Annotated in this window: 46 protein-coding genes and 3 pseudogenes (2 of these 49 cut by a window edge); 20 read left to right on the forward strand and 29 right to left on the reverse strand. The window is 69.4% G+C overall.

What is annotated here, in order from left to right; translation table 11 throughout:
• The 3 genes in view from mmsA to AB0P41_RS01640 are tightly spaced (at most 28 nt apart) and all read left to right on the forward strand, a layout consistent with a single transcriptional unit that may run on beyond the window.
• On the forward strand, positions 1 to 598 hold the end of the coding sequence (gene mmsA, locus AB0P41_RS01630; protein WP_356707572.1) for a multiple monosaccharide ABC transporter ATP-binding protein. 953 nt of this gene lie to the left of the window's left edge; only the last 598 of its 1,551 coding nucleotides appear in the window; the start codon falls outside the window, past its left edge; the stop codon is at positions 596 to 598.
• Positions 595 to 1,839: a multiple monosaccharide ABC transporter permease gene (gene mmsB / locus AB0P41_RS01635; RefSeq protein WP_356707573.1), complete on the forward strand. Its 1,245-nt coding sequence runs from the start codon at positions 595 to 597 to the stop codon at positions 1,837 to 1,839. The genes mmsA and mmsB overlap by 4 nt, the downstream gene beginning before the upstream one ends.
• A 28-nt stretch (positions 1,840 to 1,867) precedes the next feature.
• Positions 1,868 to 3,025 (forward strand): aldose epimerase family protein, encoded by a 1,158-nt coding sequence (locus tag AB0P41_RS01640; RefSeq protein ID WP_365929421.1) that lies wholly within the window; start codon positions 1,868 to 1,870, stop codon positions 3,023 to 3,025.
• A 53-nt stretch (positions 3,026 to 3,078) separates the two neighbouring features.
• Here the strand turns inward: AB0P41_RS01640 and AB0P41_RS01645 are convergent, their stop codons facing one another.
• The gene (locus AB0P41_RS01645; RefSeq protein ID WP_365929423.1) at positions 3,079 to 4,596 is read right to left on the reverse strand and encodes an alpha-N-arabinofuranosidase; all 1,518 of its coding nucleotides are present in this window, start codon (positions 4,594 to 4,596) and stop codon (positions 3,079 to 3,081) included.
• A 179-nt stretch (positions 4,597 to 4,775) separates the two neighbouring features.
• Positions 4,776 to 5,204, reverse strand: coding sequence for an organic hydroperoxide resistance protein (locus tag AB0P41_RS01650; RefSeq protein ID WP_365929424.1), 429 nt, complete (start codon positions 5,202 to 5,204; stop codon positions 4,776 to 4,778).
• A 115-nt stretch (positions 5,205 to 5,319) separates the two neighbouring features.
• On the opposite strand from AB0P41_RS01650, the gene AB0P41_RS01655 reads away from it, so the two are divergent.
• Positions 5,320 to 5,790, forward strand: a complete 471-nt coding sequence (locus tag AB0P41_RS01655) for an MSMEG_6728 family protein (RefSeq protein WP_356707577.1) — start codon at positions 5,320 to 5,322, stop codon at positions 5,788 to 5,790.
• Between the two features lie 40 nt (positions 5,791 to 5,830).
• On the opposite strand, the gene AB0P41_RS01660 is transcribed toward AB0P41_RS01655, so the two are convergent.
• Complete coding sequence (locus AB0P41_RS01660; RefSeq protein ID WP_356707578.1) at positions 5,831 to 6,850, reverse strand: NADP-dependent oxidoreductase; 1,020 nt, start codon at positions 6,848 to 6,850, stop codon at positions 5,831 to 5,833.
• A 115-nt stretch (positions 6,851 to 6,965) separates the two neighbouring features.
• Here AB0P41_RS01660 and AB0P41_RS01665 point away from each other — a divergent pair, with 115 nt between their 5' ends.
• Complete coding sequence (locus AB0P41_RS01665; RefSeq protein ID WP_356707579.1) at positions 6,966 to 7,400, forward strand: MarR family transcriptional regulator; 435 nt, start codon at positions 6,966 to 6,968, stop codon at positions 7,398 to 7,400.
• Between the two features lie 13 nt (positions 7,401 to 7,413).
• Here the strand turns inward: AB0P41_RS01665 and AB0P41_RS01670 are convergent, their stop codons facing one another.
• Positions 7,414 to 8,106, reverse strand: a complete 693-nt coding sequence (locus AB0P41_RS01670) for a hypothetical protein (RefSeq protein ID WP_365929426.1) — start codon at positions 8,104 to 8,106, stop codon at positions 7,414 to 7,416.
• 123 nt (positions 8,107 to 8,229) lie between these two features.
• Between AB0P41_RS01670 and AB0P41_RS01675 the strand changes: the two genes are divergently transcribed.
• The 3 genes from AB0P41_RS01675 to AB0P41_RS01685 all read left to right on the forward strand — a co-directional run bounded on the left by AB0P41_RS01675 (position 8,230) and on the right by AB0P41_RS01685 (position 11,500).
• Positions 8,230 to 8,808 (forward strand): hypothetical protein, encoded by a 579-nt coding sequence (locus AB0P41_RS01675; RefSeq protein ID WP_356707581.1) that lies wholly within the window; start codon positions 8,230 to 8,232, stop codon positions 8,806 to 8,808.
• 132 nt (positions 8,809 to 8,940) lie between these two features.
• On the forward strand, positions 8,941 to 9,978 hold the full coding sequence (locus tag AB0P41_RS01680; protein WP_356707582.1) for a rod shape-determining protein: 1,038 nt from the start codon (positions 8,941 to 8,943) through the stop codon (positions 9,976 to 9,978).
• Between the two features lie 16 nt (positions 9,979 to 9,994).
• Positions 9,995 to 11,500 (forward strand): GAF domain-containing protein, encoded by a 1,506-nt coding sequence (locus tag AB0P41_RS01685; protein ID WP_365929428.1) that lies wholly within the window; start codon positions 9,995 to 9,997, stop codon positions 11,498 to 11,500.
• Here the strand turns inward: AB0P41_RS01685 and AB0P41_RS01690 are convergent.
• Positions 11,478 to 11,909 carry an Lrp/AsnC family transcriptional regulator gene (locus AB0P41_RS01690; RefSeq protein WP_033299607.1) on the reverse strand — a complete coding sequence of 144 codons (432 nt, stop codon included), beginning with the start codon at positions 11,907 to 11,909 and terminating at the stop codon, positions 11,478 to 11,480. The two genes, AB0P41_RS01685 and AB0P41_RS01690, sit on opposite strands and share 23 nt — an antisense overlap.
• A gap of 161 nt (positions 11,910 to 12,070) precedes the next feature.
• Between AB0P41_RS01690 and AB0P41_RS01695 the strand changes: the two genes are divergently transcribed.
• From AB0P41_RS01695 to AB0P41_RS01710, 4 genes are all read left to right on the forward strand, one after another.
• Positions 12,071 to 13,282, forward strand: a complete 1,212-nt coding sequence (locus AB0P41_RS01695; RefSeq protein ID WP_365929431.1) for a NarK/NasA family nitrate transporter — start codon at positions 12,071 to 12,073, stop codon at positions 13,280 to 13,282.
• 44 nt (positions 13,283 to 13,326) lie between these two features.
• Positions 13,327 to 14,784 carry an acyl-CoA synthetase gene (locus tag AB0P41_RS01700; protein ID WP_365929433.1) on the forward strand — a complete coding sequence of 486 codons (1,458 nt, stop codon included), beginning with the start codon at positions 13,327 to 13,329 and terminating at the stop codon, positions 14,782 to 14,784.
• Complete coding sequence (locus AB0P41_RS01705) at positions 14,777 to 16,135, forward strand: carboxyl transferase domain-containing protein (protein WP_365929435.1); 1,359 nt, start codon at positions 14,777 to 14,779, stop codon at positions 16,133 to 16,135. The genes AB0P41_RS01700 and AB0P41_RS01705 overlap by 8 nt, the downstream gene beginning before the upstream one ends.
• Before the next feature lie 81 nt (positions 16,136 to 16,216).
• Positions 16,217 to 17,014, forward strand: coding sequence for a VOC family protein (locus tag AB0P41_RS01710; protein WP_356707587.1), 798 nt, complete (start codon positions 16,217 to 16,219; stop codon positions 17,012 to 17,014).
• Positions 17,015 to 17,028: 14 nt separating this feature from the next.
• Here the strand turns inward: AB0P41_RS01710 and AB0P41_RS01715 are convergent, their stop codons facing one another.
• Positions 17,029 to 18,297, reverse strand: a complete 1,269-nt coding sequence (locus AB0P41_RS01715; protein WP_356707588.1) for an MFS transporter — start codon at positions 18,295 to 18,297, stop codon at positions 17,029 to 17,031.
• A gap of 289 nt (positions 18,298 to 18,586) precedes the next feature.
• Here AB0P41_RS01715 and AB0P41_RS01720 point away from each other — a divergent pair, with 289 nt between their 5' ends.
• Complete coding sequence (locus AB0P41_RS01720; protein ID WP_365929437.1) at positions 18,587 to 20,110, forward strand: PQQ-dependent sugar dehydrogenase; 1,524 nt, start codon at positions 18,587 to 18,589, stop codon at positions 20,108 to 20,110.
• 74 nt (positions 20,111 to 20,184) lie between these two features.
• Here the strand turns inward: AB0P41_RS01720 and AB0P41_RS01725 are convergent, their stop codons facing one another.
• The 12 genes and pseudogenes from AB0P41_RS01725 to AB0P41_RS01780 form a co-directional block, all read right to left on the reverse strand.
• The gene (locus AB0P41_RS01725; protein WP_365929949.1) at positions 20,185 to 24,465 is read right to left on the reverse strand and encodes a discoidin domain-containing protein; all 4,281 of its coding nucleotides are present in this window, start codon (positions 24,463 to 24,465) and stop codon (positions 20,185 to 20,187) included.
• A 435-nt stretch (positions 24,466 to 24,900) separates the two neighbouring features.
• Positions 24,901 to 25,242 (reverse strand): annotated as a pseudogene (locus AB0P41_RS01730) (GNAT family N-acetyltransferase); the annotation flags it as partial.
• On the reverse strand, positions 25,239 to 26,846 hold the full coding sequence (locus AB0P41_RS01735; RefSeq protein WP_365929439.1) for a glycoside hydrolase family 13 protein: 1,608 nt from the start codon (positions 26,844 to 26,846) through the stop codon (positions 25,239 to 25,241). The gene AB0P41_RS01735 and the pseudogene AB0P41_RS01730, both read right to left, overlap by 4 nt.
• A gap of 123 nt (positions 26,847 to 26,969) precedes the next feature.
• Positions 26,970 to 27,845: a carbohydrate ABC transporter permease gene (locus tag AB0P41_RS01740; protein WP_365929441.1), complete on the reverse strand. Its 876-nt coding sequence runs from the start codon at positions 27,843 to 27,845 to the stop codon at positions 26,970 to 26,972.
• A gap of 16 nt (positions 27,846 to 27,861) precedes the next feature.
• The gene (locus AB0P41_RS01745; RefSeq protein ID WP_356707594.1) at positions 27,862 to 28,821 is read right to left on the reverse strand and encodes a sugar ABC transporter permease; all 960 of its coding nucleotides are present in this window, start codon (positions 28,819 to 28,821) and stop codon (positions 27,862 to 27,864) included.
• A gap of 125 nt (positions 28,822 to 28,946) precedes the next feature.
• The gene (locus tag AB0P41_RS01750) at positions 28,947 to 30,362 is read right to left on the reverse strand and encodes an extracellular solute-binding protein (RefSeq protein WP_356707595.1); all 1,416 of its coding nucleotides are present in this window, start codon (positions 30,360 to 30,362) and stop codon (positions 28,947 to 28,949) included.
• 173 nt (positions 30,363 to 30,535) lie between these two features.
• Complete coding sequence (locus AB0P41_RS01755) at positions 30,536 to 31,579, reverse strand: LacI family DNA-binding transcriptional regulator (RefSeq protein ID WP_365929444.1); 1,044 nt, start codon at positions 31,577 to 31,579, stop codon at positions 30,536 to 30,538.
• Between the two features lie 133 nt (positions 31,580 to 31,712).
• A complete protein-coding gene (locus tag AB0P41_RS01760) occupies positions 31,713 to 35,108 on the reverse strand; it encodes a CARDB domain-containing protein (RefSeq protein ID WP_365929445.1) in 3,396 nt (1,131 codons plus the stop codon).
• 419 nt (positions 35,109 to 35,527) lie between these two features.
• Positions 35,528 to 36,076 carry a hypothetical protein gene (locus AB0P41_RS01765; protein ID WP_356707598.1) on the reverse strand — a complete coding sequence of 183 codons (549 nt, stop codon included), beginning with the start codon at positions 36,074 to 36,076 and terminating at the stop codon, positions 35,528 to 35,530.
• A gap of 211 nt (positions 36,077 to 36,287) precedes the next feature.
• Positions 36,288 to 36,821 carry a MarR family transcriptional regulator gene (locus AB0P41_RS01770; protein ID WP_356707599.1) on the reverse strand — a complete coding sequence of 178 codons (534 nt, stop codon included), beginning with the start codon at positions 36,819 to 36,821 and terminating at the stop codon, positions 36,288 to 36,290.
• Between the two features lie 161 nt (positions 36,822 to 36,982).
• The gene (locus tag AB0P41_RS01775) at positions 36,983 to 37,492 is read right to left on the reverse strand and encodes a nitroreductase family deazaflavin-dependent oxidoreductase (protein ID WP_356707600.1); all 510 of its coding nucleotides are present in this window, start codon (positions 37,490 to 37,492) and stop codon (positions 36,983 to 36,985) included.
• A gap of 111 nt (positions 37,493 to 37,603) precedes the next feature.
• On the reverse strand, positions 37,604 to 38,380 hold the full coding sequence (locus AB0P41_RS01780) for an SDR family oxidoreductase (protein WP_365929448.1): 777 nt from the start codon (positions 38,378 to 38,380) through the stop codon (positions 37,604 to 37,606).
• Between the two features lie 825 nt (positions 38,381 to 39,205).
• Here AB0P41_RS01780 and AB0P41_RS01785 point away from each other — a divergent pair.
• The 3 genes and pseudogenes from AB0P41_RS01785 to AB0P41_RS01795 all read left to right on the forward strand — a co-directional run.
• Positions 39,206 to 39,487 (forward strand): type II toxin-antitoxin system prevent-host-death family antitoxin, encoded by a 282-nt coding sequence (locus AB0P41_RS01785; RefSeq protein ID WP_358967472.1) that lies wholly within the window; start codon positions 39,206 to 39,208, stop codon positions 39,485 to 39,487.
• Entirely contained in the window at positions 39,484 to 39,747 is a 264-nt protein-coding gene (locus tag AB0P41_RS01790) for a Txe/YoeB family addiction module toxin (protein WP_185301023.1), read from the forward strand. Before AB0P41_RS01785 ends, AB0P41_RS01790 begins: the two co-directional genes overlap by 4 nt.
• A gap of 418 nt (positions 39,748 to 40,165) precedes the next feature.
• Positions 40,166 to 40,276, forward strand: a pseudogene (locus AB0P41_RS01795) (WD40 repeat domain-containing protein); the annotation flags it as partial.
• A gap of 651 nt (positions 40,277 to 40,927) precedes the next feature.
• On the opposite strand, the gene AB0P41_RS01800 reads toward AB0P41_RS01795, so the two are convergent.
• Entirely contained in the window at positions 40,928 to 41,674 is a 747-nt protein-coding gene (locus tag AB0P41_RS01800) for a hypothetical protein (RefSeq protein ID WP_365929449.1), read from the reverse strand.
• Between the two features lie 884 nt (positions 41,675 to 42,558).
• On the reverse strand, positions 42,559 to 42,687 hold the full coding sequence (locus AB0P41_RS01805; RefSeq protein ID WP_258020967.1) for an LPFR motif small protein: 129 nt from the start codon (positions 42,685 to 42,687) through the stop codon (positions 42,559 to 42,561).
• Between the two features lie 498 nt (positions 42,688 to 43,185).
• On the opposite strand from AB0P41_RS01805, the pseudogene AB0P41_RS01810 reads away from it, so the two are divergent.
• Positions 43,186 to 43,317 (forward strand): annotated as a pseudogene (locus AB0P41_RS01810) (DNA starvation/stationary phase protection protein); the annotation flags it as partial.
• 145 nt (positions 43,318 to 43,462) lie between these two features.
• Here the strand turns inward: AB0P41_RS01810 and AB0P41_RS01815 are convergent.
• The 9 genes from AB0P41_RS01815 to AB0P41_RS01855 form a co-directional block, all read right to left on the reverse strand.
• The gene (locus AB0P41_RS01815; protein WP_365929451.1) at positions 43,463 to 43,867 is read right to left on the reverse strand and encodes a response regulator transcription factor; all 405 of its coding nucleotides are present in this window, start codon (positions 43,865 to 43,867) and stop codon (positions 43,463 to 43,465) included.
• Complete coding sequence (locus AB0P41_RS01820) at positions 43,864 to 44,958, reverse strand: PAS domain S-box protein (RefSeq protein WP_365929453.1); 1,095 nt, start codon at positions 44,956 to 44,958, stop codon at positions 43,864 to 43,866. The genes AB0P41_RS01815 and AB0P41_RS01820 overlap by 4 nt, the downstream gene beginning before the upstream one ends.
• Complete coding sequence (locus tag AB0P41_RS01825; protein WP_365929454.1) at positions 44,955 to 45,611, reverse strand: response regulator transcription factor; 657 nt, start codon at positions 45,609 to 45,611, stop codon at positions 44,955 to 44,957. The genes AB0P41_RS01820 and AB0P41_RS01825 overlap by 4 nt, the downstream gene beginning before the upstream one ends.
• Positions 45,612 to 45,643: 32 nt before the next feature.
• The gene (locus AB0P41_RS01830) at positions 45,644 to 46,072 is read right to left on the reverse strand and encodes an STAS domain-containing protein (RefSeq protein WP_365929455.1); all 429 of its coding nucleotides are present in this window, start codon (positions 46,070 to 46,072) and stop codon (positions 45,644 to 45,646) included.
• 895 nt (positions 46,073 to 46,967) lie between these two features.
• The gene (locus AB0P41_RS01835) at positions 46,968 to 47,423 is read right to left on the reverse strand and encodes a TIGR02611 family protein (protein ID WP_365929457.1); all 456 of its coding nucleotides are present in this window, start codon (positions 47,421 to 47,423) and stop codon (positions 46,968 to 46,970) included.
• 693 nt (positions 47,424 to 48,116) lie between these two features.
• A complete protein-coding gene (locus AB0P41_RS01840) occupies positions 48,117 to 49,334 on the reverse strand; it encodes an FAD-dependent monooxygenase (protein WP_356707603.1) in 1,218 nt (405 codons plus the stop codon).
• A 181-nt stretch (positions 49,335 to 49,515) separates the two neighbouring features.
• Positions 49,516 to 50,871 (reverse strand): flavin monoamine oxidase family protein, encoded by a 1,356-nt coding sequence (locus AB0P41_RS01845; RefSeq protein ID WP_356707604.1) that lies wholly within the window; start codon positions 50,869 to 50,871, stop codon positions 49,516 to 49,518.
• Positions 50,872 to 51,625: 754 nt separating this feature from the next.
• Complete coding sequence (locus AB0P41_RS01850) at positions 51,626 to 52,183, reverse strand: TetR family transcriptional regulator (RefSeq protein WP_365929459.1); 558 nt, start codon at positions 52,181 to 52,183, stop codon at positions 51,626 to 51,628.
• A gap of 100 nt (positions 52,184 to 52,283) precedes the next feature.
• The gene (locus AB0P41_RS01855; RefSeq protein ID WP_365929461.1) at positions 52,284 to 53,468 is read right to left on the reverse strand and encodes an NAD(P)/FAD-dependent oxidoreductase; all 1,185 of its coding nucleotides are present in this window, start codon (positions 53,466 to 53,468) and stop codon (positions 52,284 to 52,286) included.
• Between the two features lie 209 nt (positions 53,469 to 53,677).
• On the opposite strand from AB0P41_RS01855, the gene AB0P41_RS01860 reads away from it, so the two are divergent.
• From AB0P41_RS01860 to AB0P41_RS01870, 3 genes are all read left to right on the forward strand, one after another.
• Positions 53,678 to 54,229 carry a helix-turn-helix domain-containing protein gene (locus AB0P41_RS01860; RefSeq protein WP_356707607.1) on the forward strand — a complete coding sequence of 184 codons (552 nt, stop codon included), beginning with the start codon at positions 53,678 to 53,680 and terminating at the stop codon, positions 54,227 to 54,229.
• Positions 54,226 to 55,758 (forward strand): MFS transporter, encoded by a 1,533-nt coding sequence (locus tag AB0P41_RS01865; protein WP_356707608.1) that lies wholly within the window; start codon positions 54,226 to 54,228, stop codon positions 55,756 to 55,758. The genes AB0P41_RS01860 and AB0P41_RS01865 overlap by 4 nt, the downstream gene beginning before the upstream one ends.
• A 302-nt stretch (positions 55,759 to 56,060) precedes the next feature.
• A protein-coding gene (locus AB0P41_RS01870) for a phosphatidylglycerol lysyltransferase domain-containing protein (RefSeq protein WP_365929463.1) crosses the window boundary here: on the forward strand, positions 56,061 to 57,671 show its 5' portion. The gene runs 189 nt beyond the window's last position; only the first 1,611 of its 1,800 coding nucleotides appear in the window; its start codon is at positions 56,061 to 56,063; the stop codon falls past the right edge of the window.

Here is a 57,671-nt window from a genome sequence, read left to right on the forward strand (position 1 = left end):
GTACGGCCGGTACGCGGGCGGCACCGTCCTCAAGGACGGCACCGAGATCCGTACGAAGACCGTCCCGGAGGCGGTCGGGCACGGCATCGCGTATGCCACCGAGGACCGCAAGCACTACGGCCTCAACCTCATCGACACCATCAACCGGAACATCTCGCTGACCGCGCTGGGCAAGGTCGCGAAACGGGGCGTGGTCGACGAGCACGAGGAGCGCCAGGTCGCCGAGGGCTTCCGCACCTCCATGAACATCAAGGCGCCGACCGTCTTCGAGCCGGTCGGCAAACTCTCCGGCGGCAACCAGCAGAAGGTCGTCCTCAGCAAGTGGATCTTCGCGGGTCCCGAGGTGCTGATCCTGGACGAACCCACGCGCGGGATCGACGTGGGCGCCAAGTACGAGATCTACACGGTCATCGACCAGCTGGCCGCCCAGGGCAAGGCGGTCGTCTTCATTTCCTCCGAACTGCCGGAGCTGCTCGGCATGTGCGACCGCATCTACACGATGGCCGCGGGACGGCTGACGGGTGAGTTCTCGCGGGCCGAGGCCTCGCAGGAAGCGCTGATGCGTCAGATGACGAAGGACAAAGAGGTAACGCGATGAGCACCGACCTGACCGCCAAGACCCCGGCCCCCGGGCCGTCCGGCGGAGGCGGGGCGGCCTCCGGCGGGGGCCTGCTGCAGCTGATGATCGGCGGCATGCGCCGCAACATGCGCCAGTACGGCATGCTGATGGCCCTCGGCCTGATCGTGGTGCTGTTCGCGGTGTGGTCGGGCGGTGACCTGCTGCTGCCGCGCAACGTCTCCAACCTGGTGCTGCAGAACAGCTACATCCTGATCCTCGCGATCGGCATGATGCTCGTCATCATCGCGGGTCACATCGACCTGTCGGTCGGCTCGCTGACCGCGTTCATCGGCGCGATGTCCGCCGTGCTGATGGTCGAGAACGATCTCGCCTGGCCGCTCGCGGTGGTGCTGTGCCTGGCCATCGGCGCCGTCGCCGGCGCGGTCCAGGGCTTCTTCATCGCCTATCTCGGCATACCTTCGTTCATCGTGACCCTCGCGGGCATGCTGCTCTTCCGCGGTCTGACGGAGATCTTCCTGAAGGGCCAGACCCTCGGCCCCTTCCCGAAGGACCTGCAGAAGATAGCCAACGGCTTCCTTCCGGAGGTCGGCCCGGACACCAACTACCACAACCTCACCCTGCTGCTGGGCTTCGCGCTGATCGCCTTCGTCGTCTACCAGGAGGTCCGCGACCGCAAGCGGCAGCTGGAGTTCGCCCTCGACGTGCCGCCGCTGAAGCTGTTCCTGCTGAAGCTGGTCGCCCTGGTCGCCGCCGTCCTGGTCGTCACCCTGCTGCTCGCCAGCTACAAGGGCGCACCGGTCGTGCTCCTCATCCTGGGCGTGCTGGTCGTCGGGTTCGGCTACCTGATGCGCAACGCGATCATCGGCCGCCACATCTACGCGATCGGCGGCAACCTGCCCGCGGCGAAGCTGTCGGGTGTGAAGGACAAGAAGGTCACCTTCCTGGTCTTCCTGAACATGGGCATGCTCGCGGCCCTGGCGGGCCTGGTCTTCGCCGCCCGCTTCAACGCGGCCTCGCCCAAGGCCGGCCTCAACTTCGAGCTGGAGGCCATCGCCGCCTCGTTCATCGGCGGCGCGTCGATGAGCGGCGGCGTCGGCACGGTCCTCGGCGCGATCATCGGTGGTCTGGTCCTGGGTGTGCTCAACAACGGGATGAACCTCGTCGGCATCGGCACCGACTGGCAGCAGGTCATCAAGGGTGCGGTGCTGCTGGCCGCGGTCGGCTTCGACGTCTGGAACAAGCGCAAGGTCGGTTCGTAACACCCTTTCCCGCGACAGGAGTTGTTTCATGACCGGAACCAGCAGACGCACCGTCCTGGCGGCCACGGCCGCCGCCGGGCTGGCCGTGGCGGCGGGAGCCCCCGCCGCGCACGCGGCAGCCACCGGGCACGCCCCGGCCAGGGAGCTCTTCGGCACACTCGCCGACGGCACGAAGGTGCACCGCTGGACCCTCGCCAACGGCGGCACCCGGCTGAAGGTCCTCTCCTGGGGAGGTGTCGTCCACTCCCTGGAGACCCCCGACCGCAGGGGGCGCACGGAGAACGTCGCGCTCGGCTTCGACAACCTTCCGGACTACGTGGCGAAGTCCCCGTACTTCGGCGGGCTGATCGGACGGTACGGCAACCGCATCGCCGAGGGGCGTTTCACCCTCGACGGTGTCACGCACCAACTGCCCGTCAACGACGGCCCCAACAGCCTCCACGGGGGCGACCAGGGGTTCGACAAGCGGATCTGGGACGTGGAGCCGTTCACCGGACGCGGCGACGTCGGGTTGGTCCTGACCCGGACCAGCCCGGACGGCGAGGCCGGCTACCCGGGCGCGCTCGCCGTCCGTGTCGTCTACACCCTCACCTCCCGGGGTGACTGGCGCATCGACTACACGGCGACGACGGAGCGCGCCACCGTCCTCAATCTGACCAGCCACACCTATTTCAACCTGGCGGGCGAGGGCAGCGGCAGCGTCGACGGGCACCTGCTGGAGCTGGCGGCAGCGCGCTACACGCCGGTCGGCTCGACACTGATCCCCACGGGTGAGCTCGCGCCGGTGGCGCGTACGCCGTTCGACTTCCGGCGGTCCCGGGCCATCGGGGAGGCGGTCCGCACCCCGCACGAGCAGATCCGCTACGGGCAGGGGATCGACCACAACTACGTGCTGGACAAGGGCGTCACGGCCCGCCCGGAGTACGCGCTGACCGTGACGGACCCGGGCTCCGGCCGGGTGATGAAGATGTACACCACGGAGCCCGGCATGCAGGTCTATACGGGCAACTTCCTCGACGGCACGCTGACGGGCACCTCGGGACGCGTCTACCGCCAGGGTGACGCGTTCTGCCTGGAGTCCCAGCACTTCCCGGACTCCCCCAACCAGCCGTCGTTCCCCTCGACGGTGCTGCGGCCCGGCGAGACGTACCGCTCGACGACGGTGCACGCCTTCTCCGCCCGCTGACCGCCCACCGCGTACGGCGCCCTCCCCGCGCGGGGAGGGCGCCGTACGCGTTGTCACACCAGCCGGATCATGTTCCAGGACATCGGCTCCAGCAGGGCCTTCAGCGTGGAGCCGGCCAGCTCCGTGCCCTCGGCGGCGTGCGGGAGCACCCGCTCGGGCTCGGCGAGGGTGTTACGGGCCTCCGGGTCGGCGTCCGCGACGACCTGGTGCTCGGCGATCCGACCCAGCTCCAGGCCCGTCAGGGCCACTTCGAGCGGCAGCGCCGCGTCCTGGCTGCGGTTGACGGCGAACACCGTGACGGCACCCGTCTCCGGGTCGCGTACGGCGGTGGCGTGCAGCAGGTCCGCCTCGCCGTACTTCGCCGTCCCGTAGGTGGGCGAGTCCACCCGTACGTCCAGGACCTGGCCCTGCCCGTAGCGCGCGGCCTGGGCGAAGGGGAAGAAGGTGGTCTGCCGCCAGGCCGGCCCGCCCGGCTCGGTCATGATCGGCGCGATCACGTTGACCAGCTGGGCGAGGCAGGCGACGGTCACCCGGTCCGCGTGGCGCAGCAGCGCGATGAGCAGGCTGCCGAAGACGACGGCGTCGGTGACGCTGTAGTTGTCCTCCAGCAGCCGGGGCGCCTCCGGCCAGTCGAGGGGGTTCTCCTCCGTCTCCTGCTGGAAGCGCTTCTGGTACCAGACGTTCCACTCGTCGAAGGAGAGGTTGATCTTCTTCGGGGACTTCAGGCGCGCCCCCACGTGGTCGCAGGTCGCCACGACGCTCTCGATGAAGGACTCCATGTCGACGGCCGAGGCGAGGAAGGAGTCGCGGTCGCCGTCGGTCTCCTCGTAGTAGGCGTGCAGCGAGACGTAGTCGACGAGGTCGTAGGTCTCGGCGAGCACCGTCGCCTCCCAGGCCGCGAACGTCGGCATGGCGCGGCTGGAGGACCCGCAGGCGACGAGCTGGACCGAGGGGTCGATCTGCCGCATCGCGCGCGCGGTCTCGGCCGCCAGCCGGCCGTACTCCTCGGCGGTCTTATGGCCGGTCTGCCAGGGGCCGTCCATCTCGTTGCCCAGACACCACAGCTTGATGCCGAAGGGGTCCTTGTCGCCGTGGGCGGCACGGCGGTCGGAGAGCTCGGTGCCTGACGGGTGGTTGGCGTACTCCTGGAGCTGGATGGCCTCCTGGACGCCGCGGGTGCCGAGGTTGACGGCGAGCATCGGTTCGGCCTGGGGGCCGATCTTCCTGAGGAAGTCGATGTACTCGGAGAGGCCGAAACGATTCGTCTCGGTGGAGCGCCAGGCGAGGTCGAGGCGGCGGGGGCGCTCGTCGGCGGGGCCGACGCTGTCCTCCCAGCGGTAGCCGGAGACGAAGTTGCCGCCGGGGTAACGGATGGCGGTGACGCCGAGTTCGCGGACTAGATCCAGGACGTCGGTGCGCAGGCCGGCCTCGTCCGCCGACGGGTGGCCGGGCTCGAATATGCCGTCGTAGACGCAGCGGCCGAGGTGCTCGACGAAGGAACCGAAGAGCCTGGGGTCGACGGCGCCGACGGTGAAGGCCGGGTCGAGGGTGAAGCGCGCGGTGCGGGTCATGGCATCCTTACTCGTTCGATATTTCGAATGCTGCTCGTAACCTCGAACGGGACCGTAGAGTTCAACCTCCACGGCCGTCAATGCCTCTGCGCGCTTTTACGACTACGGGCGGCCGCACACGGCCGAGGGCCGCATCCCCGTGCTTGCGGGATGCGGCCCTCGGACGTACGCGGCCGGCCTCAGCCGACGGACAGCTCGACCTTGATGTTGCCCCGGGTGGCGTTCGAGTACGGGCACACCTGGTGCGCCTTCTCGACGAGCGACTGCGCGGTGGCGGTGTCGACGTTCGGGATGGAGGCGCTGATCGCGACCTCCAGGCCGAAGCCGCCCGCCTCCGTCTTGCCGATGGAGACCGAGGCGGTCACCGTCGAACCGGAGATGTCGGCCTTCTCCTGACGGGCGACCACGCCGAGCGCGCCCTGGAAGCAGGCGCTGTAGCCGGCCGCGAAGAGCTGCTCGGGGTTGGTCCCCGCGCCGCTGCCGCCCATCTCCTTCGGCGGGTTGACGACGACGTCGAGCTTGCCGTCGTCGGTGGAGACGCGGCCGTCGCGGCCGTTCTCGGCGGTGGCGACGGCGGTGTAGGCCACGTCGATGCTCTGGATGGTCATGCGGTCATTCCTCCTGCTGGTGCGCCGCGACTCGCGCCCACGATCGCGACGGCCTGCGCCGAGCCTAGCGGGTGACGTCGGCGGGCATCCGGGCGCGGCGCGGTATGCATGATTCATGCAGACTTTCCTGCCGTACGCCGATTTCTCCCGGAGCGCCCTCGCACTCGACCCCCGGCGGCTGGGCAAGCAGCGGGTCGAGACGATCCAGGTGCTGCGAGGACTCACCGTCCCCGGCTACGGCTGGCGGCACCACCCGGCCGTCCGCATGTGGACCGGGTACGAGGAGGCGCTCGTCCGCTACGGCCTGGACATGTGCGCCGCGTGGACCGCGGAGGGCAGGGCCGACACCTGTGCGGCGACCCTGCGCAAGGACCTCGCCGCCTCGGCCGGGCTCACCTCCGTCCGGTCCACCGCGGAGCTCGCGGCGGCGGCCGAACTGCCTCCGTGGCTGGGTGACGAGGCGCTGCACGAGAGCCACCGCTCGGCGCTCGTACGCAAGGACGCGGCGTTCTACCGCCCGCTCTTCCCTGACGTGCCGCCCGATCTGCCGTACGTGTGGCCTTCCTCCGACCGCGAAGGGCGGTGACAGGTGGCTCGAAGACGGCTTCACGGGCGGCCGGGGCCGGTCAGGCGTCCAGCGAGACGATCATCTTGCCGGTGTTCTCGCCGCGCAGCAGGCCGACGAAGGCGTCGTAGCCGTTCTCGATGCCCTCGACCTTCGTCTCGCGGTACTTGAGCTCACCGGAGGCCAGCCAGCCGGCCACGTCCTCGACGAACTTCGGCTGGAGCGCGGAGTGGTCGCCGACGAGCATGCCCTGCAGACGCAGCCGCTTGCCGATGACGAGCGCCAGGTTACGCGGGGCCGGGGTGGGCTCCGTGGCGTTGTACTGGGCGATCATTCCGCAGATGGTGGCGCGGCCGTGGACGTTGAACGAGGAGATCGCGGCCTCCAGGTGCTCACCGCCGACGTTGTCGAAGTAGACGTCGATGCCGTCGGGGGCGGCCTCGGCGAGCTGGTCCCGTACGGGGCCGTTCTTGTAGTTGAAGGCCGCGTCGAAGCCGTACTCCTCGGTGAGGAGCTTGACCTTCTCGTCGGAGCCGGCCGAGCCGATGACCCGGGAGGCGCCCTTGAGCTTGGCCATCTGGCCGACCTGGCTGCCGACCGCACCGGCGGCGCCGGAGACGAAGACGGCGTCCCCCTCCTTGAAGGAGGCGACGTCGAACAGGCCGGCGTAGGCGGTGAGCCCGGTCATGCCGAGCACCCCGAGGTAGGCGGAGAGCGGGGCGAGCGAGGCGTCGACCTTCACCGCGTGCTTGGCCGGGACGTCGGCGTACTCACGCCAGCCGAGACCGTGCAGGACGTGGTCGCCGACGGCGAAGCCCTCGGCGTTCGACGCGACGACCTCGCCGACCGCGCCGCCCTCCATGGGGTGGTCGAGCTTGAAGGGCGGGGTGTACGACTTCACGTCGTTCATCCGGCCGCGCATGTAGGGGTCGACCGAGAAGTGGAGGTTGCGGACGAGGAGGCGGCCCTCACCGGGGGCGGCCACCGGCGCCTCGCGCAGCGCGAAATCGGATGCCTCGGGCCAGCCGTGCGGGCGGGCGACGAGGTGCCATTCGCGGCTGGACGTGGGAAGTGCGGACATGGGCTCGGGTCTCCTCGATGTCGTGCGGGGCGGGAAGCCGTAAAAGCTTCAGGACATGAAACAACCATGCGTCCAGATATTTCACCTTGTCAAGTAATTCGGTACCCTGGGTGTCATGGCCACCTCGCGCACGGATCCGCTCACCCTCGACGTCATCCAGCTCATCGGCGGAGTCGTGGCGCGCTACCACGAGGAGTACGAGCGGGCAGCGGCCACACACGCGCTGACCGGCGCGCAGGCCAGGGTCCTCGGGCTGCTCTCCCTGGAGCCGATGCCCATGCGCAAGGTTGCCCGGAAACTGAAATGTGAACCGTCCAACATCACCGGAATAGTCGACCGGCTGGAGCTCCGGGGCCTCGTGGAACGCCGCCCGGACCCGGCCGACCGGCGGGTGAAGCTCGCCGCCCCGACCGAGGAGGGCGTCCGGACGGCCCGGCAGCTGCGGGACGCGCTGGACTTCGCCCGGGAGCCGCTCGCCGAGCTGTCGGAGTCGGAGCGGACGGTGCTCCGCGACCTGCTGCGCAGGATGCTCGGCGAGGACGCCGCCTAGGACCTCCGCCGCGTCAGGGGCAGAAGATCCACCAGATGCAGGTCTCCGTCGGTGACGGGGTGGGGGTCGGCTCGTCCGACGGCTCCGACGGTGTGGGGTCCGCTGTCGGCTTTCCGGAGTCCGAGGGTTCGGCCGGCGCTTCCGTCTCCTCGGGGCCGGCGGACGCGGACGGCGAGGCCTTCGCGGGCGCGGAGGGTGACGGGGGCACCCCGGGCGCCGTGGTGCGGGCCGGGCCGCCCGTCGTGGTCGCGGTCGCGGAGTGGGAATCGGTGACCGGCACGACGGTGGGCGCCTCCACCGGGCCGGGGTCGTCGGCCTCCGTGCTCGACGACGCGGACGGGACAGGCTCCGTGGCCGCGGTCGTGGCCTCGCTCACGTACTCCGATCCACCGCTGTCGCCCCCGGGCTCCATGGCCAGCTCGGCGAGGCTCAGCGCGCCAAGCGCCAGCACCGCACCCGCCGCCGTCAGCAGCAGCGCGCGGCCGCGCCTGCGGTGCCCCCTGCGACGGCGGGGCCGCGCGGCACCCCGGACACGGCGGCGGTGACCGGCGGCCCCGGAGGTCTCCAGGGTCTCGCCGGGCGGCTCCGGGTCAACGGCGGAGGGGCCCGCGACGGCATAGGGGGCCAGCGCGTCGGCGGGGGTCCCGCAACCGGCGCAGGCCAGCGCCCCGTTGAGGTGCCGTTGGCACGGGTGGCAGTAATCCATGGCGCCCGCAGACTAGACGTGCGCGGAACAACACAGGAAGCCGCACAGGTGAGGATCCTGTGTGGAACCAAGGACTCCGGGGTACGCCGCCCGATACGTTCGGTACGCGGCAGGATGGGCACCATGACCGCTCCCACCCCGTTCGGGCCGCTCCAGTTCCAGCTCGTCCTGCTGCGCCGGATGGCCGACCACCAGCCGGACCTCGTCGAGGACGCCCGTCATGAACTGAGCGCCTCCCTCGCCGAGATGCGGGAGGCGAACCGCCGCTGGCAGGCCATGCTGCGCGCCCCGCGCGGCCGGGGCGCTCTGCGCCGCTACCGCTCGGTCCTGGGCGAGCCCGAGTCGTCCGTACGCCGCAAGGTCGGCGACCTGGAGTGCGACGCGCTGCTGTGGCCGCTGCCGCTCTGGCCGGACCTGCGGTTCGAGGTGATGGCGGGCCCCGGCGGAGCGGTGTGGAACGAATGGCTGGTCCGCGCGCCGGGCGCGGCGGGCCCCGGGTTGCGTACGGCCGCCGACCTGCTCCCCTGGTCGTGCACCGTGGACGAGGTGGCCAGGGCCTTCGCCCCGGCGCGGCCCATGGAGGGCAGCGCGCCGACCCGCTGGGCACTGGCCTTCACCGACCCGGCCGCGCCCGGTGGCCGGCCCCGCGTCGCCGAGTTCACCTGGGGACTGTTCCAGCGGCTGCTGCCTGACGGGCCCTGAGATCTGGCATGCCGTCAGCTCTTGTCCCCCCGACGGCTCACCCAGCGCGCGCCGCACCGGCCACGGAGCGACGATGCCAGGACAGCCGGCTGCCGCCGGTGCCCCCCGTCAGCGCTCTCGGGAGAACCTGCCGTGACCGTCAGTCTCGAACAGTTGCGCCGTTGCCATGTCGCCGTCGATCTCGGGGCCGCGAGGACCCGTGTGTACATCAAGGGAGTGGGGCTCGTCGTCGACGAGCCCAGTGTCGCCGCCGTGAACATGCGGACCGGCTCGCTCATCGCCGTCGGCGCGCTCGCCGAGCAGATGACCGGCCGTACGCCCGCGTACATCCGGGTGGCCCGTCCCGTCTCCGGCGGGACCGTCGTCGACATCGACATGGCGCAGCGGATGCTGCGCCATCTGCTCGGTGAGAAGCTCCGCCGCCAGCTGCGCCGGAAGCCGCGGCTGCGGGCCGCCGCCTGTGTCCCGCACGACGCCGATCCGCTGGCCCAGCGGGCGGCCGTCGAGACCCTCGTGGGGCTCGGCGCGCGGCGGGTGGAGCTGGTCGACACCCTCATCGCCGCGGCCATCGGCTGCGGGCTGCCGGTCGAACAGCCGACCGCCACCATGATCATGGTCTGCGGGGCGGCCACCACCCAGATCGCCGTGCTCTCGCTCGGCTCGATCGTGACGGCCGTACGCATCCCGATCGGCGGCGAGGCCATCGACCACGCGGTCATCCAGCATCTGCGCCAGCACCACGAGCTGATGCTGCCCAGCCAGTCCGTGCGGCCCCTGCAGCTGGCGCTCCGGGGCAACGGCCTCACGGTCGCCGGCCCGGCGGTGACGGAGATCCACGGCCGGGACGTGGCGACCGGTCTGGCCCGTTCGGTCCAGGTCGACACCGCCGCCGTACGCCAGGCGATCCACGCCCCGCTGACCGCGGTGCTCGACGGACTGGGGAAGGTGCTGCGTGACTGCCCGCCCGACCTGGTGGCCGACATCGCGGAGTCCGGGATCATGATGGTCGGCGGCAGCGCGCTGCTGCCGGGCCTCGACCAGATGCTGCGCGACGCCACGGGTGTGCCGGTGCACATCGGCGAGCGGCCCGACGTGTGCTCGGTCCTGGGGCTCGGCGCGATGCTGGACGGCACGGTCCAGCCGCTGGCCCTCGCCCCGCTCGCCGGCTGAAGCCGGCGGGCCGCCGGTGGACGGGACGGATCCGGACCTGCGGACCACCCTCCAGCACATCGTGGACACCGCGACGGCGTTGGCCGGGGCGCGTTACGGCGCCCTGGCCCTCCTCCACGGGGAGGACCGCCATGTCACCGACCTGTTCACGACCGGCCTGTCCGACGGCGAACGCCGCACCGCGAGCCCGCTCCTGGACGGGCGGGCGGGGGTCCTCGGGGCCCTCGTGGACGAGGACCAGGCCGTGCGCGTCGACGATCTGACGGCCGGCCCGCACCCCCGCGTCCTTCCGGAGCCGCTCCTGCCGATGCGTTCCTTCCTCGGGGCGCCCGTCCGGGTGCACACCGAGGTGCTCGGCAGCCTCTGCCTCACCGCCGGGGAGCCGGGGCGCTTCACGGACACCGAGTCGGCGCTGCTGCGGCTGCTCGCCTCCCAGGCCGCCGCGGCGATCAGCGGCGCCCATCTGTACGAGGCGGCACGGCAGCGGGAGCACTGGATCGAGGGGGCGGCGGCCGTCACCCGGGCGCTGCTGACCGGAGCGGGCACGACGGACGCGCTGACGACCGTCGCCGAGCGGGCCAGGGTGCTGGCCGACGCGGCGGCCGGGGTGATCCTCCAGCCGACCCCGGGCGGCGGGATGGAGATCGTCGCCGCCTCCACCCTGGACGATCCGGCCGGCCTGGTCGGCACCGCCATCGAGCCGGGCTCCCCCGTCCTCGTGCAGCTGCTGGGCGGCGAGGAGGTCTTCATCGAGGACTCCGCGACGGACGAACGGATGACGACGCCCGTACGCTCCCGGTTCGGCCCCAGCATGATGCTGCCCCTGGAGAACGAGGGCAGGCTGATCGGCACGCTGGCCCTCCCCCGGCGGCGCGGCGAGGCCCCGTACACGGCGATGGACCGGCTGCTCGCCTCCCAGTTCGCCTCCCAGGCCGCGCTGGCCCTGGTGATGGCCGACGCGCAGCACTACAGGGAGCAGCTGGCGGTCTACGAGGACCGCGACCGCATCGCCCGTGACCTGCACGACCTCGTCGTACAGCGGCTGTTCGCCACCGAGATGATGCTGGAGTCGACCCGCCGCAAGGACCTCGCGGGCGACACCGGGACCGCCGAGCTGCTCGGGCACGCGGTCGACGAGCTGGACTCCACGATCCAGGAGGTCAGGACCGCGATCTTCGCGCTCCAGCAGCCGCCGGCCGACGCTCCCACGACCTTTCGCGGCCGGGTCCTGCGCGAGACGGGCGGAGCGGCGGCGGTGCTCGGCTTCCAGCCGTCGGTCCAGTTCACCGGCGCGGTGGACGCCCTGGTGCGGGAGCCGGTGGACGGGGAACTGCTCGACGTGCTGCGCGGCGCCCTGGCGGCCGCGCACCGGCGGGCGGGGGTGTCGGCCGTCGAGGTGGAGGTGGACGCGACGGCGCGGCTGCCCGACGGGCGGGCGGCGGTGCGGCTGGTGGTCGCGGACGACGGGCGCGCCGAGGACGGCGGACGGTCGCCGACCGTCACCTGGCAGGCGCCGCTCTGAGGGCGATCCGGGTGTTGGAGTGGGCGACGCCCGCGTCCCTCTTCAGCCGTCGCAGCAGCGTGTCCAGGGATCCGGGGTCGGCCGCCGTGGCGCGTACGAGGTAGTCGTGGGCGCCCGTCACGTGCACCACCTCGGTGATGCCGGGCAGGGTCAGCACCGAGCGTTCGAACTCCTCGTTCGTCGTGTCGAGGCGCAGCGACACGTCGATGAAGACGACGAGGCCCGAACGGGTGTCGGCGGCCGGGTCGACGATGACCGTGAAGCCGCGGATCACCCCGTCGCGGCGCATACGGCGCACACGGTCGCCCGCGGCGTTGGCACTGAGCCCCACGCGCACGCCCAGATCGCGGTACGAGATCCGGGCGTCTTCCTGGAGAATGCCGAGGATCTCTCTGTCCAACCGGTCCATACCGGCGATTCTCGCAGTCCGGGGCGGAAAACGGCGGGTGGGAGGCCCGTCCGGGGGCCGCCGGGAGGCCCGCCGCCCATGGGGCGTCTGCCGTGCGACGGGCTTACCCGGATGGCGCAGCCCACCGTGCCTCGCCCGCTCCTCCCCCCTTGACTTGCGGTGTGGAGACAACCGCCGAGCAGGCCCCCGCCCCGGACCGGAAACAATCCGCCGCCGCCTACCGGAACCTGATCATGGCCACGATCGGATTCACGCTCACCTTCTGGGCGTGGAACCTGATCTCCCCCCTGTCCGGTGACTTCAAGGAGCGGCTCGGCCTGAGCTCCTTCCAGCAGTCGCTGCTGGTGGCGGTGCCCGTGCTCGTCGGCTCGCTCGGCCGGATCCCGGCGGGCGCGCTGACCGACAAGTTCGGCGCCAAGCTGATGTTCCCGGTCGTCTCGGCCCTGACGATCGTCCCGGTGCTGCTGCTCATCCCCGCCAAGGACTCGTACGGGGCGATGCTGGCGGTCGGCTTCCTGCTCGGGCTCGGCGGCACGACGTTCGCGATCGGTATCCCACTGGTCAACTCGTGGTTCCCACCGGTGAAACGGGGTCTCGCGCTCGGGGTGTTCGGGATGGGCATGGGCGGCGTCGCGCTGTCCGGCTACTTCACGCCGAGGATCGCCGGGCACGACGTGAACCTGCCGTTCTGGATCGTCGCCGGAGCGCTCCTGGTCTACTCGCTGCTCGCGGCGGTCCTCATCACCGACCACCCGGGGCGGAAGGTGCCGACGGACTCCCTGGGCCACCGGCTGGGCGAGGCGGGCCGGCTGCGGGTGACCTGGGAGCTGTCCGCGCTGTACGCGATCGGCTTCGGCGGCATCGTCGCGTTCGGGGTGTATCTGCCGACGTACCTGAAGACCTGGTACGAGATGTCACCGACGGAGGCGGGCACCAAGGCGGCGGGGTTCGCGCTGGTCACCGTCATCTTCCGGCCGATCGGCGGCTGGCTGTCGGACCGGATCCACCCCGCCCTGGTCACGGCCGGGGCCCTGCTGCTGGCCGCGCTGATGGCCGTCGTCCAGGCCTTCGACCCGCCGCTGGATCCGCTCGGCACGGTCGCGCTGCTCTGCATGGCGGCCGGTCTCGGCACCGCGAGCGGCAGCGTCTTCGCCCTGGTCTCGCAGGTGACGCCGCAGGCGAAGGTGGGCAGCGTGACCGGCATCGTCGGTGCGATGGGCGGGCTCGGCGGCTTCGTCCCGCCGCTGGTCATGGGGGCGATCTACAGCGCGAAGGACTCGTACTCGATCGGCTTCATGCTGCTCTCCGACCTGGCGCTGGCGGGCGCCGTCTACGCCTACGGCCGGATGCGGAGCGTCCGGCGCGACGGCTGACGGCCCTCTTCGGGACTTCGCGGTCAGCGCTTAGGCTTCGCCGGGTGATCTCTCTTCTGCCCGCGCTGAGCGGAGCGTCCGGCCGCACGGACTCCCCTGAGGCCGTCCGGTTCGGCGAACACGCCCTGACCTACGCACAGTTGGCCGATGCGACCGCCTCACTCGCCGTCCGGATCGCGGGGGCGGGGCGCGTCGCGGTGTGGGCCACGTCCACCCCGGAGACGGTGGTCGCCGTCGTGGCGGCGCTCCGGGCGGGGGTGCCCGCCGTGCCGCTCAATCCGAAGACCGGTGAGCGGGAACTCACGCACATCGTCGCCGACAGCGCCCCGTCGGTGGTGCTGGCCGGGGCCGACGACGTACTGCCGGCCGCGCTGGGCGGCCTGGAGCGGCTGGATGTCGACACGTCCGCCCGCCCGACGGAGGCCGGCCCCGCCGAGCCCCCGGCGGACTCCCCCGCGCTGGTCGTCTACACCTCCGGCACGACGGGCCCGCCCAAGGGCGCCGTCCTGCCCCGCCGGGCGATCGCGGCGACGCTGGACGCGCTGGAGGACGCCTGGCGGTGGACCGGCGAGGACGTCCTGGTCCACGCCCTGCCGCTGTTCCACGTGCACGGGCTGATCCTGGGCGTCCTCGGCCCGCTGCGCCGGGGCGGCTCCGTGCGTCACCTCGGCCGGTTCTCGGCCGAGGGGGTGGCCCGGGAGCTCCGCTCCGGGGGCACGATGCTGTTCGGAGTCCCCACGATGTACCACCGGCTGGCTGGTGCGCTGGACGGTCAGGCGGGGTCCGGCGACCTCGCGACCGCCCTGGCGGGCGCCCGTCTGCTCGTCTCGGGCTCGGCGGCACTGCCGGTCCACGACCAGGAGCGGATCGCCGCCGCCACCGGGCGCGGGGTCATCGAGCGGTACGGAATGACCGAGACCCTGATGAACACGGGCGTGCGGGCCGAGGGCGTACCCCGGGCCGGAACGGTCGGCCCGCCGCTGCCGGGCGTGGAGCTCAGGCTCGTCGAGGAGGACGGCACCGTGCTCCGGGACACCGCGTCCATCGGCGAGATCCAGGTGCGCGGCCCGAACCTCTTCACCGGCTATCTGAACCGGCCGGACGCCACGGCCGCCGCCTTCACCGAGGACGGCTTCTTCCGTACGGGCGACATGGCCACGGTCGACCCCGACGGCTATGTGCGGATCGTCGGGCGCAAGGCCACCGACCTCATCAAGAGCGGCGGCTACAAGATCGGTGCCGGTGAGATCGAGAACGCCCTGCTCGACCACCCCGGTGTGCGGGAGGCAGCCGTCACCGGCGAGCCGGACTCGGACCTCGGCGAGCGGATCGTCGCCTGGGTGGTGCCGGCCGACCCCGGATCGCCCCCGGAGGAGCGGGAGCTGGCGGACCATGTGGCGGACCTGCTGGCACCGCACAAACGCCCGCGCGTCGTCCGCTACCTCGACGTACTGCCCCGGAACGAGCTGGGCAAGATCATGAAGAGGTCACTCGGTGTCTGACCCCACGTGCGCCCGCCTGTCGGCGCGGGAGGCGATCGCCGCCGTCACCGGCAGCTTCACCGAACACCGTCCGGCCGGGCGGTCCGTCCCTCCGGACGGCCCGCTCGGCTGGGGCGGTTACGCGGAGTCCAGGGCGCGCGCCTCGGCGCGGACCGGCGAGGAGGAGTCCGTCCTGTACGGGACCGCCGTCGTCGGCGGCCGGGAGTGCGTCCTGGTCGCGTTCGAATTCGGCTTCCTGGGCGGCTCGTTGGGCGGTCGGACCGGGGACCGGCTGGAGGCCGCGTACGCGCTGGCGGGTGAGCGGAGGCTGCCGCTCGTCTCGCTCGTCGCCACCGGGGGCAGCCGGATGCAGGAGGGCATGATCGCGCTGATACAGCTTCAGCGGGTGGCCCGCGCGTCCACGCGGCTGAGGGCCCAGGGGCTGGCGCAGATCGCGGTGCTGCGGGACCCGACGACGGGGGGCGGCTGGGCGACCGTGGGGGCGGGCTCCGACGTGGTGCTGGCGCTGCCCGGTGCGCAGATCGGCTTCGCGGGGTCCCGGGTGCGGCCCGCGGACGCGGATCCGTACGCGTACACCGCCGAGGGGCAGCTCGCGGCGGGTCAGGTCGACGCGGTCGTCACGCCGCGGGAGCTGCCGGGCACGCTGGGCCGCTGGCTGGCCGCGCTGACGGTCGCGGAGCCGGTGCGGGCCGCCCCGGTGCCGGGCGCGCTGTCGGCCACGGGGCTGCCGGAGACGGGCTGGGAGGCGGTGGAGCAGGCCAGGTCGGCGGCGCGGCCACGGGCCGAGGCCTATCTGGACGCGTACTTCGATGACCGGCTCCCCTTGGGCGGTGACCGGTGCGGCGGCAGGGACCCCGGGCTGCTCTGCGGGGTCGGTCTGCATGCGGGGCGCCCCGTGGCGTACGCCGCGCAGTGCGGCACCGCGACCCGCCCTGCGGGCTACCGTACGGCGGCCCGGGTGATCCGGCTGGCGGACCGGCTCGGCCTCCCTGTGCTGACCCTGATCGACACCCCCGGCGCCGCCAACGACGCGGAGGCGGAACGGGCGGGCGCGGGCGCCGCCATCGCCGACGCCTTCGCGGCGGTCGCCGGGGCCCGGGTCCCCGTGACGACGCTCGTGATCGGCGAGGGCGGCTCCGGCGGGGCGCTGGCCCTGGCCGCGCCGGACAACACCCATGTCACGGCGGACAGCTACTTCTCGGTGATCGCCCCCGAACTGGCGGCGGCCATCCTGAAGCGCGGTCCGGACGAGGTGCGGTCCACCGCCGACCAGCTCCGGCTGCGCCCCCAGGACCTGGTGGAGCTCGGGGTGGCCCGTTCGGTGGTCGGCCGCGCCGGTCCGGAGGGCTGAGACGTGCTCGGCGCGCCGCCCGGGCGACGGTTGGCTAGCGTGAAGGAAGGACCGATCGTCGAGTGAAGTGAGGGCCGGGTCATGGCCGCAGAATCCGAGGGCACTCCGTGCTGGGCCGACGGCACGTTCGGCGACCTCGAAGGGGCGAAGCGCTTCTACGGTGAGCTCCTGGGCTGGACGTACGCCGACTCGATGCCGGAGTACGGCAACTACACCCAGGCCTATGTGGACGGGAAGGCGGTCGCCGCGCTGTCGCCTCCGATGCCCGGCCAGGAGGCATCGAACGCCTGGTGTCTGTACCTCGCGTCACCGGACGCCGCCGCCACCGCGACGAAGATCGGCGAACACGGGGGCCAGGTGCTGGTGGAGCCGATGCGGGTCGGCGACTTCGGGACGATGGTGCTGGCCACCGACCCCGGCGGGGCGGCCTTCGGGGTGTGGCAGGCGGGCAGTCACGAAGGGTTCGAGGCCCGTGCGGTGCCCGGCGCGTTCGCCTGGGCGGAGATCTGCACCCGGGAGCCGGCGAAGGCGGACTCCTTCTTCCCGTCCGTCTTCGGCTACGGCGTGAAGCACATGGACGACGACGCGATCGACTTCTCGCTCTACGACCTGGGCGCCGACCCGGTGCTCGGCCGGATGAAGATGGGTGAGGAGTTCCCGCCCCAGGTGCCGGCCCATCTGAACGTCTACTTCGGCGTGGCCGACTGCGACGCGGCGGTGGAGAAGGCCACGTCGCTCGGGGCGGAGGTCCGCGTCGAGCCGATGACCATCCCGTTCGGCCGGTTCGCGTCCCTGACGGACCCGCAGGGCGCGGTGTTCTCGGTGTTCGACCCCACGACGACCGGGGGCGAGATGCCGGACGTCACCGACGTCTCCTGACCGGTCCCCCGGCCCTACGGCTGCGGATCGCGTGCGTCGTACCGGGCGAAGGCGCGCCAGCGCAGCCCGAGCAGGCACACCACCAGCACGCATGCGATGCCGCCGCCGGTCACCGCCACGGCCGGTGAGGTCAGGTCGGCCACGGAGCCGGCCACGAGATCTCCGAGCCGTGGACCGCCCGCCACGACGACGATGAACACGCCCTGCAGCCGGCCGCGCATGTCGTCCGGCACGGCCGCCTGGAGCATGGTGTTGCGGAAGACCATCGAGATGGAGTCCGCGCAGCCGGCGAGCGCGAGCAGGACCAGCCCGGGCCAGAGCTGCCGGGTGAGCCCGAACACCGCGATGGCTCCACCCCAGCAGGCCACGGCGATCAGCACCGCGAGCCCGTGCCGGCGGATGCGGCCCAGCCACCCGGAGAAGACACTGCCGAGCAGTGCCCCCAGTGCCGGGGCGGCGACCAGGAGTCCGGTGGTCTTCGCGTCGCCGCCGAACCAGACCACGGCGACCACGGGGAAGAGGGCCCGGGGGTGGGCGAGCACCATCGCGCTCAGGTCGGTGAAGAAGGTCATCCGGAGATTGGGCCTGGTGCCGAGGAAGCGCAGGCCGTCCATGACGGACGCCCGCCCGGCCCCCTTCTCCCCCGCGGCCCGGTCGGGCAGCATCGAGGGCAGCCGCCACATCGCGTACAGCGAGGCCGTGAAGGTGACGGCGTCGACGGTGTACGCCGCCCGGTAGCCCCACCAGCCGACGATGAGGCCGCCGAGCATCGGGCCTGCCAGGCCGCCGGTGGTGGACGTCATGGCGTTGAGCGCGTTGGCGGCGGGCAGCTGTTCGGCCGGGAGCAGCCGGGCGATCATCGAGCTCCGGGCCGGGGAGTTGAGCGCGAAGCACACGGCCTGGAGGGCGACGACCGCGTAGAGCAGCCCCACGTGCTCGACCCCGGCGAACGTCACCGCGGCCAGCACGAGGGAGAGCAGGAACGAGCCGGTGGCGCTGAAGAGCCCCAGCCGGCGCCGGTCGACGGTGTCGGCGACGGCCCCGCTGTACAGACCGAGGAGCACCAGCGGGACGAGTGAGCAGAGACCGATCAGTCCTACGGAGAACGCCGACCCGGTGATGTCGTAGACCTGGAGGGAGACGGCGAGCGCCGTCATGCCCTGCCCGATCCAGGAGACGGTGTTCCCGAACCAGAGCCGCCGGTAGTCGGGGGAGGAACGCAGCGGCGTCAGGTCGGCGAGTATGCGGGTGCGAGGTACACCTTGTTCGGCTGTTTCGGTCACAGGGGATGGTAACGGCCGCACATCGGCGCCCCAGGTGGGGTGCGGCTCACCGACCGCCGTCGGCGCGCCGGGCCGCTCCGCGCTCGCATCGCTTTTCCGCCACTCGGCGCGAAGGTGGCGCAATCACACGTTGCCGCCCCGTTCCATGGCGCGCAGCCTGGTGCGGGAGCGCTCCCATGCTGCCGCAGCCTGGCCGCGCCCGTTCTCCATGGAACCGCCACCGCGTGCAAGCACCACCGATGTGCGAAGACCGCCACTGCGCAAGCGTCCCCCACTCTGGAGCCGATACATGCCAAGACGCCGCTGGGCAGGGCCAGTTCTGCTGGCCCTCCTGCTGACCGCCCCCCTCTCGCTCCCCGCCTCGGCCGCCGATGCCGGGCCGCCCCGGGCGGAAGCCTCGTCGCCTGTCCCCCTCCCCTCGCTCAGCGCGACCACCACCCAGGTCGCCTCCGGACTGAAGCGGCCCACCGCGCTCGTCGCCCCCGACGACGGCACGGACCGGCTCTTCATCACGGAGAAGTCCGGCACCGTCCGCGTCTACCGGCCGGACACCGGCCTGGCCGCCACGCCGATCGTGGACATCAAGTCGGCCGTGGACGAGTCGGGCAACGAGCGCGGTCTGCTCGGCATCGCCCTCCCGCCCGACTTCGCCGAGAGCCAGGACCTGTACCTGGCGTACACGGCACTGCCCGACGCCGCGGTCACCCTCGCCCGCTACCGCCTCGACGAGTCCCGCCTGGAGGTCCTGCTCTCGCAGCCGCACGCCGAGAACAGCAACCACAACGGCGGCCAGCTCGCGTTCGGCCCGGACGGCCATCTGTACTGGAGCATCGGCGACGGCGGTGGCTCGGCGGACCCCCTGCGCGCCGCGCAGCGGCTGGACACCCTGCTCGGCAAGATCATGCGCATCGACGTGAGCCGGAGCTGCGGCGAGCTCGCCTACTGCGTCCCCGACGACAACCCCTTCGTGGGCACCCCCGGCGCCCGCGAGGAGATCTGGCTGTACGGACTGCGCAACCCCTGGCGGTTCTCCTTCGACGACGCCGACGGCTCGCTGTGGATCGGCGACGTCGGCCAGGGCCACTGGGAGGAGATCGACCACCTCGCGCCCGGGCAGGGAGGGCTGAACCTCGGCTGGTCCTGCTACGAGGGGCTGGAGAAGTTCGAGGGCGGCGACTGCAAGGCCGGCGAGACGTACACGGAACCGGTCTTCACGTACTCGCCGTACACCGGAGGCTGCTCGATCATCGGCGGCCGCGTCTACCGGGGCCAGGAGTACGCCGGCCTGGTCGGCGGCACGTACATCGCCACCGACTACTGCTCGTCCACGGTCTGGGCGCTGCGCCCCGACGGCGCGGGCGGGTACGAGGAGGCGGAGATCGGGAAGATGCCCACTCAGGTGACATCCATCGGGGCGACCGCCGACGGGGAGTTCTACGTGGTCAACGACCTGCCCGGCGGACTGCACCGGGTGTCGTTCGCGCAGGAGGAGCCCACCTGCCGGGTGGACCGCACCGTGAACGCCTGGGGTACGGGTTCCACGGTCGACCTCACCGTCACCAACACGGGTACCACGCCAGTGAACGGCTGGACGCTCGAATTCTCGCTGACTCTCGGGCAGACCGTCGTCTCGGACTGGAACACGGACCTGACCCAGGGCAGCAACACGATCGAGGCGGCCGACGCCGGGCACAACGCCACGATCGCCCCGGGCGCGAGCATCACCCTCGGCTATCTCGTCGAGCACACCGGGGACGCCTCGGCACCGCCACGGTTCATGCTCAACGGGGACGCCTGCGCCGTCGGCCGCTGACCGGCCGGCCCGCGCCCCGACGCCGGCGGGGCCCGCTGCAAGAGCGGGCCCCGCCGGTTCGTCGCGCCCTGGCGCTACTCGATGTTGATCTTGAAAGTGCTGGTCCTGTTGCGGATGTCCTCGGCGTTGCCGCTCATCCGCAGGCCACGGAAGGTGACCTCGCCGACCGCGGGCCCCTGTCCGGGTTCGGGCATCTCGTTCGCCCAGATCCCGAAGCCGGACTTGGAGTCGAAGGCGTCGCCGCTCTTCTTGGAGTTCGTGATGGAGATGTCGGTGAAGAGCGTGTCCTTGACCGGGAACTGCGGCTGCCCGCCCACGTAGTTGGTCTGGAACATCACCCCGCCGTACGTGGAGTCCTCGATGTCGACGTCGTTGACGCGGATGCCCTGGAAGACCTTGGAGGCGGAGAAGGCCCAGATGGCGGGGAAGACCTGTGAGCCCCAGAAGTGGCCGCCCGTACGTTCCAGGGACACGTTCTCGACGGTCGTGGGCTCGCTGCCGAAGCCGTTCATCGGGTACCCGAAGTCCAGCGAGGAGATCGTGATGCCGGAGTACACGAGTGTGTCGGCGATCCGGATGTTGCGGAAGGTGTTGTCGTAGCCGCCGTAGACGGCCAGACCCGCCGCCCGCCAGGTCAGTGTCGCGGTGAGGTTCGCGTAGACGTTGTTCTTCATGTCCGCTCCGCCGGCGTCGATCGCCGAGAAGAGCGCGAAGCTGTCGTCACCCGTGGCCCGGGCGTCGTTGTTGACCACGTGGTTGTCCGTGGACCCGTTGGTCATGTTGACGCCGTCGGCGAACATGTTGCGGATCCGGGAGTTCTTGATGGTCATGCCGTCGGTGTTGGCGCCCCAGTAGAGGCACACCATGTGCTCGACCCAGATGTTGTCGATGGTGATGTCGGAGACGTTGGAGAAGTCGAAGACCTTGCCGGGCCCGTCGATCCGGGACGTGTAGTTGCCGAAGTAGGCGAACCCGGAGAACGAGGAGCCCTTGGCGCTCGCGTCCGCCCGGAAGCCGATGTCCGTGTTCTCCTGGGAGGAGGGCGCGTGGAAGCGGGTGAACCACGGCCCGGCCCCGACGATCTTCACCGCCTTGCCGTAGACCTGGAACTTGCTGGACGTCTCGTAGTCACCGGCGGGCAGGAAGACGCCGACCAGCTTGCCCGTGCCGTCCATGCGCACCTTGTCGATGGCGTTCTGCACGTCCTGGTGCGAGAAGCCGGCGGGCACGGCGTACGCGGCCGGATCAGGGTTCGACGCCGCGGTCGCCTGCTCGGTGTTGACGAAGTCGATGGCGTAGCCGGCGCCGTTTCCGGCGTCCTTCTGCAGCCGGATCCTGGAACCGGCAGGGACGGTCCTGCCGAGCTGGAGGCTCGCCTCGTCGTAGATGTGCCGCGGGGCGCCGGCGCCGGGCGAGTTGCCGGGCGAGGCCTCGTTGCCGTAGAGCCAGGCGTACTTCGCCGTGAGGTCGATCGCCTTGAGGAACTGGCCGTCCACGTACACGTTGAGGGTCGTGTCGGTGCCGTCGGGGACCGAGAAGCGCGTGACGAGGGTGTTGGTGGCCGCGCGCGTGGTCCATTCGACGTACTGGCCGGTTTCGGTGAGGGTCACGGCCTTGCGGCCGCTGGCCTCACCGGCGATGTCGCCGACGGTCCGGTTGGGGCCGACGGTCTTCGCGCCGCCACCGAGTGTGCCGTCCTCGGCCTCGTACATGTCGTAGGGCATGCTCGCCCCGCGTCCCACGAACAGCGACTGCGACGTGGTGTTGTTGGCCCGCTTGACCGGCAGTTCGTTGGCGTCGTCGGCGATGACGGTCTTCACGGTGTACTTGCCGTTGCCCGCCGTCCACGAGCCGAGGCCGACCGGAGCGGCGGTCCGCCCCGCGGCGACGACGCCGTCGTGGGAACCGGTGAGGGTCTTCACCGTGGCGCCCTTGTCGTCCTGGATCACCAGGGAGACCTGGTGGGCGCCGGACGCGGAGTCGGTCGTTCCCTGGTTCTTGATCGCGACGGAGAACGTCACCTCGTCGCCGGCCGAGGGGCTGGAGGGAGACCAGGAGACCGGCGCGGCGATCAGGTCGGAGCTGGACACCGGCTTGACGACCAGGGCGGCGGGCCGGACGAAGACGTTGTTCGCCTCGTCCTGCTCGATGACCTTGTTCGCCGGATCGGCCTCGGCGCCCACCTGGTAGCTGCCCTCGCTCCGGGCCCCGATGCTCGCCGTGACGTTCTTCGACTCGCCGGGGGCGAGGGCGGGGACGTCCGCGGAGGCGGCCTTCTCGCCGCCCAGCGTGAAGTCCACGGTGGTGGCCGTCGCCGGCTTGCTTCCGCTGTTGGTGACCGACGCCGTGAGAGCGACGGGGTCGGACTCGACCGGTGCGGCGGGCGCGTGGGTGATGCCGGTGATCTCCAGGTCCGGATTGGCGGCGGGGGTGCCGATCACCTGGACTTCGGCCACCTGCGCACCGGGAGCACCGGTGTTCTTGGTGAACTTGAGCTGGATGTCGGCGGCGGATCCGGAGACCGGGATGGTCACCGTGTTGCCGCTGCCGGGAGAGAACGCGTAGTCCTTCGCCGCCACCAGGTTCGTGAACGCCGTCGAGCCCTGGCCGCGGCCGAGCACCTGGATGGTCTGGGTACGGGCGGCCCAGGCGGCGTCCGGGTTGAGCTTGACGACCACCTGGCTGAGGTCCGCGTCAGCACCCAGCTTCGTGGTGAGGGTGGCCGGGTAGGCGCCGCTCGCGCTTTCCCAGTAGGTGCTGGTGGAGCCGTCGTTGGCGTTGGCCGCGATGTAGGTCCAGTTGTTCGAGGACGCCTCGACGGGCTTGCCCTGGGCGAGGTCGGAGCCGGTGCCGCTGGTCGAACCCGGGCGTGTGACGCTGTTGCTCGGCGCCGACGCGTTCCCGGCGGCGTCCTTCGCCCTCACGTGGTAGGTGACCGTGGAGGCCGCCGGCGGGCGGTGGGTGAACGTCGTGACGTCACCCGCGACGGACTCGACGAGCCGGCCGTCCGCGTAGATGTCGTAGCCGCTGACCTCGGTGTTGTCGTCCGACGCCTGCCATCTGAGCTCGACGTCGTCACCGGACTGCGTGTACGCCAGGTTGCCGGGAGCCGTGGGCGCCTGGGTGTCGCCGCCGGAGCCCTTGCGGGTGACGCTGTTGCTGTCGGAGGAGACGTTGCCCGCCGCGTCCTTGGCGCGGACGAAGTAGGTGACGTCGTCCGCGGCCGACCGGTTGTCGGTGTACGTCAGGGTGTTCGCGGGGACGCTCGCCAGCAACTGGCCGTTGGCATGGACGTCGTAGCCGGTGACACCCGTGTCGTCCGTCGACGCCTTCCACGCGAGCTTGATCTGGCCGGTGGCGGGCTCGGTGTAACCCAGGCCGGAGGGAGCGGTGGGCGCCTGGATGTCACCGGCCGCGGGCCCGTACACCTCGAGCTCGGACAGCTGACCGGCGGGCCAGCCCGTGTTGGCGGTGATCAGCACCCGTACGTAGCGGGTCGTGGTGGCGTCGAAGGTGATGTCGGCCGACTGACCGCTGTCGCTGTCGCTGTCGAACGCGTACGCCTTCGATGCCGTCAGGTCGGTGAAGTTCTGGTTGTCGGCGGAGCCCTGGATCTTGAGTGTCTGGGTGCGGCCCGGCCATCCACCCGGCAGGCGCAGCGTCACCTGGTTCACTTTGACGGAGGAGCCGAGGTCCACCTGCACCCACTGGGGGAACGCGTTGTTCCTGCTCTCCCAGTAGGTGTCGCGGTTGCCGTCACCGGCGTTGGCCGCGCCGTACACGTCGGCGAAGCCACTGGCACTGTAGGGCTTGCCCTGCGCGAGGTTGGGGGTGGAGGCAGTGGTGGTGAGCACCTGCAGCTCGGCCAGTTGCGCGGTGCCGCCGGAGTTCCCGCTGAAGTCGGCGCGGACGTAGCGGGTGAGCGTCGCGGGTACGGCGATCTTCACCGTGTTGCCGTTCCCGGGGCTGAAGACGTACCGCGCCGATGTCTTGAGCGTGGTGAAGCTCTTGCCGTCGGCGCTTCCCCGGAGGGCCAGCGTCTGCTTGCGGGTCTGCCAGTGGGCCGGCAGACGCAACACGACCTCCCGGACCCGCTGGGCCTTTCCGAGATCGGTCTGCACCCACTGCGCCGACTTCTTGCCGGCCTGCCAGTAGGTGCGGGCGTCCCCGTCACTGACGTTGCCGGCGGCGTGCGCGCCGAGGGTGCTGCCGGCGCGGGCCGGGGTGCCCGCGGCGGTGTTCGGACCGCCGGCGGCGTGCGCGTCGAGGGCCGGCAGCCCCAGGACCATGACGGTCGAGGCCAGCGCGGCGGTGGCGGTGCGCTGCTTCCAGCGACCGGCCTTGGATGGGGGCATGGGGGTCCCTCCCTGCGAAGGCTCACGTACCGGGGGCAGTACGCGAGTGCGGCTCGTTAAGGGCTGAGCGGTTGCGCGGTACTGCGGGCGGATCAGGAAGCGGTCTGTGGGGTCACCGCGGCCATGTGCGCGATCCGGACCGCACAAGAATCGGCTTCTTGCATCAATCGATCGCAATATTGCAGACCTCTGACGGGGTCGTCCATGGGTCTGACACCATAAATTCTGTCCGCCCATGGAAAACCGACTGGGTGCGGATTGCCGGGCTGTCGCCGCTCCCGCTCGCCGCCCGCCCCTCGTGGCGCACGCGGGAGCGGCGGGCGGGACGCGGCAGAGGGCAGGCCGGTCTGCCCGCGGCCGGTGGAGGTAGAACAACTCGGGGTCCCCCTCGTCGAGCCCGTGGAGAAGACCCACGGGGTCCCAGCCGGCTCCCCGGAGCAACCGCTGCACCGGCACGTTGGAGACGTTGGTCGAGGTGAACAGCTTCGGGGTCGTACACCGGGCCGCCGCGGCGGCCAGCAACCGGCGCCCGACCCCTCTGCGGCGTGCCGGCGGAGTCACCATCAGCATCGGGATGAATCCCTGACCGAAGAACGTGTACTCCAGTACGCAGTAGCCGAGCGGGCGGGACCCGTCTTCCGCCAAGAGCACCCGGCCCAGTCGGCACCACCTTGCGATGCTCGTCCGCCGCTCGGCGTCGCCCGCGACGGCGACCACGTCGATCGCGGCCAGTGCCTCCGCGTCCGACCCGGTCGCCCGCCGCACCGGATGACTCACCGCACGCGCAGCCAGACCGCGGTGTCCTGGGGCAGCCGTCCCTCGTCGTCCAGCGGCCCGCTGCTCAGGAGGCGGGCGTGGTGGGCCGGCAGGCCGACCGCTCCGGTGGAGAGGTTGACCACGCAGACGAGGCCGTCCGGCCGTGCGAAGGACAGCACGCCCTCGGGCGCGGGGAGCCAGCTCAGGGGCCCGTCGCCGAAACCGGTCTCCGAGCGCCTCAGGCGCAGGGCGTCGCGGTAGAGGGTGAGCATCGAGCCCGGGTCGGCGGTCTGACGGTCGACGGCGTATCCCGACCAGTCGTCGGGCTGCGGCAGCCAGGGCTCCGCCTCGGTACCGAAGCCGTAGTGGGGCTCGTCCGCCGCCCATGGCATCGGGACCCGGCATCCGTCACGGCCCGGGTCCGTGCCCCCGGAGCGGAAGTGCATGGGGTCCTGGATGCGGCCGTGCGGGATGTCCGCCTCGGGCAGGCCCAGTTCCTCGCCCTGATAGAGGTAGACCGAGCCCGGCAGGGCCAGCGTGAGCAGGGCGGCGGCCCGGCTGCGGCGGGTGCCCAGTGCGAGGTCGGTCCGGGTGCCGAAGACCTTGGTGGCGAAGTCGAAGCCGGTGTCCGCACGCCCGTAGCGGGTCACGGTCCGGGTCACGTCGTGGTTGCACAGGACCCAGGTGGCGGGTGCGCCGACGGGGGCGTGCTCGGCCAGTGTGTCCTCGATGGCGCGGCGCAGGCAGTCGGCGTCCCACGGGCAGGCCAGGAAGTTGAAGTTGAACGCGGTATGCAGTTCGTCGGGGCGCAGGTAGCGGGCGAAGCGTTCGGAGTCGGGCAGCCAGACCTCGCCCACGAAGACCCCGCCGTACTCGTCGGCGATCGTCCGCCACGCGCGGTAGATGTCGTGCAGCTCGTCCTGGTCGATGTACGGATGGGGGTCGGCCCCCTCCACGAAGTCGGGCAGCCCCGGCGCCTTGGCGAGCAGCGCCGCGGAGTCGATGCGTACGCCCGCGACACCTCGCTCGAACCAGAAGCGGAGTACTTCCTCGTGCTCGTGGCGGACCTCGGGGTTCGCCCAGTTGAGGTCGGGCTGCTCCGGGGTGAACAGGTGCAGGTACCACTCTCCGTCGGGGACCCGGGTCCATGTGGTGCCGGAGAACTGGGAGGGCCAGTCGTTGGGGGGCAGTTCGCCCTCCGGGCCGCGGCCGGGCCGGAAGTGGAAGCGCTCCCGCTCCGCGCTGCCGGGTCCGGCGGCGAGGGCCGCCCGGAACCAGGCGTGCTGGTCGGAGACGTGGTTGGGCACGATGTCGACGATGGTGCGGATGCCGAGGTCACGGGCCTCGGAGATCAGCTTCTCCGCCTCGGCCAGCGTGCCGAAGGCGGGGTCGATGGTGCGGTAGTCGGCGACGTCGTAGCCGCCGTCGACCAGTGGCGACGCGTACCAGGGCGTGAACCAGACGGCGTCGACCCCCAGCTCGGCGAGGTAGGGCAGTTTCGCCCGGACGCCCGCGAGGTCTCCGGTGCCGTCACCGTCGCCGTCGGCGAAACTGCGCGGATATATCTGGTAGATGACGGCGTCGCGCCACCAGTCGTCGGGGCTGGGCGGGAGGGGGGCTGCCACGTTGTGGTCCTTTCGGGCAGGGTGGGTCCTCGCCGCCGGCACGGACAGCGGGGCGTCGGGACGTGCCGGCGGCGAAGTCTGGGGAAGTGCGTACGGGTGGCCGTCGACGCGGCCCGCTGGGTCTCAGCCCTTGAGCCCGCCGGCGGTCAAGCCGCTCATGATGTTGCGCTGGAAGATGAGGAAGATCAGTAGCGTGGGCAGCGAGGCGATCGCGAGGGCGGCGATCAGCACGTTCACGGGGACGCCGTTCGACAGGGAGTAGATGCCGACGTTGAGGGTCTGCATCGCCGGGTCGGGCAGGGTGAGCATCGGCCAGAGGAAGTCCTTCCAGACGCCGACGATCGCGAAGATGGACACGACTCCGAGGATCGGCCTGGAGATCGGCAGGACGATCGAGCGCAGGGTGCGCATCGGGCTCGCGCCGTCCATGGACGCGGCGTCCAGGAGTTCCCGCGGGATCGAGTCGAAGAACCGCTTCAGCAGGAAGATGTTGAAGGCGTTCGTCACCGACGGCAGCCAGATCGCCCAGGGCGTGTTGAGCAGGTTCCGCTCCACGATCGGGACGTCGAGCACGGTGAGGTACTGGGGGACGACGAGCACCGTCGCGGGGATCATCAGCGTGGCCAGCATCATGCCCAGGATCGCCTTGCCGAAGACCGGGCGGAGCTTGGAGAGCGAGTAGGCGGCGGCCACGTCGAACACGAGCTGGAAGGCCAGGGCGCCGAACGCGTAGTAAAGGGTGTTGAACAGCAGCCTGGCCAGGTCCATGACCTCCCAGGCCCGGGTGTAGTTGTCGGGCTCGAAGGAGCCGGGGACGAGGGTGGGCGGGCTCTGGATGACCTCCTGGGCGTCCTTGAACCCACTGGACACCAGCCAGTACAGCGGGCCGAGGAACACGAGGGTGAAGCACCCGACGACCACGGCGAAGGCCACCCAGTAGACCGCTCTGCCGCGGGGCCTGGCGAGTTGGGCCGGCGAAATGAGCGTGCGTGTAGACATGTCGGATCTCCCGGTCCTACTCGTCCTCGGAACGGCTGAGCTTGACGTACGCCGCCGAGAATCCGGCGAGGAGCACGAGCAGGAGCAGACCCAGGGCTGCCGCGGCGCCGTAGTTGTTGAAGTTGAAGGCGTACTGGTAGATGAGGTAGACGACCGTCGTGGTGGAGCCCTCGGGTCCGGCGCCGCCCGTCAGCAGGAAGGGCTCGACGAAGACCTGCATGGTGGCGATGACCTGCATCAGCAGCATCAGCGAGAGGATCAGCCGCGTCTGGGGGATCGTGACGTGCCAGATCTTGCGGAACACACCCGCGCCGTCGAGTTCGGCCGCCTCGTACAACTCACCCGGGATGCCCTGGAGCGCGGCGAGGTAGATCAGTGCCGCACCGCCCATGTTCATCCAGGTGGAGGCGACGACGACCGACAGCATGGAGGTGTCGGGGTCCTGCAGCCACTGCTGTTCGGGCAGCCCCAGGAAGCCGAACAGTTCGTTGAGCAGCCCGTACCCGGGGTCGTACAGGTATTTGAACAGGAGCACCGAGGCGACCGGGGGCAGCATCACGGGAAGGTAGACGAGCAGCCTGAGGTATCCCTTGCCATGCCGGAACTCGTTGATCACGATGGCGACGACGAAGGGAACGACGAAGCCCAGGACGAGTGCGAGTGCCGTGTAGAGCAGGGTGTTGCGCCACGCCTGCCAGAACGCGGGGTCGTTGACCACCGTGTTCAGGTTGTCCAGACCCACCCAGCTGACCTCGCCGCCCTCGGTCTTCTGGAAGGCGAGCAGGAACTCGCGGACCATCGGATACCAGGAGAACAGCGCGAAGCAGATCAGCGCGCCGATGAGGAAGCCATGGGCGGTCAGGTTGCGTCGCAGGGCCTTGGCGAAGCTGCCGCTGGACGGCACGGGACCCGCCGGGCGGGGTGGGGTGTGGCGGGGGCTGGCCGCCTTGCTTGTGGTCAGGCCGGGGGCCGGCATCGATGCTCCTTGGTACGGGCTGCTGGTGTCGTTCCCGCTCGCGGCGGTGCGCTGGTGCGGTCCGTGCAGGCGCCGGTGGATCGCGGCGGGGGCGGGCGGTGCCGCCCGTCCCCGCCGCGGCGGCGTCACTGCGTGGCGAGGACCTGGTTGACCTGGCTCTCGGCGGTGTCGAGGAGCTTGTCGACGTCGGCGTCCTTGTTGGTGAGGATGCTGGACATGACGTTGTCCAGCACCTTGTAGATCTCCTGCGCCTTCGGCGGCTCGGCCTTGCCGTTGACGGGGTTGTCCATGAAGGTCTTGAAGTTCTCCACGGGCATGGTGGCGTGCTCGACCCGGGCGGCGTCGTCCTTGACCTTGGACTCGCCCAGCCAGAAGTTGGGCTGCGGGATGCCGACGGGCAGCTTGTCGGCCTTGGTGCGGGCCCAGTCGAACTGTCCCTTGCCGACGGTGAGGTTCTTGTAGTTCAGCCAGGCGATCGCGGCCTTGATCTTGTCGCCGGAGATCCCCTTCTTGACCATGTAGTTGTTGCCGCCGGCCAGGGTGTTCTTCCCGCCCGGGATCGGCCCCATCCCGAAGTTCTCGTACTGCGCGCCGAGCTGCTGCACCATGTAGGCGATGTCGTCGGGGGCCGCGAGGAACATGCCGAGCTTGTCGGTGGCGATCTGCTTCTGCAGGTCGCCCCACTTGAGCAGCTGGGTCTTGCCCATGCTGTCGTCCTCCCAGCGCATGGCGTGGAGGTTCTTCGCGACCTGCTTGCCGGTCTCGTCGTTGAAGGCGGCCTTCTTGCCGCTCGCGTCGACGACGTCGCCGCCGAGGCTGTACATCTGCGCGGTGAAGTGCCAGCCGCCCGTGTTGCCCGCGCTGTACTCGCCGAACCCCGCGACGCCCTCGCCGAGGCCGGCGATCTTCTTGGCGGCGGTCCTGACCTCTTCCCAGGTGCGCGGCGGGGCGTCGGGGTCGAGGCCGGCCTGCTCGAAGAGCTTGCGGTTGATCAGCAGGCCCATCGTGTAGTTGCTGGTGGGCAGGCCGTAGAGCTTGCCGTCCTGCTTGAGGGAGTTGAGGACGTTCGGGTCGATGTCCGCCAGGGCGGGAACGGTCTTGTCGTTGACGTACGCGGTGATGTCCTCGGCGCCGTCGTTGTCCAGGACCTGGGGCAGGTCGGTGAAGTACGTGTAGAAGACGTCGGGCTGGGACTTGGCCTTCAGCATGGCGGTGAAGCGCGGCGGCTCCAGACACTGGCCGGGCGTGGAACGGCCCTCGATCGTGACGTTGGGGTACGTCTTGTTGAACTCCTTGACGTCCTCCTTCCACTCCTTCAGCTCGGCCGCCTTCGCCGTCGGCGGCATGCAGTCGATGGTGAGCGTGACCTTGGTCTTCGGGTCGAGCGGAGCCGCGGGGTCCGAGGAACCACTGTTCTTGGATCCGGTGTCGTCGTCGCTGCTGCTGCTCGTACCGCAGGCAGCCAGGGCGGTCAGCGCGAACGCGGAAACGAGAGTCATGGCGCCGACACTGCGGGCACGACGCATCTGGGCACTTCTCATGGGTGGACCCCTTCGGGCATGAACGTGGAAGGCGCCCCACCGCCGATGCGTTGTGGGGCGCCGCTCACTCAACCACCGCGAACAGGTGAACGCAATATCTCTTTCTAATTTCGTAATTGATTGACAGTGCAGCGTTAAGGGGGGAGCAGACGGCCTCAAGTGCCCTGCCCGGTCTACGCGGTGACGGCCTCGGCCACTCGGGGTGACACTTCGGCACGCAGGCCGGCCGCCTGGGCCGTCGAGGCACGGACGACGAGCTCGGGCTCGAAGAGGAGTTCCGCCTGGGGGACGGCGCTGCCCTGGATCTGGGTCACCAGGAGCTCCACGGCGGCGCGCCCCATGGCCTCGATCGGCTGGCGCACGGTGGTCAGCGGCGGCTCGGTGCACGTCATGAAGGCGGAGTCGTCATAACCGACCACCGAGACGTCCTCGGGCACCCGGAGCCCTCGTCGGCGCACGGCCCTCACGGCGCCCAGGGCCAGGGGGTCACTCGCGCACACGATCCCCGTCACACCCTGGTCCAGCAACCGTGAAGCGGCCGCCTGACCGCCCTCGAGCGAGAAGATCGAGCGCGCCACGAACTCGTCGGCCGGCGACCCGCCGGCGGCCTTCACCGCAGCGCGCAGACGGCGCTGCGAAGGCAGGTGGTCGGCGGGACCCAGCACCAGTCCGATCCGCTCGTGCCCCAGTGACACCAGGTGCCGCCAGGCCTGTTCCACCGCCACCTCGTCGTCACAGGCCACACAGGGGAAGTCGAGGCCCTCGATCGCCGCGTTCATCAGGACCACCGGGATCCTGCGTTCCGCGAGGAGCCGGTAGTGCTCGTGCGGGGCGTCGGCCTGGGCGAAGAAGCCTCCGACGAAGACCACGCCGGAGACCTGCTGCTGCAGCAACAGGTCCACGTAATCCGCCTCGGAGACCCCTCCCTTGGTCTGGGTGCACAGCACCGGGGTGAGCCCCTGTTGCGCCAGGGCACCACCGATCACCTCGGCGAACGCCGGAAAGATCGGGTTCTGCAGCTCCGGCAGGACCAGGCCCACCAGCCGGGCGCGCTCTCCACGCAGCTGGGTCGGACGCTCGTAGCCCAGCACGTCCAGCGCGGTCAGGACCGTTTGCCGGGTCGCTTCCGAGACCCCGGCCTTGCCGTTGAGCACCCGGCTGACCGTGGCTTCACTGACCCCAACCTTCTTCGCTACCTGAGCAAGTCGTCGCGTCATGCACGCAAGACTATCGCAAGGTCCGCAAGCTCTTGCGTTGACGACCGGGAGAGACGCTCGCACCCCGGAAGGGGGTGACCGGGTCTGCCGGCCACCCCCCTCGGAGATCGGATCAGTCACGCGCCCCCTTCTGCTACGGCGCCGCGGAGCCCGCGTTCGGTGCGCCGTCGATCACGAACTGGGAGCCGGGCTCGACCAGGACATCGCCCTGTGCCGAGTTGGTGATGGTCACGTCGTTCAGGTTCGCGCTGCCGCGCGCGCCGCCCATCGCGAGGATCCCGGACCCGTTGACCGAGTTGTCTATGGTCACGTTCTCGATCGCGACGCCGGGCACCGTGCCGCCGCCGGTCTTGAACTGGATGCCGTCGTAGGTCGAGTCGTGGATGTCGGTGTCACGGATGGTGACACCGGGGATGTCCGGCCCCTGGGCGAACAGTGTGATGGCGCCGAACTCCTGGTCCTCGTTCCAGAACGCGCCGCCCGTGCGGTACAGGCCGTTGTTGGCGATGAGGGTCTTGCCCGAGAAGGGCAGCGGGTCGTGGTCCGTGGCCAGCATGATCCCCGGGTAGTTCATGGTGTCGGAGATCAGGTTGTTCTCGATGGTGTTGCCGTGACCGCCGTAGACCGCGATGCCGTTCGCGCGCCAGGGCAGCTGGATCGTGTTGTTGCGGAAGTGGTTGTCGTGGCCGATGTCGACCGAGGTGTCCTTGACGTACTTGTTGGACCAGACGGCGAGCGCGTCGTCGCCGGTGTTACGGAAGGAGGAGTTGGACACGGTCGAGTTGCGCGTGCCGTTGGAGAAGTTGACCCCGTCGGCGTAGGTGTTGCGGATCCGTACGCCGTCGAACTCGACGCCGTCGCCGGGGCCCCACAGCTCGGGGATGTTCGAGTAGTCGCGCCCGACCCAGGCCGCGACGTTCGCGTGCTCGATCCACACGTTCGTGATCTTGGTGTCCTCGCCGAAGCGGCCGTTCAGGGCGACACCGCCCTCCGCGTTGCCGTCACCGCCCCGGATCGTTCCGGAGCCGAAGATGGCGATGTCGGAGATCTTGGTGTTGTCGTCGATGTCGAAGCCGAAGTTACCCTCGTGAGGATGGTTGATGCCACCGGCCTCGTGGGGCGGGATGAGGGAGTAGAGCTGGGAGTGCCACATGCCGGCTCCGCGGATGGTGACGTCCCGGATGCCCACCTGGTTGTACTGCCCGCGGTTCTGCGGGTCGTCGGTGAGGATCTTCTTCTCCTGGCGCCACTGGCCGGCGGGTATCCACACGCAGGGGATTTCGCCCTTCTGGTCCGCCGTGACGGCGCGCTGGATGGCGTCCGCGTCGTCGAGTCCGTCGTTGGGGACGGCACCGTAGGCGGTGATGGAGGCGCACTGGTCAGGTTTGGCGGCGGGGGCCGCGACCTGCTCCAGGTCGATCAGATCGACGATGTAGAAGGCCGCGTCATCACCGGCGTCGCGCTGGAGACGGAACTCGGTTCCGACCGGGTAGGTCTTCTCGAGCAGGGCGTGGGACTCGTCGAAGAGCCGCCGGGCGTCGCCGCCGGGCCGGTTGGTCAGCCCCTCCGGGTCGTCGGTCGAGCCGTACAGCCAGCTGTGCTTGGAGGACAGGTCGAGCTTCCGGACGAACTTCCCGTCGGCGTAGAGGCTGAGCGTGGCCTCCTGGCCGCCGCCGCCCGCCGCGTCCGGGATCGAGTTGCGTACCACGATGGAGTTCGAGGGGGTGGTGGACGTGAACTCCACGTATTCGCCCGTGGAGTTGAGCCGTACGGATTCCCGGCCGGAGGACTCGGTGGCGAAGTTGGTGTGGCCGAACGTGCGCTTGGCATCCGACTTCAGCAGCGTGCCGTCGTAGCGCGCGTCCTCCGCCTCGTACTCGGTGTAGGGCGAGGCGGCGCCACGTCCCACGACCAGGGAGCGGGCGAAGGTGTTGTTGTCCTCGTTGGTCTCGTCGACGACGCCGGTCGCGTCGGCGGTCGCGGTGAGCGAGGCGCCACCGCTCGTGGCGGTCCATCCACCGCTGATGGCGACCGTGGCCGAACCCCCGGCGGGGATGCTGCCGGTGGTGCCGTTCAGAGTGGTCCCGCCGACCGTGAGGTGGGTGACCGATCCGGCCGGCACGGTGCTGGTGCCGCTGTTGCGCACGGACACGGCGAAGGTGACCTCGGCGCCCGGAGCCGGGCTCGCCGGGCTGGTGGTGATGCCCGCGACCTGAAGGTCCGGCCCCGGAGCCCGTACGACGACCAGCTTGTCGGCGGCGTTACGGCTGTTGTTGCTGTTGTCGAGCTCGGCGACGGTGTCGGCCGGGTCGACCACCGCGGACACGGTGTAACTGCCCGCGGCCCGCTTGCCGGCCTTGACCGGTACCTTCACCGAGGCGCCCGGGGCGAGAGTACCGACGTCACCGCTGCCCGCGACCTGGCCCTCCAGGCTGACGTCCACCGTCGTGGCGGGCGCCGCGGTGGTCCCGGCGTTGCGGACGGTCGCCTCGACGGTGACCTCGTCCTTCTCGGACGGCGAGCCGGCAGGCCAGGTCAGATCGGTGACCATCAGGTCGGGAGCCGGCGCGGCCTCGCCGACGACCTCGAACTCGGCAACCTGTCCCCCACCGGCGCCGGTGTTGCCGAAGAACCGCAGACGTACGTCGGCGGCGCGGCCGGTGACCGGAATGGTCACGGTGTTCTTGTTGCCCGAGGGGCTGAAGGCGTAGTCGGCCCGTGCCTTCAGGGAAGTGAAGCCGGACTCGCCGGACTTCCGTCCCAGCACCTCGACGCTCTGGGTCCTGCTGCTCCAGGCGGCGTCAGGGTTCAGCTTGATGACGACACCGGTGACGTCGGCTTCGGCTCCGAGCTTCGCGGTCAGCGTCGAGTCCGGGCCCGCGGCCTCCCAGTAGGTGGAGGTGCTCCCGTCGTTGGCGTTGCCCGCGACGTAGTTCTGTGTGGTCGACGAGGCCTCGATCGCTTTGTGCAGGGCCAGATTGGTCCCCGTCGGGGGGCCGGTGGGGTCTTCCCCGCCCGCCTCGCCGTGGACCTCCACCTCGGAGAGCTGGGCGGCGTTCCATCCGGTGTTGCCGTTGACCTGGACACGCAGATACCGGGCCTCCCCGGTGACGTCGAGTGTCACGGTGTTGCCGGAGGAGGGGGAGAAGGACTTCACCGAACTCGTGGCCAGGGTGCTGAAGTCCCTGCCGTCGGTGCTGCCCTGGACACTCAGGGTCTCGGTGCGCGACTCCCAGGAAGCGGGGAGCTTCAGCACCACGTCATCGACGTCAGCGGTGGCTCCGATATCGACCTGCACCCACTGGGGGAACGAGCCTGCGGGGCCTTCCCAGTACGAAGCCTGGATGCCGTCGGTGACGTTGGCGGGGACGTAGGAGCCGTTCTGCCCGCTGGCTGTCGCCGGTTTCCCGAGCGCCAGGTTCGGCCCCTCCACTGCCGCTTGGGCTGTCTGGGGCAGCAGCCCGACCGTCAGCAGCCCGCCGGTCACCAGGCCGGCGAACATGCGCCGGCCGTGTCGTCTTCCTGTCATGGGGCCCTCTTGATTCGTTTCCTGAGCGAACCAGCACTCGCCGGGCCGCTCGGCTCCGGACAGCGGTGCGTCCGTGGCGGGCGGTCGTAGGGGCCGGTGCGCAGCGTGGACACTTAGCCGCCTTTGGGCGGACATGGGCGGTACATGGCGAACCTGATGCTCGAACATCGATTTGTTGAGTGATTTCGTTCGCCTTTTGCAAGCGGCAGGGCACAGGTTTCTATTACGTGACCCGTTTGTCAACGGCCTGTCACTTGAACTTTGCAAGCCCTGCTGCCCGGGCAGGCAGGGGGGCCACACCTGACCAGGTGTGAAGCGCTTCCGCGCGGATGCCGGAGGCGGCGGGCATCCTGGCCGTCCTCAGCTGAAGAGCCCTTACGGGAACGCGGGAGCGCACGCTGATCAGCCGGAGCCGGCCTTCAGGGCAGCGTGAAGCGGAAGGACCGCACGACAGCCAGCGTCGTTCCTCCGGCGAACATCAGCGCAAGAGTGACCAACCGTACTTCGGACGCTGTCTGTTCGCCCGGCCGCGCCATGCCCCGGACCGGCACGCGGCCCGTCGGGTCGTACAGCACCTTGAGCACGTCCCCCGGATCGGTGGAGCCGGTGCAGCCCCGCCAGATCTTCATGCTCGGCGACACTCCGGGCCCGTCAGGGTCCACTTCGCACAGGAAGCGACGCTGGTGGTGCCCACTGCTCTCGACCGACGTGACATGAGCGGACTGCACCTGGCCGCGGCCGGCCATCGCGAGGCCGGCGGCGGTCTGAGGTGCCGCGAAGGCGAGACACGCACCCAGCACACCGACGAGTCCGACGAGGATGCGGCCGGCCCGCAGAGCCGTCAGATACAGCACCAGCGCGGCGACGAGCACCAGACCGGCCTCACCGCTACGGAGGAACACGGGGCCGGCCCACATGCCCATGGCTCCCGCACCGGTGACCAGAACGCCGCCGAGGAGGCCGACCACCAGACCATGGCTAAGAATGCCCGCCCCTGGAACGCCGACGAACTCCGCCGGCCCCCACAAGGCCGACCTGAGATGGGTCGCGAGACCGTGATCCGGAGCAGCCCTACGGCCGCGGCCACTCACGCGCAAGCGGGGTCATCTCCCTTCCCGGATCGGCTGGGGCGCCGCGGACCGTACCGGCCGATGCCGGCACTTCGCCGCCCGACGATGTTCAGGCGCCGTGCCCGGTCGCCAGGTCCGCCCACCCCAGGGGGTGCGGAGCACTGTCGTCGCGCGTGGGCACGGCCGGCTCCCCGCCCGCCTCGTTGAAGGCGGTCAGAGCGCTGACGAGGGCGAGGCGCTGGACGGGGTCGAGGCGCTCCACGATCGCGGCGATCTCCTGCTGCCGCCGTCTCGTCACGTCCTCGACCGTGCGGCGGCCCTCGTCGGTGACCTGGAGCAGCGTCTCGCGGCGGTTGACCTGGTTGACCTGCCGGTCGGCGAGCCGAGCCGCGATGAGCCGGTCCACCATCCGCATCGCCGTCGAGGGGGCCACACCCAGCAGGTGCGCAAGGGTGACGAGCTTGGTCGCACCACGTGTGGACAGGACTACGAGCATCCGGAACTGCGGCAGGGTCACGCGGTCTTCGACCTCGGCGAGCGAACGTGCCGACACCGCGACGAGAAGCCGTGACGCCGTCATCACCGCACGGGTCACGGCGTCCACATCAAACGTGCCCCCGACCGGGGCGCTCCGCTCAGCCATGGTCCCTTTCTACCGCGCTCACCGGCTTCGCCGTACCAGCCTGCGTCTCGCTCTCCGGCGACGTGCGGCGACGCCGCCTTCCGCCTGACCCGATGCCCCGGATCCGCTCCCGCCGTCCCGTCGGACGCCCCGGCACCTTTAGCCTATGCAACGTTCTATGATCAGGGCAGCCGCTGACCAGGTCCTGCGTCCAGCCGTACGAAGGGGATCTCGCTCCCCGCGCGCCGGAAGGAATCCGGAGTGCCGTCCACCTCGAAGCCCATCAACGAGCAGAGGCGACGGGCGGTGCGCGGCCGGGCGAGCGCGTACCGGACCATGGCCTCGGCCCCTTCCGCCGCCGGGAGGAAGTGGGCCGTGACGGTGTAGTGCCGGTTGCCGAACTGGACCGTGGTCTTGGGCTCCCCGCGCAGGTTCTGATACCAGTCGGCCGCCGGCCCGAACCCGGAGGCCAGGGTCCAGCTGCCGTTCTCCCGGTCGTACGCGACGACCTCCAGAACGACGGCCCTGTCGAGCCCGGTCCTGCGGCCCCTGTGATGCAACAGCAGCACACGCCGCCCGAAGACCGGGCCGAGCCCGACCTTGAAGAGAGCGAGTGGCAAGCGCGCCAGACGTCGCCGCCACCCGCGCGGGAGCGCCGGACGCGAAACCGGCCGCCGCCTCTCCGGCGCCATCACGCTGCCTCTCGTAGATCCCCTTGGTCCGGGCAGGCCCCAACCATTAGATTGCGCAATCTTTGCACAATCTAAATGACTTAGGAAGCCTGAGGCGCCCGGGTCGCCCGGCTATTCGGGGAACGGGCCGCGGACCGAGACTCCGCCGTCCAGCACGATCTGCTGACCGGTGACGTAGCGCGCCTCGCCCGAGGACAGGTGGACGGCCGCAGCGGCCATCTCCTCCGAGGTGCCGTAGCGGCCTGCCGGGATGTCCGGGACCCACTCACCGGAGGGGCCTGCGTTGACAGCAGTACTGATGGCCCCGCCCGCGACGACGTTCATCCGGATGCCGTCGGCCGCGTACTCGGCGGCGACGGTCCGCGCCAGGCTGTACAGGCCGGCCTTGGCAGCGCCATAACCGGCCTGCTTCGGAGCGGCCATGAATCCGGTGACCGAACCGATACTGACGATGCTCCCGCCGGTGCCCTGCTCCAGGAACAGCCGCAGCACACGCCGCACCGCGCGAGCCACGTAGCGCAGGTTCACGTCATAGACGGTGTCCCAGTCCTCGTCGGTCATCTCGTGCAGCTTGACGGCCGGCACGAACGCGACCTGTCCGCCTACCACCGTGATCAGGATGTCCAGTCCGCCCAGACGTTCGGCCGCGCCGACGATCACGTCTTCGAGCTGGCCAACGGAGTGGACGTCACCGCTCAGCGCATGGGAGACATGCCCCGCCGCACGCAACTCGTCCGCCACCTCGGTCGCCCGTGCGGCATCCACGTCGGCCACTGCCACTGCCGCCCCGGCGGTCGCGCAGGAACGGACGATGGCGCGGCCGATCCCGGCCCCGCCACCGCCGATCACCAAGGTCCGTTTCCCGTCGAGCCTGCTCAGACCGCCCATATCCCCTCCGTCTTCGTCACGTTGCTCAAAGTTAGTTGCCGGTCTCGTCGCGGGTGCAGGAGTCGCGTGATATGCCGACCGCGGTGAGCGAGGCCAGGTGTGTGACTGTGCGGTGCCCGGCTCGGGGTGGTCGCAGGTGCGGCCGGAGCCCTTGGAGGCGTCACCCACGACGTGCTCTTCCCGCCTCCCGGTTGGCCGGCTGGGTCTGCGGGGGCTTCCCTGTGCAGTCGTACGCAGTGCCGGCCTTCCTGCCCTGGCTGCCGGTGTGCGAGCACCCACGTTCGCCGCACCCCCGTGCGGCGACCACAGCACGCAAAACGCCCCCGGAAAACGCGATACCCCAGGTCAGAACGATTCTGCCTGGGGGTGCTGGGTGGGGCGGGTGGGACTCGAACTCAAACCGGTGACGCGTCTCACCTGCGGTTATCTCAAGGAGTCCGCCATCCCCACCTGTTTCCATCCGGCTGCATCCTGCTCGATCCGACTCCAGCGGGTTGCGGTGCAGCGTTCGCAGCACCGACCCGAGAGGCACATGAGGCCGAATCCGGGCCGTCCGATCACGTCCCTCTCAACCGCACTGAGCGGAAGTCTCGCTTCCGGCCGACAGGCCGACCAGAACATCTGAGACACCGGCGAGCCGAACGTCCGGCATAACCATCAGTAACGGTTCGTCGAACGCCACCGAAGACTGCCGCAGGCGCGGGTCGAGCAGCACGCCGCCCAACTGGGCCCGCCTCGAACGCCGCCAACTCCGCGCAGGCGAAGTCCGCAACCACCATGTCCGTAGTCGCACGGGGATCCACTCTGTACGTTATCGTGTACGTCATGAAGACGATGAGTGTCACCGAGCTACGCGCGGGCATCGCCGATGCCCTCGACGCGGTGGAGAACGACGCCGAGGAGCTGGTCATCACCCGGACTGGCCATGAGCCGATGGTCGTCGTCTCGCTCGCCGAGTACGAGGCACTGAAAGAGACCGACTACCTGCTGCGGTCGCCTGCCATGGCCGAGCGCCTGCGCAGGTCCATCGAGCAGGACCGGGCCGGCCAGAGCGCACTTCGCGAGCTGGTGGATCCCGATGACGAGGCCGGGCGGGGCGCCGCGTGAAGGTGCTGTTCGTCGACGACGGCTGGAACGATTACCTGTGGTGGCAGGGGAACGACCGCAAAATACTGAAGCGCATCAACCAGCTGATCGCCGACATCGACCGGGGCGGCCACGAAGGAATCGGCAAGCCCGAACCGCTGCGGAACGACCTCTCCGGCTACTGGTCGCGGCGCATCAACTCCGAACACCGACTGGTGTACCGCATCGATGAGAACGCCATCATCCACGTGGTGGCGTGCCGCTTCCACTACGAACGGTGAACCAGGCGCATACCCACGGGCCATGCCTCGGCTCTTGACAGCGCCCGTCAGCCTTCGCAGGACGCAGGCACGGGCTCACGATCCACGTGACCAGGGCGCGACCGTTTACTCGGGGGCGTATTGGACGCTGAGCATGGTCGTGATCCCCTGCTCCATGAAGACCTCGCGGGCATCCGCTCCTGGGAGCGAGCATCGCCCCTACCCCCCGCGGGGGGTCAGGAATCCAGGCGACGCGCGCTCAGCCAGGCGACCATCTCCGGGGCGCGGTGGTCGAAGAAGAGCTACGTGCCGTCTTCCGGGGTGGCGATGGCGTCCCTCTGGGCCTCGGTGAGCTCAAAGTCGAGGGCGTCGATGCTCTCCGGCGCCCAACGAGAACCTTTCAGTCGACAGGAGGAGTTCGACAACCTCATGCACCAAAACCCTCACCGGTCACACCGGTGAGGTGCACTCAGTGGCGGTCTCGCCTGACGGAACCCAGCTCGCCACCAGCAACATGGGCCGGGAGGTGCGGCCGTGGGACCGCCCTTAACGCTCCCACGAACACGAGGGCAACAAAAGACCAGGTCACAGCCGTGCGAGACCTGCTTGGAAAGACCGAAGCCTCACGTTGGCTGCACCTACGTGCGGCGAACGCTGCACGCGAAACGCCCCCGAAAAACACGTTTCCCCAGGTCAAAACGATTCTGCCTGGGGACGCTCGGTGGGGCGGGTGGGACTCGAACCCATAGGCGTGACGCCTCTCACCTGCGACGATGCCAAAACTACGGACATAGTCACCCGTTTCCATCCGGCTGCATCCCCCTCGATCTGGCTCGACCGGGGATCGGTGCAGCGTTCGCTGCACCAGGATCCCAATACCCACTGGGCTCACAGCCCCTAGAGCTTCCCCGTCCGGACCTCGCCAAAGCTGCAGTCGTTCGACCAGCATGGCACCACCGCAAAATGAGCGGGCGCGACAGGAACACCAGCAACCGCGGTGACACTCTGCCACGAGCGGCGCCGGTCGAGGCGCCGAGCCCATGAGCGGGTTTTCAGGTCGCCGAACGAGACTGTCAGGGGCCTCCCCAGAACGCGCTCACCCCGGGGCCATGCTCCTCCGCACTCCCGCCTCGTATTCGGGGGCAATCGCGGGGATGCGGAGGAGGAGGGTGAGCGCGCCGGAGCGGCCGCCGCCCCGGGTTCAGCTCTGGACCTGCTTGGGGTCGACCACCTCGTTTGCCGGGGGTTCCTTGGCATCGACCTTCTTGTTGTAGTCGGTGAGAGTCGTCTCGCTGGGGTTCTCTCCACCCTTGCTGACGGCCTTCATGATGTAGGGCTCGCCCTTGGCAGCGACGTAGAGGGTGATGACCTCTCCGTCATCGGCCTTCTTGGTGAGGGCCAAGGCGTCCTTGCCGTTCACTTCGGTCTGTTCGCCCTTCTTCATTCCCATGCGCTCGGACTTGTCACTGTCCATGGCGGCGATCACGGCCTGCTTGTCGCACATCCCCTCGGCACCGGCCTCGTCCGGGTCACTCTTGACCCACTTTCCGGCAAGCTTGTCGACAGCCTGGTCGGAGCCGGCGCCCTGAGCCTTGAGAAGGTTCTCCCAGAACTTCTTCTCGCCGCGCACATAAGTGGTCTCACCAACTTGAAGCACGTCTGCCTCGGCCTCGGGTCCGGTGAGTGTCCCTGTGCAGTTGTCCTTGTTGTCGACGATGAAGTCCAGCTTCATCTCTTGACCTTGCTGCTGGCTGGTGCCGACGATGTGGACGGACTCGGCGTCGCGGGTGGCCTTCACGGCCGCCGCAGCGATCTCGTCGGCGCTCTTGCCGGACAACGCGGCCTTGTCGGAGCCCGAGGAACCGCCGCTGTCCTCGCCACAGCCGACCAGCACGGACCCACCGAGCGTCACGGCACCGAGTATGACGAGAACCTTCTTCGTGAACATAGGAACCCTCCCGTTGCAGATCCGAATGGTGAGAGCAGGAGCGTCGGCCTGGAATTCACCACGGCCGCGATTCCTCACAGAACCCCGCATACCCTGAGATCCCTTGAGGACTCCAACAAATCTGGTGTCAGCAACTTCAAGCCAGAAGGGGCCTGTTCCACCGTTCTTCCGGAATTTAAGAATCCGCTGTTGCTGGACCGGCCGCGGCATGAGGAAGGCTTGGGCCTGGGCAGGTGCGCAAGCGGTGTGTCGACGAAAGCGAGAGGTTCGGTCCTTGCTCGAGGGATTTGAAACCAGGCAGGTTCCGTTCAGGGAGTCGATGCCGTTCACTATGGCGAGGAAGGGCCGCCGGCAGTGCCACTCCACGGCCACCCCCGGACGTCTGCGGCCTGGCATCACGTTGCCTCAGCAGCTTCCCATCACCGTCGTGCAGATGCCGGCCGCTGCCCCCCAGTTCTCCTGGGTTCTGTCACGGCTGCCGAACCGCCCGCAACCGGTGCCCCGGGAACCCGCGGACGGCACAGACGGCCACGACCAAGGCGCCCACGGACGGCTCCTTCGACGACCGGTCCCACCCCCCGCCCTCCACAACTATGGCTCTCCCAGCGTCCCACCTGGGTGTCAGCGCTGGCGACGGACACCGCACTGGGCGCAGTTGGCCCTGCTCCGCCGTCGGCGTCAAGCTCGTCGGAATCCGGCCAGCCAACCCGTGACTTACGGACGACCGAGTCATCGATCCACCCGGTTCGCAAGCGCGGGCAGATGACCTTCGCGCACGAGACCTCGCGTCGTTGGTGACGACCGAGGAAGAATCTGAGTGCACCGCATTCCGAGCCCCGGCCGACTCAAAGTCGGCCGGGGCTCGGAATGCGGAAAGGGATCGGTCAGTGGCGGCCGTGGGCAGTGTCGGAGGCTCCGCCAAAGAGCCGTGCGACGGCGCGGAAAGGCAGGGTCACGACAGTGGCGATGGCCCCGCCGATGGATCGGAGTACGTCCGCGATGGCCTTCAGCATGTGATTGACCTCCCTCTCGATTCTACTGCGGCAATGAGATACCGCAGCGTGATGTCAATGAGACCGGTACCCGGTCGAGGCACGAGGAAACGTACGCACTTCACGAGAGACAGAGAGGGCAGGTCAGCAGAACCCGACGGGATGAACCATCAGCAAATCGGACAGAATTTTATGTGAGTGCGAAGTCGAATGAAGACCAGACCCCCGCACCACTGGGTGACTGATGAACTTCAGTTCCCGCAAAATCTGTTGAGCTTCGGCAACGAGTGCACCGCTCATTGCAACTGCAGGCACTTCCTCGCACGTGAACTGCTCACGCTATAACACTCTATTTTACTGCCTCCACAGAGCCCTGCCCGGAGAATCCAGGACGCGTATCTGCGGCAGCTCGTAAACCGGCAGGTACGTCGGCCGAGCAGGTTGACTTGGCGGCGCACGGAGAGGTGCACGTCTGAAGAGCCGAGGCTGGCCAGCCGTGGGCCGCGGCACAGGAGCACTATGTCACCTCAGAGCTCCAAGCTCCTTTACGCCGTTCCGGGCCTCACCACCAAGGCGGGAGGGCGAGTCATCGACCTGCTGGTCCCTCGCCTCCACGCCCTCAACGACCTGACTCTCACCCTCAAGCACATCGGGCAACCGGCCCGCATGCGGGCCCCGTGGCCCTCCGGCACCGCACGTGCAGCCGACTCCCCGGAGCCGTACTGGCCTTCGTCGCGAGCACAAGGACTACGCGCTGCTTGAGAAGTCGGCGCGTAACGCACCTGCTGCCGCCGCCTCAGCGGGACTCCTCTGCTGCCCGTCGCAGGGCCGCGAGGAGCTCCCTGTTGGCCATGCCTTTGAGTACGTACTCGGAAACGCCGGCGCTCCTCATCTGTTGGGCGGACGCTGTGTCGTCGTATGCGGAGAAGGCCACGATGCGGCTGGCCGGTGAGCACCGTGCGATTTCCTTGGCAACGGAGGGCCCGCCGCCCGGGAAGCGGACGTCCAGGATCACGAGGTCCGGTTGGTGACGTTTCGCGAGCTGGAGCGCCTGATCGTCGTTGCACGCGCTGCCCACGACCTCCATGTCGGGCTGTGCCTGAACGACCTCGCTCAGGATCTCCAGGAGCATCACGTTGTCGTCACAGAGGATCACGCGGAACGGCGAGCCAGGACGCCTCTCCGGTGTTTCCGCGCTCACGGCGCATCATCCGAAAGTTCCGAGGCCGGAGCCGGGGGTGGGTTCGGCACCCAGAATTCGACCGTGGTGCCCTTACCGGGGCGGCTGGTCATGGACCACCAGCCGCCTGCCGTCTCGGCTCGCTCCCGCATCTCGATGACCCCGAAATGAGTGCGAGTACCGTCCTCGGACCGGGACGCACCGGCCCCGTCGTCCACGACGAGCGTCACGATGCCGGCGTCGGCAGACGCGAGGCGGACATCCACTCTGCTCGCCCGTGCGTGCTTGTTCACGTTCAACAAGGCTTCCTGGATGATACGGAAGATGGTGATGGCAGTCTCGGGCGTGGGCTCGCGGTCCAACTGGTGTTCGAATGAATATTCCATTCCCCAGGTGGAGCGGACGACGTCGTCCAGGTGACTTGAAAGCCCTTCGACCAGGCCATGCCGGTCGATCCCGGGCGGGTGCAACCGGAAAGTCAGACTCCGCAGGCGGCCGATGGCTTCGCGTACCGTTGCCTCGAGACGCCGCAGCTCCGAGGCGTGAGCCTCCGGCACCCGCTCCGCCAGCAGCTCCAGTCGCATCCCCACGGCTACCATGGCCTGGATGGAGTCGTCGTGGACGTCCCACGCGATGCGGCGCCGTTCCGTCTCCTGCGCCTGAACCAGGTGACTGAACAACCGTCGACGCTCGGTCAAGGCCTGTTCCGCCGCCCGCCGTTCGGACATGTCGCGGGTGACCTTGCCAAATCCCTGCAGTACGCCTTCCTCGTCCCACAGAGCGGTGATGACCACGTTGGCCCAGAACCGGGAACCGTCCTTACGGACGCGCCAGCCCTCGTCCTCCAGCCTGCCTTCGGCTACCGCGGTTTCCAGCTCCCACTGCGGCTTACCCGACGACTGGTCCTCCGGCGGGTAGAAGACCGAGAAGTGCTGCCCCAGGATGTCCGATGCGCTGTACCCCTTGATCCGCTCCGCCCCCGCGTTCCAACTGATGATGTGACCCTGCGGGTCGAGCATGAAGATGCCATAGTCCAACACCCCCTGAACCAGCAGTGTGAAGGCCGTCTCCGACAAAGGGGCCGCCGGCTTCCGCACCCACTTCCCCGTCACTTCAGAAGTCCTTCACGTCGCGCGATCGTGACAGCTTCCAGCTGGGACCGGGCGCCCAGCTTTTCCAGGACCCGCTGGACATGATTGCGCCCCGTGTTCAGCGCAACCCCCAGCTGATCGCTGAGCTCCGCGGTGGTGTGGCCTTCTGCCAGCAGATGCAGAGCTTGCAGCTCCCGCGGAGTGAGGTTCGCCCCCGGCGCCGGCGCCCTGCCGGTCAACCGTTCCAACACGTCGCCCAACAGGTCCTGACTGAAGACCATCTCGCCCGCAGCCACCCTGCGAACGGCGTCCTCGAGATCGCTCAGGCCCCGGGCCTTGAGTATCAGGCCGGCTCCACCAGTCTCCGCAACGCGTGCTGCCACCGACCCGCTTCCCTCGCCCGCCAGAATGAGCACCCGCGCGGAAGGAACGAGTGCGAGTAGGTCGGTGATGGCGGTAACCCCGTCGCCGTCCGGCAGGCGCCGGTCCATCAGAACGACGTCCGGCTCACAGTGCCTCGCGTCGGCCAGCGCCGCTGCCACCGACGCCGCGCGCCCCACGATCTGTAGATCGGGTGAGCGCTCCAGGGCGAGGCAAATCGCCTCGGCCACCATGTCGTGGTCCTCGACCACCAGGATCCTGAGCGGTCGGCTGTGCGGGGAAGAGGTGGACATCGGTTCATTCTTGCAGGTGGTAGCCGCACCGGTCATACCGGAAGCTCCTGGCGTGGCGGCTGTGCGGCGGCTGGGGGCCCGGCGTCGGGGGGAGGCGCGGCTGTTCCCGAAGCGCGCACAGTCGTCTCCCCGTCTGTGCGCGAGTTCGGTTGGGTGAGGACGTCGACGGCCCCGGTCAAGGAGAGCAGTCGCGCCAACTGAGATCCGACCCCCTCCACGACAAGGGCCACTCCCGCCTGCCGAGCGGATGCGTGTGCCCTGAGCAGGGCACTCAGGCCGGCGCAGTCGCAGAAGGACACGCCGGTCACATCGAGACAGAGACTCCTTGGCTGCTTCACCAGGCAGGCCGTGACCGCCTCATGGACGTAGGAGGCCGTGTCCAGGTCGAGTTCGCCGGCGAGCATCACGCGTGCGACGCCCGAATGAACCACTGCATGCGAAGTGAACGGGTAAACGGTCACGGCGTCTGCACCTCTCCGTGCGGGCGTACGCCCGCAGCGCGGCCCATGGGCCCATCGTGTGAGGGACCTTTGTCGTCAGCTGCCCACGCCGCTAGGTCGTAGTGCATGAGCATCAGTGTCGCTCTAGTGAATCTGCACTAGACGGCGAAGTCAACACGCGCCGTGAACCGTCGAGCGAGGCCGCTGACGGGACCGGTGCGGGGTGCGAGGACATCACGCTCCATGCCGAGCTCCTTGTTGCCCTTCCGAAGCTGCGTGCGGCCCGCAGCCGGGCCAGTTCCTCGGCCTCGCTCTCACCCCGACCCTTACCTGCCCGGAGATCAAGGCTCAGGTACGGCCGGGGCGGCAGCCAGCAGGGGGCGGCTAGCGGTCAGGGCCAGGTGGGCGGTGAGGGACGGCGTCGCGGATCATGGGGCATGGGGCAGTGGCCGAAGCAGCGGCCTGTCCCTCCCCTAAAAGCGTGATGCCTCTCACCTGCGACGATGCCGAAACACCGGACAAAGCGGCCCGTTTCCGTCCGGCTGAATCCCGCTCGATCCGGGTCGAACATGTGACGGTGCAGCGTTCGCTTGTGACGGTGCAGCGTTCGCTTGTGACGCGCGCTCCCCACCGCACCGTCCCGCGATCCCGAGGGACACCAGAAGCTCCCGTATCCGAATCACCGGTCAGCCCCCGAGGAGTTTGGGGCATCTGCGTATCTGGGTCGATCCCGGCTCACGCTAAGGTGTCACGTTACGCGACGAAAGCCTCACACAGACGGTCTTTCAGATCACCGGCGAGGGCACGCTGACAGGGATGACGGAGTTGCTGCACGGGGGCCGGCCTGGCACCGCCGTACGGGCTCGCCTTTCCCACGTTTCGTCGGCTGACCACAGTCGGTGGCGTCCGTACTGGATCACTGCTTGATATTCCACGGCATGATCATGCCGAACTCCCAGACGTAGATCCCGACCAGCGCCGCGATGATCACGAGTCCCGCCGTGGTGAGGATGATATTGCGTCGCCGTACCTTGGGGTCGAGTGCGCGCTGAGCGGCTGCGGTGACCTTGCGCCGGGTCCAGCGTAGGACGGTCTGCGCCCAGACGAACTCGGACGCCCAGATGGCCATGCCTCCGAAAATCACCAGCCAGCCTGGCCCGGGAAGTACCAGCATCGCGACGCCGGCCCCGACCACGGCGAGACCAACGACGAAGATCCCGACCTGCCAGCCCAGGTGAAGCAGCCTTGACTTCCGGATGAACCCGGGTGCCCGCGAGCCCAGTTTCCGCTCCGCCGCCCACTCATCCCCCGCAGTGGAATCAGCCGCCACCTTCACGGCGACCTTCTTCTGCTTATTATTTTTCGCGATCATCAAGCCCAACCTAACGGAACCGGGATCACCACCGGAATGGACGCATGCCCCGGAGGAGCACACGCGAAAGCGGACGGCATTCAAGCACCGTGAGATGAATACGGTGGTGGATACCTTTGCGCGGAACGGGACTTGCAGGGGTCCTAATTCGCGTAGTGATGGCCTACCTCACGAGCCGGAAGCTGACTCGAGAGTTCACCCAGAAATGGAATGACGCACTGCGGGCCCAGCGGGAGGCCGCTACTGCCAGGAAGCTTTCTCAGACTCCTGACCCGAATTCGGTTGACCTGACTCAGCAGCATTCGCCAACTGGACCGCGTGAACCGCCTCGATCGGATCCTCGAAGCCGACGGTGCGGTGACTGAAGGGGTTCGTGAAACCGTTCATGGCTCCGACGAACAGCTCGACCTCTGGCACCTGTTCGCCACCCGGTCTTGCAATCCCCGGGGTCGAAGTTGGCGCGTACGCCTTGCCCAGGCCCGATGGAGCGGGCCACAACGCACCAGTTCCGACTGCATGGTGGCTATGACGCCACTCGCCCGGTTCCCATGCCTGAGTGTGCCTGAGAACGGGCTCGCCGGACGCCGGCCCGCAGTATCGGAGGATTCAGCGCATCAGCTCGTCGCCGGTGCTCATGACGCGCAGTGTTCATCGTTTCTCCAGCGGTGGCGGGCAATCGGTGAAGCGGTGGGGTCAGACGGCGGCGATGTCGATGGACATCTCCTTGAATGCCTTGGCCATCAGGGCCGACACGACCTTCTTGCCGGTCCGGTTGGTCAACACCCTCTGCATGGCGGTGCGCACGACCATGTCCTTGCGGGTCTGGGGGACGAACGTCGGCAGACCTTCGGTGCGGGCGGACCTCTGCTGGAGGGCCATGAAGGGGCGCAGCTTCTGGTCCCACTCCCGCAGGGCGCGGGTGGCGTTGCCGGGATTGCGCTGGAGCAGAGTGCCCAGTAGGTCGGCGCCTGCCAGCGCGATGGAGGCGCCCATGCCGGAGTAGAGGGTCAGGCACCACGCGGCATCACCGAGCACGACGATCCGGTCGGTGTGCCAGGTGTCCATCTCGACCTGGTGGGCGGAGTCGAAGAGGTAGTCGTCGGCCTGCTCGAACTGCTGGAACATGTGCTCCAGGACAGGGCCGGTCGGCTCCGGCCCGAAGGCGGCCCGCAGGGACTCGATGGGCGGGCGGCGGAACTGGGCGTCCTCGTTGTCCGTGCGGTAGTTGAACAGCAGTCCAGGCTGGTGGTCGGTGAAGGGGAAGGTCCACACCGAACGCCCTGGTTCGGCCAGGACGACGCCGTCCTGGGGCCGGTAGCCGGGGAGGGGTTCCTTCATGACGGTGGCGGCGACGATGTGGTTCAGCGGGCGCATGAACTGGCTGTCGGGGCCGAACGCGAGGCGGCGGACGGTGGAGCGCACCCCGTCGGCGCCGACCACGAGGTCGAAGCGCTCGGTGGTTTCCGCGGTGTCCTCGCCGGTGGTGGTGCGCAGGGTGACGTCGACTCCGTCGGGGTGTTCGTCGAGGGCGGAGGGTGTGGTGCCGTAGCGGATCTCGGTGCGGGGGGCGACGGTGTCGTGGAGAGCGGCCTCGATATCGCCTCGCAGGATCAGGCGAGGGCCGCCGGGCAGGTCGCCGTATCCCATGCCAGGACGGCGGCGTCCGTTCCGCTCCACGTCGTAGGTGATGCTGGTGAGGTCGGTGCGGTTGCCGATGGCGTCGAGGATGCCCATCCGCTTGGCGGTGGCGCGGCCGGTCTCGAAGAGGCCGATGAAGTAGCCTGCGGCGCGGCGCTCGGGGGCCCGCTCGATGATGACGGGTTCCCAGCCGATCTCGTACAGGCGCATCGCGGTCGCGAGACCGCCGATGCCCATGCCGACGATCAGAGCTCGGGGCGCGGGGGTGTTCAAGGAGGGTCTCCTCTTCCGTGCAGTTTCGTGACTGCGAGAGCGCTACGGATGTGGCTTTTGGAGGGCGCATGGGGACGGCAGGTGGGGCACCGGGCCCTACTTGGTGGCATCGCGACGGAGGAGCAGGCAGCAGACGGCAGCTCCGGCGGCGAAGTGGCGGGACCGGGGCGGGTGGGTGGTGTCACTGCCCGGAGTACAGACGGTCTGCCACTTCGGTCGCTGCGCGCCGGCCTGACAGGATCGCGCCGTTCATGCTGCCGGACGTCTCATCGGCTGTCTCGCTGCCGGCCCAGTGGATGCGTCCGACCGGCTCGCGCAGGAAGGGCCCGAAGGTGGTCCACGCCTTCGGCCCGACTGCCGGGTTCGGCCCGCCGGGTGCGAAGGAGTCGTTGCCCCAGGAGAAGTCGGTGTAGTCGATGGCGCGGCGCGCGGGCTCACCGTACAGATGGATGAGGTGCTTCATGACGCGGCTGCGGCGCTCGGCTTCGTCGTATGCGTCGAACCCGCGTGCGTCACAGAACACCATGAGGATGCCGGGGCCGTCGGCGTCCGGGCTGACGTCGAAGGTGAGGAAGACGGTCTCGTCGTCGGACATTCCCTCTCCCGACAGGCCTTCGTCGCGCCAGAAGGGGCGGTCGTAGGCGACGAAGGCCTTGCTGAGCGCTCCCAGCCGCCAGCTGCGGGAGAGCCCGTAGTGACGCTGCGGGAGTGCGGGAGTGAACTCGATGGTCGAGCGGTGCGTCGGGGACGCTGTCACGATGACGTACCGGGCTTCGATCGTGTCCTTGCCGGTCTCGACCGTGAGGCGGTCCTTGAGTGTGGTGATGCGCTCTACCGGGGAGCCGACGAGCAAGCTGTTTTCCAGGGTGTCGGCGAGCCTGCTGACCAGCTTGTGCGTCGTTCCCAGCACCCGGTCCTGCTGGTCGCCGCCCTCGACGGTGAGCATGAACTCGATACCGCCCAGGTTCTTGATGTACCGCAGCGCGTTGAACAGTGACACGTCGCTGACGGGCGCACCCCACTGCACCAGGCTGAACATGGTCAAGAATTTTCGAGTGTCCTTCAGGGCGTGCTTGGAGGTCAGCCATTCGCCGAGCGACATCGAATCGAGGTGCGCGGCTCGGGGGTGCTCCCAGGGGTACGAGACGGGAAGGTCGTCGACCATCTTCTGCAGGTCGTTCAGGATCCGCGTGATGTCGAGCATCCCCCAGGGCGCCATGGCAGTGGCGCTCTCGATCTTGCGCTTGCCTCCGAAGGACATGACCCCCTTGCCCTGGTGGAACTGCGGCACGAACTCGCAGTCGAACCGGCGCGCGAGATCGCGTACCGCCTCGTGGTGCGGTGCCACCCAGGTCGCTCCGGCATCGACGGCTACACCCGCGACCTCGACCGTGTGAATCCGTCCACCGATGCGGTCGCGGCCCTCGACGACGATGACGTCGTAACCCGCTTGTGCTAGCTGGTCCGCTGCCGTGAGCCCTGCGAGTCCGGCACCTACGACGACGACCTCGGTGGATCGGGTACTGGCGCTGTTCATGGTCGCGCTCCGTTCGTGTGTGGCCTGACGGCCTCTCTCCTGCATCCGACAACAACTGTACTGACGTGTCAGTCCAGTTTCAAGCGGGTGAGATTGCTGGCGGTGCGAAGAACGCGAAGACCTCGTGACGGGAACCGGCCCGGCTGCCGGGCCCTCCCCGCGTGCGCGCAGGCACGCGTGCCCCTCAGGCGACAGTGAGCGCCTGCCGCGGTGCCGAACGTGCCCTGTCGTTCGAAATCGCCGAATGCAGGGACGATGGCCCAGCTCAATCCTGGCGCGATCGAGCGTCGCCGCCTCGTGATCATGAGCGCTCGATCGTGACTCCGGAGCGGACCGCAGTCTGGGCCGGCGTACGAGCCCTCGACGGCACAGTCGTCCGGATCCGGCGACGAGGAGCGGAGGGTGGGCAGCTCAGCCCGGTGAGTCGCCGTGGCATCGTCGGCAAGACCGACGGGGCCGTCCCGTGATCACGGCTGCCGCCGGTGCGCCGTCCCGCGGTGGTCCTTCAGGTGCGTCGACCCAAGTCATGTGAAGGTTCGGGCGCGCCATCCCTTTACTGGGCCAAGCGTTCCCGTGCCCGCCTTCTCCCCGTCCGCCCGCACATCGACAAGACCCGTTGTACCGATCTCGACATCCGTGGGGACGGCCCGGCGCTTGAGCAAGCCGCGTCCACGGGCCGGATACTCTGACGGGCTGCCCCCGTCTCGGACCGTCGCTGACCACCAGCCGACACCGTGGCCCCGTCCCGCAACAATCAGGAGGAGCCGGGGGTGGCGAGACGTTCCAGCTCGGTGCGCAGGGCGACGAGTTCGGCGCGGTCGGGCTTGAGCCCCCACCCGGTCATCAGGCCGGCGCCGTCGACGGCGTTGAGGATGACGGTACGCGCTCCGACCGACAGCCCGTCGTCGGCCATCTCGGCCTTCCAGTAAGCCCCGTCCTCGGCGACGATCTCGGGCACCCCGGGGGTGACGGCGAGGGCGGACAGGAGGAACAGCCGCTCCCCGACGGCATCGATCGCATCGCCCTCCAGCGACGCACTGATGAAGGCGCGCGCCAGGCGGCCGGGCGCCAGCCCTTCCTCGATGTGGTCCTGCACCACCTGCTGGAACTGGACAAGCACGTCGCGGGCCAGCGCGACCCACAAGGCGTTCTTCGAGGTGTAGTGGTAGATCACGGCCCCGCGAGTCATACCCGCCGCGGCCGCCACGTCATCGAGGGTCGCCCGGGCCCCCTGCGCCACGACGACGCCCCTCGCGGCGTCCAGGATCAACCGCTTGGTGTCCTCGGGCCCTCGTCCTGCTGTGCGTCCCATCGATCTCTTTCAGCTGCGGTAGCGACATCTCTCGGCGAACAGTGTGCCCGACCGCCGTGCGGGGTCATGACGGTCGGGGGCCTGGGAGAGGGCGAGGGGCTCATGCCCGGCGCACGGCCCGCCTGCGGCTGTTACGTCTCGTCAGCGTTGCCGGGATGGCGGTCAGCAGGTCGCCGACGCCTCCGGCAAGGGTGGCTGCCCGGCTGCTTCCCTGCACGCCGGTGCTGAATTCCACGGCCCGCGCCGTGATGCTCTGTGCCGTCGTGGCGAAGGGGCGGACCTCGGCTTCGTATCGCGCGAAGGCAACCGTGATGTCATCCGTGTCGCGCAGGGCCTCGGCCAGCGCTTTCGCGCCCGGCAACGATGCGTGGGCCCCCATCCCGGACACCGGGTCGATGCAGTGGGCGGCGTCGCCCAGGAGCACGACCCGGCGGGTGTACCAGCGCGGCAACCGCACTTGGGAGAACCGGGTCAGCTTGGTGTCCTCGGACTTCCGTGCCGCCACCGCGACCGTCCGCATGTCCGGCCCGAGGCGCTCGACGATGTCACACGCCTGCTCGACCAGCATGGACTTGTCCGGCCTGACGGAGGTCGGGACGGGAAGAAGTGTCATGACCGACGTCTGGTCCGTGTCGAGGAACGGATAGATCATCGACAGCGTCCCTTCGCGAAAAGCGATCACCGCCCGTCCGTCGGGCAGCGGCGTGTCGGCGTTGATCCACACGTGGGTCAGGCCATTGAGATAGACGCTCCGTGCTTCGGACGCCAACGTCAGCCGGCGCACAGTCGAGTGCAGCCCGTCCGCCCCGACCACCATGTCGAACGACTCGGTCGTACCATCGCTGAACCGGGCCAGAACGTCGTCGCTGCGGTGTTCCAGCGCCTCGAGCCCGACACCCATGCGTGTCCGCACCGCGGCCGGCAGGTGAGCGAACAGCCGCGACAGGAACACCGAACGGCGGGTGAGCCGCCACTCGCCGTCACCATCGACCTTGAATTGGCGGACCTTGCGGGTGCCCCACCGTACCGACATCGCCGGTGCCGCGAAGGTGACCTCATCGAGGATTTCCTGGCCCCCCATGAGCCGCAGGACTCGCACCGCCTGAGCATCCAACTGCAGCAGGTAACTGCTCGGGTACGGCTCGACTTCCTTGTCCACGAGCACGACCTCCCACCCCTCGCGCTCCAGCCACCACCCGGCGGCGCATCCAGCCATCCCGGAGCCCACCACGAGCGCCCGCCGGCGAACAGGCCGCCCTGCCGTGCCCACGATCTCGGCTGCCATTGACCCTCCAAACTAGTCTGACTTGTCAGTACAGTTAAGGAGAGGGGTAATGGCTTGTCAATGCGCAGAGGTGCGACTCGAGCGAGAGGGGCACATCCGGCAGGGGTGGTCGGAATGCCTCTCCGGCTCGAGCGGGACGGCGCCCCCGAGAGGAAGTCACCCTGGCAGCGAATGAGACATAGTTGTCTCACATGGGTTACCATCGGCTCATGAGCTTTGATCGTGATGATGTGTTGCGTGCGACTGCGGATCTGCTGTCACGCAAGGCCACGGCGACCACGGAAGAGGTCGCGCGGGCCGCAGGGATCAGCAGGGCGACGCTGAACCGCCATTTCCCCGGGCGTGACGCCCTGGTACGTGCCTTGGAGGACTTCGGCATCGCCGAGTGTGAGGCGGCCCTGGACACGGCCTGCCTGGAGGAAGGGCCGGCCGAGGAGGCGGTACGCCGTCTGATCCGCGCCATTGAACCCCATGCGAGTCTCCTCACCTTTCTCTACTCCGAGAACCAGCTGTTCGAGGGTGGGCAGCAGAACCCGGGCTGGTCTCGCATCGACGACCGGCTCACCGACCTGTTCCGCCGGGGCCAGGAGGAGGGCGCGTTCCGCATCGACCTGAGTGCGGCGTGGCTGGCCGAAGCTCTGTACGGCCTGCTGGCCGCCGGCAGCTGGGCCGTCATCGAGGGCCGTGTGGCCCGTAACGACTTCACTCACATGATCGTCGAGCTGCTGCTCGGCGGCGCGATGCGGAAGGACGCGTCATGACCCAGTCCCTTCCCAAGACTGAGCTGGGCAGCACACAACGGGCTCCGGGCCGCTGGATCGCCCTGGGCGTCCTGGTCCTGGCCGTACTGCTCGTCGCGGTGGACGCCACCGTCCTCGGCCTGGCCACGCCCTACCTCAGCGAGGACCTTCAGCCCTCAGGGACCCAGCTGCTGTGGATCGGGGACGCCTATTCGTTCGTGATCGCCGGCCTGTTGATCTCCATGGGCAGCCTGGGCGACCGCATCGGCCGCAAGCGCCTGCTGCTGATCGGGGCGACCGCGTTCGGGCTGGTCTCGATACTCAACGCCTACGCGCAGACCCCCGAAACGATGATCATCGCCCGGGCGCTGCTCGGTGTTGCAGGCGCCACGCTGATGCCCTCCACCCTCGCGCTGATCCGCAACCTCTTCCACGATCCGCGTGAGCGCAGCCTCGCCATCGGTATCTGGAGCGCCGCCGCCTCGGCGGGCATGGCGGTCGGCCCGATCGTCGGCGGCGTGCTGCTGGAGCACTTCTGGTGGGGCTCGGTGTTCCTGATCAACCTGCCCGTGATGGCCCTGCTCGTCATCGTCGGCATCAAGATGCTGCCGGAATCGCGCAACCCCTCCCCGGGGCCGTGGGACCTGCCGAGCGTCTTCCTGTCGCTGATCGGCATGGTCGGCGTCGTCTACGCCGTGAAGGAGGCCGCGTCCGAAGGATTCGGCTGGCTCACTCTCGCCGCCGGCGTGCTCGGTGCGGCCGCCCTCTACGGGTTCGTCCGGCGGCAGCGCGCCCTGCCCGTCCCCCTGGTGGACGTCCGGCTGTTCCGCAACCGCGGCTTCAGCGGCGCCGTCCTGGCCAACGTACTGACCATCCTCGGCCTCTCCGGACTGCTGTTCTTCCTCTCCCAGTACCTGCAGCTCGTCCAGGACCGGCGGCCCATCGAAGCGGGCATCGCCGAACTCCCCGCCGCCGCGGGCGCGGTCGTGGCCGGCTTGATCGCCGGCGCCGCAGCGCGACGCTACTCGGTGCGCGTGGTCGTCTCCAGCGGCCTGGCCGTCATCGGCCTCTCCCTGGCCGCACTGACCACGCTCAGCCAGACCACCGGCTACCCCCTGATCGGAGCCACCCTGCTGATCGTCGGCTTCGGTGCCGGACTGTCGTTCACGATCACCTCGGACATCATCCTCACCGCCGTCCCCAAGGAACAGGCAGGCGCCGCATCCGCCGTCTCGGAGACGGCATACGAACTGGGCACCGCTCTGGGCATCGCCCTGCTGGGATCGGTCGTCACCAACATCTACCAGGACTTCACCGGACCGGCCGGGACCCCGGAAGGAGCACACGAGTCCCTGGCCGGAGCCGTCGTGGCCGCCATGCAGATGCCCGCCGACACGGCCACGGCACTGCTCCAGGCGGCACGCGAGTCCTTCGTCGACGGCGTGGCCCTTGCCGCCGGAGTCGGCGCCGTCCTGCTGCTGCTCGCCTCAGCCGTCGCCTGGTTCCTGCTGCGCGGTCAGAAGCTGACCAACGAACCCGTCCAGCACTGAGCAACGAGGAGCCCTGCCGCCTCAGTCACGGGCTGGGTGAACCGGCAGGGCCCCTGCCCGCCACCCTGACCCGCAGCAGCAGACGCTCCTTCTTCGGCCGGCCCACTCCCTCACCCCCGTCCGCCGGCGCGCCAAGAGCTGTGGCCCAGGCCCTCCGTCGAAGACCGGGCAAGTCTTCCGACGGTCGGCCTGGGCCGCGCGAACGCCCCCAGTGCGCGCCAAACGGCCGACGGGCACGCTCTTGCCCCCAGCGGGGCCGTGGCCTGCGCACCACACCACAACTCCCCGCCCAGGAAGACACGATGAACCGCTTCGCCAGCCTCCAGACCACCGCAGACCGCACGTCCCCGTTCTCGCAGCGGGCAGCTTCCTACGCTGTGTGGTACCTGCGCATCGTTGCGTTCATCAACTTCCTCAGCGCGATGTGGGTTTCCCTCGGCCAGGACGTACGGCGGCACAACCAGCAGGACCTGTTCACGCCGTACCTGCTGACCGCCGGCTTTGCCTCCGGGGTGGTCACCGCCTTCCTCGCGGTGACGATGCGGCGCCGCAAACGCGCGGCGTGGATCCTCAACCTGGCGCTCGGCGGACTCTTCCTGGCGCTCGTCTGTTTCGCCATGTTCTTCCCGCAGATGCGGCGGCATCCACAGAACTGGATCTCGGTACTTCTCACCGCCACATTCGTCGCCGCGCTGGTGGCGGGAAGGCGGGAGTTCTACGCCAAGGGCGACCGCTCCAACCCGAAGCTCGCCGCCGCTGTGGCCGTCGGCGGGCTGCTGACGTCTTCGCTGCTTGCCTGGCTCCTGGTGACCGTCACCAACCAGGCGCCGGGAGGAGGCCATTCCACACCCGCGGAGCGCTGGCGTTACGGTGCGTGGCAGCTCATCACCGTCACCGTGGACAAGTCGCGCTTCCCGGCGATCGCCGTCCCGCACTGGGCGAACGTCACCATCAACGTGCTGGGGACCGTGCTTGTCATCGCCGTCGCCTACGCCGCGTTCCGTGCCCGCCGCGCCGTCGACCCGCTCACCGAGGACGACGGTGCACGGCTGCGTTCGCTGCTGGATGTACACGCGGAGCGTGACTCCCTCAGCTACTTCTCGCTGCGCCGGGACAAGAGCGTGGTGTGGTCGCCGACCGGAAAGGCCGCAGTCGCCTATCGGGTGGTGGGCGGTGTGTCGCTGGCGTCCGGGGACCCGATCGGTGACCCGGAAGCCTGGCCGGGAGCCATCACGCCGTGGCTCGCCGAGGCGCGCGCACACGGCTGGGTGCCGGCGGTCATGGGCGCGAGCGAGGAAGCGGGCACCGTCTATGCCCGGCACGGACTGGACGCCCTGGAACTCGGTGATGAGGCGATCGTCGAAGTCGCCGACTTCACCCTGGAGGGCCGCGCCATGCGCACCGTGAGGCAAGCACACAACCGGGTGCGGCGAGCCGGCTACACCGTGCGCATCCGGCGCCACCAGGACATCACGGGCGATGAGATGGCACGCCTCGTCGAGCGTGCCGACGACTGGCGCGACGGTGCTACCGAGCGCGGGTTCAGCATGGCGCTGGGCCGGCTCGGGGACCCGGAGGACGGGCGGTGCGTGATGCTCGAATGCCACGACGTCGACGGTGCACTGCGGGCGCTGCTGTCCTTCGTTCCGTGGGGCCCCCATGGCTTGTCCCTCGACCTGATGCGCCGCGACCGCGACTCCGACAACGGTCTGATGGAGTTCATGGTCATCGAGCTGCTGCGCCGCGCGGACGAGATCGGCAGCACCCAGGTGTCCCTGAACTTCGCCATGTTCCGCTCGGTGTTCGAGCGCGGAGCGCGGCTCGGCGCCGGGCCGGTCCTGCGCCTGTGGCGAGCGCTGCTTCGCTTCTTCTCCCGCTGGTGGCAGATCGAGTCCCTCTACCGCGCCAACGCG

The organism is Streptomyces sp. NPDC079167 (genome assembly GCF_040686735.1).
Taxonomy (GTDB): Bacteria; Actinomycetota; Actinomycetes; order Streptomycetales; family Streptomycetaceae; genus Streptomyces.

Coding starts and splice junctions, on each gene's coding strand:
- AB0P41_RS01645 (WP_365929423.1), bottom strand. CDS start 4,596: ATGACCCGCACCGCGCGCTTCACCCTCGACCCGGCCTTCACCGTCGGC.
- AB0P41_RS01855 (WP_365929461.1), bottom strand. CDS start 53,468: ATGGCAGCCGAGATCGTGGGCACGGCAGGGCGGCCTGTTCGCCGGCGG.
- mmsB (WP_356707573.1), top strand. CDS start 595: ATGAGCACCGACCTGACCGCCAAGACCCCGGCCCCCGGGCCGTCCGGC.
- AB0P41_RS01805 (WP_258020967.1), bottom strand. CDS start 42,687: ATGCTGAAGGCCATCGCGGACGTACTCCGATCCATCGGCGGGGCCATC.
- AB0P41_RS01845 (WP_356707604.1), bottom strand. CDS start 50,871: ATGAACAGCGCCAGTACCCGATCCACCGAGGTCGTCGTCGTAGGTGCC.
- AB0P41_RS01850 (WP_365929459.1), bottom strand. CDS start 52,183: ATGGGACGCACAGCAGGACGAGGGCCCGAGGACACCAAGCGGTTGATC.
- AB0P41_RS01780 (WP_365929448.1), bottom strand. CDS start 38,380: ATGGGCGGTCTGAGCAGGCTCGACGGGAAACGGACCTTGGTGATCGGC.
- AB0P41_RS01825 (WP_365929454.1), bottom strand. CDS start 45,611: ATGTCCACCTCTTCCCCGCACAGCCGACCGCTCAGGATCCTGGTGGTC.
- AB0P41_RS01710 (WP_356707587.1), top strand. CDS start 16,217: ATGGCCGCAGAATCCGAGGGCACTCCGTGCTGGGCCGACGGCACGTTC.
- AB0P41_RS01675 (WP_356707581.1), top strand. CDS start 8,230: ATGACCGCTCCCACCCCGTTCGGGCCGCTCCAGTTCCAGCTCGTCCTG.
- AB0P41_RS01860 (WP_356707607.1), top strand. CDS start 53,678: ATGAGCTTTGATCGTGATGATGTGTTGCGTGCGACTGCGGATCTGCTG.
- AB0P41_RS01760 (WP_365929445.1), bottom strand. CDS start 35,108: ATGACAGGAAGACGACACGGCCGGCGCATGTTCGCCGGCCTGGTGACC.
- AB0P41_RS01740 (WP_365929441.1), bottom strand. CDS start 27,845: ATGTCTACACGCACGCTCATTTCGCCGGCCCAACTCGCCAGGCCCCGC.
- AB0P41_RS01755 (WP_365929444.1), bottom strand. CDS start 31,579: ATGACGCGACGACTTGCTCAGGTAGCGAAGAAGGTTGGGGTCAGTGAA.
- AB0P41_RS01800 (WP_365929449.1), bottom strand. CDS start 41,674: ATGTTCACGAAGAAGGTTCTCGTCATACTCGGTGCCGTGACGCTCGGT.
- AB0P41_RS01770 (WP_356707599.1), bottom strand. CDS start 36,821: ATGGCTGAGCGGAGCGCCCCGGTCGGGGGCACGTTTGATGTGGACGCC.
- AB0P41_RS01720 (WP_365929437.1), top strand. CDS start 18,587: ATGCCAAGACGCCGCTGGGCAGGGCCAGTTCTGCTGGCCCTCCTGCTG.
- AB0P41_RS01660 (WP_356707578.1), bottom strand. CDS start 6,850: ATGTCCGCACTTCCCACGTCCAGCCGCGAATGGCACCTCGTCGCCCGC.
- AB0P41_RS01785 (WP_358967472.1), top strand. CDS start 39,206: ATGAAGACGATGAGTGTCACCGAGCTACGCGCGGGCATCGCCGATGCC.
- AB0P41_RS01655 (WP_356707577.1), top strand. CDS start 5,320: ATGCAGACTTTCCTGCCGTACGCCGATTTCTCCCGGAGCGCCCTCGCA.
- AB0P41_RS01650 (WP_365929424.1), bottom strand. CDS start 5,204: ATGACCATCCAGAGCATCGACGTGGCCTACACCGCCGTCGCCACCGCC.
- AB0P41_RS01640 (WP_365929421.1), top strand. CDS start 1,868: ATGACCGGAACCAGCAGACGCACCGTCCTGGCGGCCACGGCCGCCGCC.
- AB0P41_RS01750 (WP_356707595.1), bottom strand. CDS start 30,362: ATGAGAAGTGCCCAGATGCGTCGTGCCCGCAGTGTCGGCGCCATGACT.
- AB0P41_RS01745 (WP_356707594.1), bottom strand. CDS start 28,821: ATGCCGGCCCCCGGCCTGACCACAAGCAAGGCGGCCAGCCCCCGCCAC.
- AB0P41_RS01725 (WP_365929949.1), bottom strand. CDS start 24,465: ATGCCCCCATCCAAGGCCGGTCGCTGGAAGCAGCGCACCGCCACCGCC.
- AB0P41_RS01835 (WP_365929457.1), bottom strand. CDS start 47,423: ATGATCGCGAAAAATAATAAGCAGAAGAAGGTCGCCGTGAAGGTGGCG.
- AB0P41_RS01670 (WP_365929426.1), bottom strand. CDS start 8,106: ATGGATTACTGCCACCCGTGCCAACGGCACCTCAACGGGGCGCTGGCC.
- AB0P41_RS01775 (WP_356707600.1), bottom strand. CDS start 37,492: ATGGCGCCGGAGAGGCGGCGGCCGGTTTCGCGTCCGGCGCTCCCGCGC.
- AB0P41_RS01665 (WP_356707579.1), top strand. CDS start 6,966: ATGGCCACCTCGCGCACGGATCCGCTCACCCTCGACGTCATCCAGCTC.
- AB0P41_RS01690 (WP_033299607.1), bottom strand. CDS start 11,909: ATGGACCGGTTGGACAGAGAGATCCTCGGCATTCTCCAGGAAGACGCC.
- AB0P41_RS01865 (WP_356707608.1), top strand. CDS start 54,226: ATGACCCAGTCCCTTCCCAAGACTGAGCTGGGCAGCACACAACGGGCT.